Source organism: Flavobacterium sp. F52, from assembly GCF_000278705.1.
In the GTDB taxonomy this organism is placed as follows: Bacteria; Bacteroidota; Bacteroidia; order Flavobacteriales; family Flavobacteriaceae; genus Flavobacterium; species Flavobacterium anhuiense.
Window position 1 is genome coordinate 115,344 of record NZ_AKZQ01000031.1, and the last position, 57,671, is coordinate 173,014.

Sequence of the window (57,671 nt, forward strand, 5' to 3'; positions counted from 1 at the left end):
CTGTGCCACAATCACTACCGTTTTAACCAATAATACTTGGACAAAAACCGTAGATTTTGGTGTTGAAGGATGTACACTGAATAACGGAAATACCGTAAAAGGAAAAATGGTTGTGTCTTTTTCAAACGATTTTAGCTCTTCTACCCAAACCATCAGCTATACATTTGAAGGGTTTTATCATAATGGCAGAAAACTTCAAGGAAGCAAAAGCATTGTGAGAACGATTAAAGAAACCAATATATTGGTAACGCCTCACCCAGTGTCAACGGCTTCGATAGATCTAACAATTACTTTTGATGATGGAAAAGTGTATACCAGAAAAGGTAGTTTAGTAAAAGAAATGACTTCTGGTTATGATACTTGGTTTGATTGGGATGATAATGTTTTTGTTGTGACCGGAAGCGGTTCGACAACTTTTCCTAACGGAGATACTTTTTCAGCAGAAATCACAACTCCATTAGAATTTAATGCCGCGTGCAGAAAATCTATTGCAGTAAAAGGGATTGTTTCTATTACCAAAAATGGCGCTTCAGCAATTATTGATTATGGAAGCGGAGAATGCGATACTCTTGCAACAGTAACAAAAGACGGAGTTACAGAAGAAATAGATTTGAAAAAATAAGCATCCTTTTTGTCCAAAAAAAGCATTAAGAACATGATAAATCTTGTTGTTAATGCTTTTTTGTTTAAAAACCTACGAAATGTTCCTACTGGGACATATGTACGATTGTCAATATTTTTTTTCTACCTATCATATACTCCTAGCGGAGTACATTCTGGTAAATATTTTTATGCTTCTTTGTTGGCTAGCTGCCCGCAAGCGGCGTCAATGTCTTTTCCTCGGCTTCTTCTCACTTTCACCACTACGCCAATATTTTCTAGAGCTTTTATATAAGCCATAATTGATTCTTCTGAAGCTTGCTGAAATTCGCCATCGTCAATCGGATTGTATTCAATTAAATTGACTTTACAAGGCACATATTTACAGAATTTCACCAATGCATCAACCGAAGCTTTATCGTCGTTGATTCCTTTCCAAACTACATATTCGTATGAAACCTTGCTTTTAGTTTTTCTGTACCAATATTCTAATGCTTCTCGTAAATCTTTTAAAGGGAAATTTTTACTGAAAGGCATAATTCGGGCACGGGTTTCGTCTATAGCTGAATGCAATGAAACTGCAAGTTTAAACTTCACATCGTCATCTGCCATTTTTTTGATCATTTTCGGAATTCCAGAAGTCGAAACCATGATTCGTTTTGGAGACATTCCTAAACCTTCTTCTGAAGTAATCATGTCAATTGCTTTAATGACATTATTATAGTTCATTAAAGGTTCTCCCATTCCCATAAAAACAATATTTGAAAGCGGGTGATTGTAATACAAACGGCTTTCTTTATCGATAGCCAGAACCTGATCGTAAATTTCGCCCGGTTCTAGATTTCGCATTCTTTTTAATCGTGCTGTTGCACAGAAATTACAATCTAAACTGCACCCAACTTGACTAGAAACACAGGCAGTAGTTCTTGTTTCTGTCGGAATTAAAACCGATTCAACTACAAGTCCGTCATGAAGTCGAACGGCATTTTTTACGGTTCCGTCGCTACTCTTCTGCATGGTATCAACCTTAATATGATTGATTACAAAATTGTTTTCAAGCATAGATCTTGTAGCTTTTGCTACGTTTGTCATGTCTTCAAAACTGTGAGCGCCTTTGCTCCATAACCACTCATAAACCTGATTCCCTCGAAAAGCTTTATCTCCATTTTCAACAAAAAAATTGCGAAGCTGTTCTTTTGATAAGGCTCGTATGTCTTTTTTCTCCATTTGCATGCTGCAAAGTTAATCACTTTTGTCATTTTTTGTTTGGTTTTTACATTCATTCTTAATTAAAACTCAAAAAAAGCTAGTCCAAAAAATAATATCGATACTTTTCACAAAGAAACACAACGAGCTAACAAGCAAACAGTTAGCCCTAACTTTCATTTTATAAAAATTAAATCCTTAGCAATAACAAGACTTTATACTCTTTACTATAGCAATTTAATAAAGCTTTAGCCATGATTTTTATCATTTCTTTTTCTTCACGCGCGCGATAATTTTGGTCTAAGAAATAAGGATAGTTTTCATTCTCTAACCATTAATTGAATTTTAAAGCACCTTATTTAAATGATTAACCTATACCCTATCAACATGAAAACAATTCAATCCTTTTTACTTACAGTAATTTTTACAACAATTTCATTACAAACAAATGCTCAAAAAAATTATATAGTAGCTGCAAATTCAACTTTTGAAGTAGCAGGAACTTCTACTGTACACGACTGGGTAATGAAATCTACAGAAGGAACAGGAACTGCCAATCTAATGGTTAAAGATTCTAAACTAGCTGGAATAAATAGTTTGACTGTTTCCTTATTGGCAGAAAGTTTAAAAAGCTACAAGGAAAGCATGGACAAAGTGGCTTATGAAGCCATGGATACCGAAACACACAAATACATTGAATATGTTTTAAAATCTGCAGAAAAGGTTGATGAAACAACTTGGAACCTAACTGGCATTTACACTATTGCAGGAGTGAGCAAAGAATACAAAACTCAGGTAAAAATAACTACTAACAAAGGAAGCTTCATTTTGCAAGGTTCAAATCAAATCACTTTTGGCGATTTTGAAATGACACCTCCGAAAGCTGCTTTGGGTGTTGTAAAAGCAGGAAAAGATCTAACTGTAATCTTCAATATCATCTTAAGCTAAATCTTGATGTTAAAAAACATTCTTTTTTAACATTTTAAGTCTTGGAATTAAATGTTAAAAAAATCAATTCAACAAAATTAAACCTCTCATTTTACTTAAATGATCAATTCTATAGAAAATGAAAACGTTGTAGTTATTAAATATCTATTTAATAAAATTTTAACAATGATTTTTATCATGTATAAAGCTGATTTATAGAAGGATCTTTGATTCAAGTTAAAACAACATTCTTAGTACTAAAGAGAAACTGGCCGATTATTAACTTATTTTTTATAATACAAACATGACAAAAATGAAAACTAATACATTAAAACTTTTCGCCGTTGTAACAGCATTTTTAGGAATCAGCTCTTTTGCAACAGCACAAAAATCTTACACTTTAGATAGTAAATCAACTTTTTCTGTTGCGGGTACTTCTACGCTTCACGACTGGGAAATGAAATCAACTTCTGGAACTGGAACAGCAACTTTAAATATTGCTAACGGAAAACTAACAGACATCGACGCTTTGACAGTAACTCTTTTAGCAGAAAGTGTAAAAAGCGAGAAAAAAAGCATGGATAAAGTGGCTTACGAAACTTTGAAAACGGACAAAAACAAAAACATTAAGTATGTTTTAAAATCTGCTGAAAAAGTAAATGAAACAACTTGGGAACTTACAGGAACTTATACCATTGCTGGAGTTAGCAAAGTTTACAAAACTTCTGTAAAAACAACGGTTACAAAAGAGGGTTTAAACCTTCAGGGAACCAACAAAATCACTTTTACAGATTTCGGAATGAAATCTCCAACAGCAATGCTTGGAACAATAAGAACAGGTCAAGACCTAACTATAAAATTCAATTTAAACTTTAATTTATAAACGCCATGAAGAAAATTTATATTCTATTCGTCACATTAATCAGCACATTTGCTGTTCAGGCACAGGTCAGTTTTGGAAACAGGCAAAACCAAATCTCTAGAGGAAAAGACGGTATCAACGTTTTCGATGTACAAAAAGATACTAGAGAATTTAAAGGTCTTAGTATTGACCTTGGCGGTGCATTCAACATGGATTTCCAAGCAACAAATTCATTCAACGACCAGCCTAATAACATTACGACCACAACTACTACAGCTACGGGTACTACCACTAGATCAATTACAGGATATCGTTTAATGAATACTGAAAACAATTTTACTCTTCCTGCTGCTGATATGTATATTGGAGCTCAATTGTTTGATGGAGTAAGAGTAAACTTAGATGTTTATTTAGCTTCTAGACATCACAATGATTCTTATGTAAAAGGTGGATACTTACAAATTGACAAGTTAGACTTCATCAAAAAAGATTTCTTGGCTGATTTTATGAAATATGCTACCATTAAAATTGGACAAATGGAGAACAATTTTGGTGACGCTCACTTTAGAGGTTCTGATAATGGTAATACAATCAGAAATGCATTTGTTGGAAACAACATCATGTATTCTTTCACTACAGAAATGGGTATGGAGGTTTACTACAACAGAAATGGATTGGTTAGCATGTTAGGTGTTACAAACGGTAATTTAAATCAAAGTAATGAACAAGTTTTTTATACTGCTGGACCTAACACAAACACCACACATAGCCCTTCAATCTTAGCTAAATTGGGTTATGATAAACAGCTTAATGAAGATTTAAGAGTAAGATTGACTGGTTCTTATTACCATAATGCAAATCTTGGTAACGCAAACATATATGCAGCTAATAGATCAGGATTTGGTTATTGGGGTATATTGAATAATAACGCTTATAAAAATACTATTACGAAGACCGATGCTAATGGTACTGTTATTTCTACAACAACTACTGATGTGCCTACTAGTTTCAGTAAAACATCTACTCCAGAGGCAACGTTCAACCCTAATTTCAAAAATTGGGCTACTACATATATGATTAACCCTTTTGTAAAATACAAAGGACTTGAATTCTTCGGAACAATCGAATTGGCTTCAGGGGGAGATAAAGCTGGAAGTGATGATAAACGTACTGCTAATCAATATGCTTCAGAGCTTATTTACAGATTTGGAAACACTGAACAATTCTATATCGGAGGAAAGTACAATACCGTATCTGGAAAATTATCTAATGCCGATGCTAAAAAGGTTACTGTAGATAAATTTGAAGCAAGCGCTGGCTGGTTCATGACTAAAAACATTTTAGCGAAATTAAACTACGTTAATCAAAAATATAAAGATTATTCACAATTTACTGGAGATCCAGCTACTGGAAATCTAAACAACTTTTATGGAGGTAAATTTGAAGGTTTAGTATTCGAAGCAACAATTGCATTCTAATATAAAAACAAATGAAAACAAGATTTTCAATCTTAATTATGGGTTTAGTAGTTTTCTTTTTCTTAGGAAGTGCTAAACCCACTTTTTTTCCAGAAGATACAGCTGTGGCAATCAATAAAATAAAAATAGAAATCACAGGTCTATCAACTGTGGGTAAATACAATTGCTCAAACACTTTTACTGTAAAGGATACTGTTTACGTAAATTCAATTAAAAAAAATACTTTTAATACCGACATCAAAATGTCAAACTTTGATTGTGGCAATAAAATAATGACGAAAGATTTACAGGGAACAGTAAAAGTGAAAAAATTCCCCAACAGCACAGTTTGCATAAGTGACATTAAGCCAATTGGGAAAAATTACAAATGCAGATTAAATTTCTTCATAACTGATAAAACACTAAAATACAAAGACTTCATACTATACAACACTGACGACAAAATTCAAGGAACTCTTAGTTTGAAATTCTCTGATATCGATTTGGAACCACCAGTAAAAATGGCAGGATTAATTAAAGTAAAAGACGATATTATTATTAATTTCAGTTTATACAAAAACTAATATTTTTCTTCTAAAAAAATTAATGCTCAACATCATAATTTCAAAATTTTGGCACAAGAATTGTCTAGCTCTTAAAAGAAAAATAATCTTACAAAGAGCTCAATCATTTTAAAATTTGTAATTTTATTTTTCAGCCATTTAACCTTTAAGTTTTATCAACCTAAAAAAAATTGAAATTATGAAAAAACAAATTTTGAGTTTAGCTGTAATTGCTTTATTAGCATTCGCTGTTCAATCATGCGAGAAAAAAGAAAACAAACCTGCGGAAGACGAATTAACGCTTGGCAACAAAGTTGATTCTTTAACAACAGATATTAAAGAAGTAAAAGACAGCGCAGTAAGTAAAGCAGAAAGCGCTGCTACTAAAGCAAAAGATGCTACAGAAAATGCAGCAAACGATGTAAAAGATGCTACTAAAAAAGCGGCTAATGATGTAGAAGCAGCAGCTAAAAAAGGAGCTGAGAAAGTAGAAAATGCCGCAAAAGCTGCAAAAGACGGAACCGTAAAAACAGCTAAAGAAGTAAATGAAGCTTTGAAAAAATAAAATTCATAGTAATCCAAACAGAAGCCATTCGCAAAACGGATGGTTTTTTTATGCCAATTCGCAAGCAGATATTTTTGTATTTTTGTCTTCAAATTACAAGATACTACAACATGCATTTTATATCTCAAGAATTAGAAGATTACATCGAACAGCATTCTGAAAACGAACCAGAATTATTGTCGAAACTGAATAAAGAAACTTACCAGAAAATACTTTTGCCAAGAATGTTGAGCGGCCATTTTCAAGGCCGTGTTTTAAGTATGCTTTCAAAACTGATTCGTCCAGTCAATATTCTTGAAATTGGAACTTACACAGGTTACGCTGCTTTATGTTTATGCGAAGGAATGCAGGAAAACGGGCAATTGCATACCATTGATATCAAAGAAGAATTAGTCGATTTTCAGCGAAAGTATTTTGACGCATCGCCTTGGGGAAAACAAATTTTTCAACATTTAGGGGAAGCCGTAAACATCATTCCAGATTTAGACTTAAAGTTTGACTTGGTTTTTATTGATGCCGACAAAGAAAACTACCTGAACTACTGGGAAATGATTGTTCCAAAAATGAATAAAGGAGGCATCATTTTATCAGATAATGTTTTATGGAGCGGAAAAATTCTGGAACCAGTACATCCAAATGATGTCAGTACAAAAGTGCTTTTAGAGTACAATCAGCTTTTAAAAGATGATCCTAGAGTAGAGACTGTTTTATTGCCAATTCGTGATGGATTGACGGTTAGTCGTGTTCTATAATTTTTTAGATTCTAAAGTTCTATTCAGATTTTAACCATTTTATAATGATTCACTCAAAACAAATTGATAGCGAAGGATTTTCAATAATTAATAATGTTTTTACAGAAAATGAAATTGAAAATCTAATTTCATTGATTGACAATAAAACCAAAAATGATTCTGATAATTCGACTTTTAGAAAATCTGAAGATTTGTTTGCCATTAGACAATTCCATAAAGAAGTTCCAGAAACTCTTCCTTTTATTTTTAATGAAAAGCTACAGAACATTATAGAGTCTATTTTCGGTAAAGGCTTTTTTATAACAAAATCAATTTATTTTGACAAACCAGAAAAATCAAATTGGTTTGTAGCCTATCATCAAGATTTAACGATTTCTGTTGATCAAAAAATTGAAATAGAAAATTTTGAAAACTGGACGGTAAAACAAAATCAATTTGCAGTTCAGCCACCTACAGAAATATTAGAAAACAATTTTACAATTAGAATTCATATTGACAAAACTACTAAAAACAATGGCGCTTTAAAAGTTATCAATAATTCACATTCAAAAGGAATTTTGCGAATTGAAAATCTTGATTTCGAAAAAGAAAAAGAAACAATTTGTGAAGTCGAAAAAGGTGGCATTATGATTATGAAACCGTTATTGTTTCACGCTTCCAATAAAACTACAAACAACGAACGCAGAAGAGTGATTCATATTGAATTTAGCAAACAACAGCTTCCAAATGGATTGGAATGGAGTGAAAAAACAATCTTGAATTAGTTTATGTAAGATTTGAGTTGCTAAGATACTAAGGTTCTAAGTTTTTGGAACTATGTGAGTTTGCCTCCAACTTTAGTTGGAGACAATTGTTTTAAAAGCAAAAAAAAGGCTTAGCCAAATACACAATTGTATTTTTTGGCTAAAGCCTTTTTATTTAACCTATAAAAAAAACCTCCAGCTCTAGCTGGAGGCAATTTATAATAATATATCTTTAAAACCTTATTATCTTAGCATCTCAGAGCCTTAGCAACTTAGCATCTTATCCCGGAAAATACTGCGGTTTTAGTTTTCTATAAACTAAATAAAGTAAAAATCCGAAAAGAGCTCCAAAGAAATATCCTGTAAGGATATCACCTGGATAATGCAATCCTAAATAAATTCGGCTGTAAGCAAAGATTAAAGGCCACAAAAACAGCAAACCAAAATATTTGAAATAGCGCTTTAGAATCAAAAATAAGAAAGTCGCAACCGCCATAGTATTAGCTGCATGTCCAGAGAAAAAGCTATATGATTTTCTAACTTGAACCACTCGAATGATAGAGTTTACTTCAGGATCATTACATGGTCGTAACCGCTGAAAAGTATGTTTGAACAAATTACAGGTCTGATCTGTAAAAGCAATTAAAACAGCTACAAAAAGTAATAAATACAGGGTTTGTTTTCCTCCAATTTTTTTATAAATAAGATAGAATAGCAATAAGAAAAATGGCGTCCAATACAGCTGATTGGTAATAATAAGCCATAATTTATCGTATGTTTCAGAACCTAATCCGTTAAGAAAGATTAAAAGATCTTTATCTAATTCCTGTATTTTTTCAAGCATTACATTTGGCGTTTTATAGGTCCAGAAAGAGTGTCAATATCTTCTTTTACTTTTTCGATTTCAGTGGCAGTATCTCCTAAAAGATTTCCTGTATCTCCAAGTAAATTCGATTTTGCATTATTAATTTCTGCATTGATATTTCCAGTAATATCATTCAGCGATTTAGAATCAAGACCATTTGCCTCTGCTCCTTTCTGAATTTCACTTTTAATATCATTGGTTGCATTTTTTAATTGAGCCATAGCTTTACCCATTGTACGTGCAATTTCTGGCACTTTATCTGAACCAAAAAGCATTAGTACTATAAACAGTATAAAAACTAATTCTCCTCCTCCTATACCAAACATAACTTTTAATTTTGTAGTGGCAAAGATATTAAATTTTGCAGCTTAGAGTTTTAAAATTAACTTAAAAAGTCCTTGAAAATGCATTTAATTAAAATAAAAAAGCTCATCAAGCATTTATAAACCTGATGAGCTTTTTATAAGTTTTTAATTTATTTAGTCAAATTTTGACTTTGTTTCTGCTTTTGGCCAAGAGTTATTGGTTACATCAATATCAGCCGTTAGCAATTGCGGGTCAATTTGAATACTCTTAATTGCTTTTGTTGTAGCATATACTTTTCTAGCCGTATCATTACTTTTTCTCCAGATTTGCGCTGGATATTTGTAATTATCTTTAGAACCATCTTCGTAAGTAATCTCAACTAAAATCGGCATAATCATTCCGCCTGGTTTGTTAAATTCTACTTCGTAGAAATACTTAGGAGATTTGATACTTGCTTTTTCTTCAGCTGTAAAAGTCTGATCTACATAATCTGCTAAAGGTTTGAAATCTTGCACTTTTAGAGCTTTTTTCTTAGAATCGCTCACTTCTGCATTATCTCCAGCGACTAAGTAAACAAAAGGTCCTTTTTCATATCCAAAACGTCCTTTTCTAACTTTTACGTCTTTAATATCTGTAGTCGGAGTATCTGAAACGTAATATTGTTTTACGTCTTTAATTCCGATATCTACGAAATCTGTTGAGTAGAACCAACCTCTCCAGAACCAATCTAAATCTACTGCAGAAGCATCTTCCATTGTTCTAAAGAAATCTTCTGGAGTTGGATGCTTAAACTTCCATCTGTTTGCATATGTTCTGAATGCATGGTCGAATAATTCTCTTCCCATGACTACTTCTCTTAAAATATTAAGACCTGTAGCTGGTTTTCCGTACGCATTATTCCCGAATTGGTGGATTGTTTCAGAGTTTGACATAATTGGCTCCAAGAACTTTTGATCACCGCTCATATAAGGAACAATATTCCTTGCAGGCCCTCTTCTTGAAGGGAAATTTGAATCTAATTCCTGTTCAGCCAAATATTCTAAAAATGAATTCAAACCTTCATCCATCCAAGTCCATTGGCGCTCGTCAGAGTTTACAATCATTGGGAAGAAAGTGTGTCCAACTTCGTGGATAATAACACCAATCATTCCGTTTTTAACTTCTTTGCTAGTTACTCCATTTTCGTCAGGACGTCCATAATTCCAACAAATCATTGGATATTCCATACCTTGATCTTCTGCAGAAACTGAAACTGCTTTTGGATAAGGATAATCAAAAGTATGAGAAGAATAGCTTTTTAAAGTATGAGCCACAACCATTGTAGAAGTTTCTCCCCAAAGCGGGTTTGCTTCTTTTGGATAAACAGACTCTGCCATAACAGTTCTGTTTCCAATTTTCACAGCCATTGCATCGTAAATGAATTTTCTTGAAGAAGCAATTCCAAAATCACGAACATTTTTAGCGCTAAATTTCCAAGTTTTCTTCTTTTCAGAGAAACCTTTTTCAGCTGCTTCCGCTTCTGCCTGCGTTACAATAACTACAGGTTTATCAAATGATTTCTGCGCCTGCTCATAACGTTTAACCTGCTCAGCAGTAAATACTTCGCTTCTGTTCATCAATTCTCCAGTTGCGTCGATTACGTGATCTGCAGGAACTGTAATGTTTACATCAAAGTTTCCGAAAGGAAGAGCAAACTCTCCGCTTCCCCAAAACTGCATGTTCTGCCATCCTTCAACATCATTGTAAACTGCCATTCTTGGGTAGAATTGAGCAATCACGTATAATTTATTGCCGTCTTTCTCGAATAATTCATATCCTGAACGACCGCCCTCTTTTCTGTAGTTATTGATATTATACCACCATTTGATAGAGAACGAAATTTTTTCTCCTGGTTTTAAAGGCGAAGTCAAATTAATACGCATCATGGTTTCATTGATCGTATAAGACATTGGACTTCCTTTAGCATCTTTAACTTGCTCAATATTAAAACCGCGCTCTAAATCTTTTTTCAAATATTTAGAAGAAAAACCATCAAGCGGTAAAACTTGACTAATTTTATCACTTTCCGCTAATGAAGTTTGCGTATTTGCTTTCGCTTGATTTTGATCTAATTGCACCCATAAATATTCCAAACTATCTGGTGAATTATTAGTATAGGTAATGGTTTCAGAACCGCTTAATTTTGAATTTTTATCGTCCAATTCAACATCGATTTTGTAATCTGCTTGTTGTTGGTAATAAGCAGGTCCTGGAGCTCCAGAAGCTGTACGAAACATATTTGGTGTCGCCAGTAAATCATACATTTGGCTAAACTTGTTTGTGTCGTATTTTCCTTGTTGTTTGGCAGGGGCTGTTACTGGTTTATCCTGCGCCACTAGCATTGCAGGAAAAAGCAATAATAATGAAAGTTTTTTCATAAAAATTTAATGGTAATTTCTTTAGGCTGTGAAAATAGTAATTAAAACATTAATTTTATCAATACTTTAATATTTTAACAATTCTTTCCTTGAAGATTCTGTAAAAAGAACACTTCTTTTGGTATCAAATGCTGAAATATGTGTAATGTTTTGCTGTTCTGAGTTCCAATCAACCAAAATAGTATTTGAAATTTCAAGGGTTTTAAATTTATCTATATCCTTAATTCTTGAATAACAAACCAAAACATCATCAGCTTCAACTTCTTTAGATAAAAAAGTTATGTCTTTTTGCTGTCCATTTACTTTAATTGAAAAATGTTCAGATAGATATTTTTTTAATAATTCAACATCTGCCGGAGTTTCTTTGCTCGTACCAACAAATGTCTTTTTGTGATACTTCTTCTCCATTGCATTATTTAAATCATCAATAAAAATTCGGGAAGTAATCTGCAGCATCTTCTTTTCAGCAGCATAATTTACTTGAAAAACCCCTACATAAAATTTATGAAAAACAAATGCCGAAGTCAATACAAACAAAACTCCCAGCAAAGGATAAATTATTCTTTTTTTCATTTTTGGGCAGCCTCAGCTTTCTTAAATTCTTTATTCTTATTAATCATGAAATCCATCAACTGGAATTTCTGATCTGGATCTACTAATTCTTTCGAATGCGGATCATTTGAGCAATACATCAAAAACAATTCTACTTCATCATCTTTAAGATTGAGTGTTTTAGAATAAAAATCTTTTGTAAAGTTATCTTTAGCATATTCTACAAAAGCAATATCCGTGATTTCCTCCTCTTTTACTTCTTCTTTTTTGCTCAAAAGTTTTTTGACATCTTTAAAGATGCGAACAAAATCAGTTCCGTATTTTATAGTCTGATCAGAAAGCATAGCATTATTTTTTGCGGTAGACTGTTTATCGTCCTCAAACTGCATATCAACGTATTTCTGAGAACCGCCTTGCAATGATTTTACTTTTAATTCCTTATGAACCACAACTTCTTTAAGCTGATTGTTAACCAAATCAAGCTTTATTTTCAAAAGAACCTCAGCACAATCTTTCTCAGTCAAAACCATTTTTTTTGATTGAAATGTCAAGCCAGAAAACAACAAAGTGTCTTTAGGCTGCGCCATGATATCAAACAAACCGCCAGAACCAATAAATGTTCTAACATTCGCATTAATATTCATTACATAACCACTTTCAATGGCTAAAAAATCGTTTACAACCTGACCGTGTAATGGTTTCCTGAAACCGTTTTGTCCTAATACAAATTGACAAAATAAGCAGACAACGAGTACTCCTAATTTATTTTTCATTTTCGAGAATTGTTAGATATTTTCTTGCTAGATCTGTGATTAAAAACATACTCATTGTTTTGTTTTTACTATTCAAAGATACAGCAAAATCAGCATCATCCACACAAAATAATTGAAATCCTTTAATATCATCGACAGGAATTTTCAATCTATCGGTATAATAATTCTCCTCAAAAAGATATTCTAGTTTTCTAAAAAGAGCTTCTTTTTTCTCTACATTCACTTCTTTTTTCAACATTGCAGTTCGTCCCGAAATCTTATTCAATAACTTATCAATAGATGTTGAAGTCGCAGTATAAACTTTTCGTTCTGCTGGCGTGTATTTTTTTTGTCCGTACGGAATAATCCCAAGATTTTCGGCTGTTATATTAGCATTTTCATTAACAACCACCTCTTTCAGCTCCACTTCTTTTGCAGTCATTTTTACAACTAAAGAAGTATTAGCCAAATGTTCTTGAGCAATTCTAATCCTTACAGGATCTAAGTTTACAGCAGAAAAAACCAAAACATCTCCTTCCCGTACGGCAATAGAAAAATTACCATCAGAATCAGAAACAGCAGTTGCTTGAGTGGCATTATTTATAATATTTACTCCTTCAACAGGACTAGATTGCTCTTGCACTTTTCCCACTAAAAGTTTAACATCATTTTTTTGCCCAAAACTTATCTGAACAAAAAAAAGAACAATAATCGATATAATACTATTTATTCTCACCAGCAATCATTTCTTTATACTTTACAGCCAATTCTCCTAAAAGAAATTCTGTAGAAGTTTTATTTTTTGAATTCAAAATGGCAGTAAATTTGTCATTTTCCACAGCATAATATTCAAAGCCTTTTACATAATCTGCCGGAATTTTTAATCGATCGATAAAATGCTCCAGACTAAACATGTTTTCAAGAAGTTTCATAAAAAATTCTTTCTTCTCAACAGCAACCTCTTTCTTAAGCATCGCAGTTCTTCCCGAGAAAAAATTCAGCAGCGGATCTGCAGAAATAGAACCTCCAGCCATCATACCAGCATCTGCTGTAGCATTTAGCGCAGTCGCTGTCTGCAACTTACGCTCTGCTGCAGTGTATTTCTTTTGCCCCAAAGGCACTATCCCTAAACTTTCAGCATTAATATTATCATATCGCTTTACAACAACCTCTTGCAGCTGATACATCACCATAGTAAGATTGACAGAAAAATTAAGATTTGAAAAATCTTCTTGTTTCAGCAAAACTCTTTTTTCTTTAAAACTTATTGAAGAGAAAACCAGAACATCATCTGCTTTTGCCAAGATCGAAAAAGATCCAGAAGCATCTGTTGTCACAGTTTCTTCTGTTTGCGCATTGATTACATAAATACCTTCCAAATCAGAGGTATTCGAAACCACTTTACCATTAAAAACAGAACGATCCTGATTTTGCGACCAGCAAACCTGACCTGCCACAACAATTAAAAAACAAGTAATTTTCTGAAACAAAATAAAATAATTTAAAAATATTCTTAAAACGGTAAAAATATCTTAAGTCACTCCAAATTTAATATTAACGACATGGTAAAAATATGTTAATTAAAATATTAAAAATTCAAACAAAAACAGAGTTTTTAATACCTTTAACAAACAAAATTTGAGTTTAAAAATCATGAAAAGCATTATCATTGCAAGCACTTCTACTTTGCACGTAGGCAACTACTTAGAATATCTTTTACCTACTTTAAAAACACATTTTAAAAATTGCAAAACAATTTTATTCATTCCTTATGCACGCCCAAGCGGTATTTCACACGATGAATATACTCAAAAAGCTTCGGAGGCTTTTAGCACAATCAATATCAATGTTAAAGGAATTCATGAATTTGAGAATCCACAAGATGCAATAAAAAATGCTGAGGGAATTTTTACGGGAGGAGGCAATACTTTTTTACTGGTTACTCAGCTTTATAAAAACAATATTATGCAACTGCTTTCTGAAACTGTAAAAAACGGCACTCCTTATCTAGGCTCAAGTGCAGGAAGCAATATTTGCGGTTTGTCAATGCAGACTACTAACGACATGCCTATTATTTATCCACCGAGTTTTCAAACTTTAGGATTAATCCCTTTTAACTTAAATCCGCATTATCTGGATGCCGATTTACAATCTAAGCACATGGGAGAAACTCGCGAAACAAGAATCAAAGAATTTCATGCTTTCAATTCAATTCCAGTTTTAGGCTTAAGAGAAGGAAGCTGGCTAGAAGTTAAAGGAGAAAAAATTACTTTGAAAGGAGATCTAAAAGCTCGTTTGTTCAGACAAAACCAAGCCCCAATCGAACTAGAACCAGAAAGCGATTTGAGCGATTTGAAATAAAATCCCAATTTTTAAATTCCAAATTCCAAAATAAAAAAGTAACTAAATGTGAAAATTGGGATTTGGAATTTAAAAATATTAGAATTTACATTTTGTTCAAAAGCAAAAAGCCTCAAACAATGTTTGAGGCTTTTGAAGAGCGAAAGACGAGGCTCGAACTCGCGACAACCAGCTTGGAAGGCTGGAGCTCTACCAACTGAGCTACTTTCGCATTAACCGGGTGCAAAACTAAAAAATTTAATTTTTAAAACAAAATAAAAATCAAAAAATTTATTTTCACATAAGTAAAACGTGTTTACTTTTTAGAGCGAAAGACGAGGCTCGAACTCGCGACAACCAGCTTGGAAGGCTGGAGCTCTACCAACTGAGCTACTTTCGCATTGGTTGTGCAAATATAAAAAGAAAGTTCAGTTCAAAACAAGCTTTTGGACAAAAAAAATCAATAAAAATCGACATTTTTTTATAACTTATTTAAAATTAAAAAGTTATAAAAGCAATATTTTTTCAAAAAATATGATTACAACCAGAGAAATTCAATCAAAAGAAACTTATGCCGTTTGTCAAACTATTTCAAGAAAAGGAAAACCTATAGAAAGTTGCGTCTTTAAAGGAGGCGATCTAGAATCTACCCGTCATTTTGGTTTATTTGAGGATAAAAAATTTAACAGGAATTATTTCGTTATTTGAAAAAATCAACCCTATATTTGTCGCTCAAAATCAAGCTCAGATTCGAGGGATGGCTGTTTTGGAACCCATCAAAAGATGAATACCAAATACTTGGTGAAACATTTGAGATTAAAATGTTGAAGAACATATTTGATGTTTAAAAAATTATAAAATGAAAAAACTTTACTCATTAGTAGTAATATGCCTTTTTCTGGGCTGTAAAAAAGAAGACCCGAAACCCGCACCTATTGTCAAAAAAAAGGTGCCAGCAATTATACTTACTGACGAGAGAACAGTTGAAATAGACACAGCATTAATAGGAACTTATAAAAATGAAACCTTAAAACAGTTTTACGCCGCATCTGAAAATCAAACCGTATGGGGAAATCTTAAAAAGAGGACTTTTGTTTTATCGCAATTAGAAAAATCTGAAGAACTTGGCTTAGAACCAGAAGATTATAAAATATCTCAACTAAAAAAATTCGAAAGTAAAGTCGCTTCGTTAAACGATAAAGATTTAGCTAAGTATGATATTTTGCTGACTTTTAATTTTGAAAAATTTCTAAACCATATCTATAAAGGAAAGCTAGATCCTAAGAAATTGTATACCAATTGGGATTTGGACGAAAAAGAATTTGATGTGAATTCTGTTTTAATTAAAGGATTCAACAAAAATAAATTAGACAGCATTGTCGAAAATATTCAGCCTAAAACACAAACTTATAAAGAGTTACTAAAAGCGCTGGAAATCATCAATACTTTTCCAGAGGACAATATAAACACCATTGAAGCAACTGATAAAATTGTTTTAAACGATACCAATCCCGCTTTAACAAACATTAAAAAAAGGCTCTTGTATTGGAATGATATGTCAGGAAAAGACAGCCTTAACAATATTTACAACCACAAAACTTTTGAAGCAGTTAAAAGATTCCAAGAAAGGCACGGTTTAGCTTCTGACGGAATTATCGGAGCTGGAACTATTCGGGCTTTAAACTATTCTAAAGAAGATAGAAAAAAACAGATTATTGCCAATTTAGAGCGTTGGAGATGGTATCCGTCAGAATTGGCTGAAAATTATTTCATTATAAATATTCCAGATTACAGCTTAAATGTTGTTGAAAATAAGGACACAACTTTAGTTAGAAATATTGTGGTTGGAACCAGCAAAAGAAGAACACCTATTATTACTTCTTTTTTAAAAACGGTTGTTTTTAATCCGACTTGGACCGTTCCTCCGACAATTTTAAAAGAAGATGTGGTTCCAGCTATGAAAAGAAACCGAAATTATCTGGCCAATAAAAACATTACTATTTACGATACTGCTGGAAAGGTAGTTTCTCCAATGGCTTGGAATGAAAACAAACCAAACAATTATCGTTATGTACAAAGTCCTGGTTATGATAATTCGTTAGGACTAATGAAAATTTTATTTCCAAATCACCATAGTGTTTATTTACACGATACCAATCACCGCAATATTTTTGGACGCAACAACCGTTCTATGAGTTCTGGATGTGTTCGTGTCGAAAACCCACTTGAACTTGCCCAACATATATTAGATGTTGACGGAAACTGGCCACAAGATAGAATTGACACTATTATTGCGAGTAAAACAACGATGAGTTTCAAGATTACCAAAAAATATGCTTTGTACCAATGGTATTGGACAGCATGGAGCAAAAAAAATCAGCTCATTTTTAGAGCTGATATTTATGATTTAGATTCGGATTTATATAAGCAATTAAGAAATTAGCCTTTCTTCCATCGCAAAACTTCTTGAAGGATGGTAGATATACAAACACGATTTGTCTTTTATTAATTGAATAATTTCGTTTGTCAATTCAACTGGAAGTGCTGGACAGCCTTGGCTTCTGCCTAATCTTTTATGATTTCTTATAAAAGATTCAGACACATAATCTGCACCATGCATTACAACGCCTCTTTCACGAGCATTGTCATTTACGCCATTCTCTAAACCATCTAAACGCAATGAAGCACCATGTTTTCCTTGATAAATTTCACCAGTTGCATAAAAACCTAAACTGCTTTTAAATGATGAATTGAGATTTGAAAATGCTGAAGCAAATTCTTCACCAGTATTTCTACCGTGAGCCACAAGAGAATTAAACAAAATGGTATTGCTAGTTAGATCAATCACCCACAAACGTTTAGTGTTTGATGACAAACTGAAATCAATTAATGTTAAGATATTTTTCTTGATCACTCCTCTTTCTTTCAACAAATAAAATCCTTTTAAAGCTTCTGAGAAAGTTTTAAGCTCAGGCATTTTAAAGTTGTTTGAATTTAATGAGTTATAAACGCTCTCGATTTTAGAATCTACTGTAACTTTTTCGACTTTAGCAATCGACTTTACAATGGCATTTTTTTTAAGATCGGCTGTGTTTTTTGAATCTTTTCCAAAAGACAATAGCAAAAACACAAATAACGGATAAATTTTGTAAATCATTGAATTTCTTTAGGTTAAACAAAAAATTTGGGTATCGCAAAAATATAAAAAAATCACGCCTTGCAAAATATAAGCCTGATTTTCAAGGCTTTTTTACTGAAATTTTAACATTATTAACACAAATTTGCTTTTCCTGTAAGATTTTATCTTATGTTAAAAATCACAAGATTTTAAGCCGTTTCTTAAAAAAAGTAAAACAAAAATGAACAATCTAGAAACCTAAACTGTAACAAGTAGAACAAAATTGAGTCTATTGCTACTATAAAAAAATATATTTGCACTTTATTCCGCATCAAAAAAACCAATGAAAAAAATCACATTCTTCTGTTTTCTACTATTATCTATGTGGAGTTATGCCCAAAAAAAGTCAATTCAGGCGCAAGTAACTTCACATACCATATCTATTGACGGAAAACTAGATGAATCTGCATGGGAAAGTGTACCAGTTGCTACTGACTTTATCATGCTCGAACCAGACAACGGAAAAGCTATTCCGTATGAAAAACGAACTGAAGTTAAAGTCATATATAATAATGATGCGGTTTATATTGGCGCGATGATGTATGATGACGAACCTTCAAAAATTTTAAAGGAAATCTCTCAGCGAGATAATTTTGGAACCGCAGATCTATTTGGTGTTTTTATAAATGGTTTTAATGACGGCCAGCAAGATTTTATGTTTTATGTATCTGCAGCCGATGTTCAAGGCGATTGCATTATGACCGATGCAAATGGCGAAGATTATTCTTGGGATGCCGTCTGGATCAGTAAAGCAGCTATAGCAGATAACGGATGGATTGTTGAGATGAAAATTCCGTACTCGGCACTGCGTTTTTCTGGAGAAAATAAACAAATCTGGGGAATCAACTTTTTCAGAGAAATTAAACGTGACCGTTATAAATATACCTGGAATTTTGTTGACAGAAAGATTGGAACCTTTACACAACAGGCTGGAACTCTTGAAGGAATTCAAAACATTAAACCTCCTACTCGACTGTTTTTTATGCCTTATGCATCGTATTATCTAAATGCCGCCGACGGACAAAAAACATATGGAACAATTAAAGGAGGAATGGATATTAAATATGGTATAACTGATGCTTTTACAATTGATGCCATTTTAATTCCAGATTTTGGACAGACAAAATACGACGATCAGATTTTAAATCTCGGGCCTTTTGAACAGCAATTTAATGAAAATAGAGCCTTTTTTACGGAAGGAACAGATTTGTTCAGCAAAGGAAATATATTTTATTCCCGAAGAATTGGAGGCGCTCCATCCATAGATCCTTCATTAAATGAAAACGAAGAAATTACAGAATTACCCGCAGCCGTAAATTTGGTTAATGCCTTAAAATTATCAGGGAGAACAAAAAACGGACTTGGAATTGGTGTTTTAAATGCCGTTACAGAAAAAACTTTTGCTACCATAAAAAATACTGAAAGCGGAGAAACAAGACGTGTAATTGTAGAACCGCTCACCAATTATAATGTTTTGGTTTTAGACCAACGTTTCAGGAAAAATTCCTCGGTTACTTTTATTAATACAAATGTTAGCCGCAACGGACATTCTAGAGACGCCAACGTAACAGGTCTGGCTTGGGATTTAAACACAAAAGCCAATACTTATAGTCTATTCGGAAATGTAAAATACAGTTTAATAAATGACATCAAAGATAAAAGCGGTGTTTTTTCGACAATAACTTTGGCCGAAACGAGCGGAAATTATAGATATAGCGTAGGTTCTGATTTTGTAACTAAAGATTACGACCCTAATGATCTGGGCATTAATTTCTATACGAATTATTACAACTTTTATGGAAATGCCAATTATAGAATTCTAAATCCGACGAAAAAATTCAATACGTTTAGAATCAACTATAATATGTATACCGAATTCAATAAAGAATCTGGAAAATTACAAGACAATAATATTAATGCGAATTTAAATTTAACAACAATAAAAAATAATTATTACGGAACTGGCATTACGTTTTACCCATTAGAAATTAATGATTATTATGAACCACGCGCAGAAAACAGATATGTAACAATTCCGAGAAAAATAGAAACTTGGGGTAGCATTTCAACCAATTACAACCACAAATTTGCAATTGATCTGAATGGAACTTTTAATGTTTTTGATGAATCTGATCGTATTACATACGGATTTGATATTGGTCCAAGATATCGTTTCAGCGATAAATTATTACTGACTTATTTCTTTAGCTATATTCGAAAAAACAACAATAAAGGCTACATCGATCAAATTGATGGCGATAATAACAAAGCCACTCCAAACGATATTGTCTTTGCCAACCGAAATGTTGTTACGTATTCTAATACATTAGGAGGCAAATATGCTATAAATAGCGCCATGACTATAAATCTCGCTGTCCGCCAATATTGGTCTTATGCTGATAATAAAGACATTCTGGCTTTAGATTCGAATGGAGACCTTAGTCCGTATCCACAATATACTACCAATAAAAATTCAAGCTTTTATTCTTGGAATGCCGATTTGTCTTATTCTTGGTGGTTCGCGCCAGGAAGCCAAATTTCTGCTTTATACAGAAACAATGCCTCTAATTTTGAACGAGTTATTGATAAAGATTTCAGACACAATGTAGCAGGACTATTAAACAATGATGCCTTAAAACATATCTTTTCTGTTAGCGTAAAATACTTTATTGACTACAATGCTGTCAAAAATAAGATCAGAAAAAGAGCTTAGCGTGAATTAATTTTAAAAAATAAAGGCTTCTTCAATTAAATCAATATTTTTTTTTATAGTTCATTTTATTAAATATAAATGTAACATTCCTCAGGTTTCAAACTTTAGAAATGCCTTATATTTGTAGAAAACAAAAATGCAATGAACAAAAAAGTTATCCTTATGATTTTGGATGGTTGGGGAAAATCTCCTGACCCTAAAGTATCTGCAATAGACAATGCAAATGTTCCTTTTATAAACAGTCTTTATAAAAATTACCCAAGCGCACAGCTTAGAACTGACGGATTAAATGTTGGTCTTCCGGAAGGGCAAATGGGAAATAGCGAGGTTGGACACATGAATCTAGGCGCAGGAAGAATTGTATACCAAGATTTAGCCAAAATAAATTTAGCTGTAGAACACAAAACTTTAGCAAAAGAGCAGGTTTTAATTGACGCTTTTACATATGCTAAAGACAACAATAAAAAAGTACACTTTTTAGGATTAGTTTCAGATGGTGGTGTTCACTCACATACTTCTCACCTTCGCGGATTAATTGATGCTTCACAAGAATACGGTTTAGATCAGGTTTATGTTCACGCTTTTACAGACGGACGTGATGTTGACCCAAAATCTGGAGCAAAATATATCCACGATTTAGAAGAATATATTAAAGATACTCCTGTAAAAATCGCTTCTATCGTTGGACGTTACTACGCAATGGATCGCGACAAACGTTGGGAACGAGTAAAATTAGCTTACGACTTAGTTGTAAACGGTGTTGGAACTCCATCAACAAATGCAGTTGCAAGTGTTTTGTCTAGCTACGAAAAAGATGTCACTGACGAATTTATCGAACCTGTAGTTATCGTGAACGAAAATGCAAAACCCCTTGCTACTATTGTTGAAGGCGATGTTGTAATCTTCTTTAACTTTAGAACTGACAGAGGACGTGAACTTACTGAAGCGCTTTCTCAGCAAGATTTCCATGAGCAGAACATGCACAAACTAAACCTATATTATGTAACATTGACAAACTACGACGAAACGTACCAAAACGTAAAAGTAGTTTACAATAAAGATAATATCACCGAAACTCTTGGTGAGGTTTTAGAAAAAGCTGGCAAAAAACAAATCAGAATCGCTGAAACTGAGAAATATCCTCACGTAACTTTCTTCTTCTCTGGAGGTAGAGAAACTCCTTTTGAAGGTGAAGAAAGAATCTTAAGAAACTCTCCAAAAGTGGCAACTTATGATTTGAAACCAGAAATGAGCGCTTACGAATTGGCTGACGCTCTTGTTCCTGAATTGAATAAAGGTGAAGTTGATTTCGTTTGCTTAAACTTCGCAAACGGAGACATGGTTGGACACACTGGAATTATGGAAGCTGCAATTAAAGCTTGTGAAGCTGTTGACGCTTGCGCGAAAAAAGTTATTGACGCGGCTCTTGCTAACGATTACACTACAATTGTAATTGCTGATCACGGAAACTGCGAAACAATGATTAATCCTGATGGTTCTCCAAATACAGCTCACACAACAAACCCAGTGCCGATTATTTTAGTTGACAAACAGCTAAAAAGCATTCAAGATGGTGTTTTAGGCGACATTGCTCCAACTATTTTAGAATTGATGGGAATTCAGCAGCCAAATGCAATGACTTGTCATTCATTATTATAGAAAATATTTTTCTTCATAAAAAAGAGGCAAATTTTAAAAATTTGCCTCTTTTTTTACGCCTGTTTTTGTCATTTCGACGAAGGAGAAATCTCCGCGAGAAACTCTACAAAGATTGACTTCTCGTTGTGGAGCTACTTGTGGAGATTTCTCCTTCGTCGAAATGACAAGATTGCGCTTCTCAAATAATAAAATAATGATAAATCTGCTCAACGCCATAAATCACAAGTCCAATCACTCCTCCAACCAAAGTTCCGTTGATTCTGATATATTGAAGATCCTTTCCTATTTCTAATTCCAGCTTTTCAGAAACTTCTTTTCCATCCCAGCTTTTTACGGTTGACGAAATCAAATCTCCAATTACTTTTTTGTTGTTTAAAAGCATCGAAAGTAAATCGTTTTTAATAAAACCATTTATTTTGTCAATCATAATAGGGTCTTCTTTAATTCCATTTCCAAAAGTCTGAATCAATCCTGCAATATTATTTTTAATTGAAGAATCATCACCTTTATTTAAATCATTGGTAATCGACGATTTAATTTCATCCCAAATGCTATTGATATAATCCTGCACTTCTTTTTTTCCCACAAAACCCAAAATCACATCGTTAATTTTAACCCTCATTTCTTCTGAGTTTTTTACTTTTTCCAAGAAATTAAAAATGTACTCGTCAATTTTTAAGCGCACCGCACTTTCTGGCTTTTTAGCTTCATTTAGAAAGTCCTGCAAACCATTAAAAACCCCTTCTGTAATACTTTTATCAGCCAATCCAAAGCTTAGAAGCGGAGTCGAAGCTTTAACTTTTTGTCTAATTAAATCTTTATTATTAGTCAATTCGGTGCTCATAACTTCCAAAAGATTCGTTAGCATCTGATTTTTCAAATTACCTTTTTGCAAAGGTTCTAATGCCAGCGCCACCCAATCTCCAAAATTTATTCCTTCAATTTTTGCCGCAAACTGAACCTGAATAAACCTTCTGACATCTTCATCCTTTATCGTTCGTAAAATTCCCGGAATTACATTTACAGCAACTGCATTGGCAATTTTATTTGCATTTTCTTCTTTCGAAAGCCAATCTGAAGCTTTAGTTGCAAAATTGAATTCGTCTAATTTTATTTCTAATTTTTCTCTATCTAAAAACTCTTCAGATACAAAATTTCCTAAGTTCTCTCCAATTTCATTTTTCTTAGTCGGAATAATTGCCGTATGCCAAATCGGTATTCCCATTGGATGGCGAAATAATGCCACGACAGCAAACCAATCGGCGATTCCGCCCACCATCGCGGCTTCACTAAAAGCCTGAAGCATCGGAATTTTAAAGTAAATAGCAATTATAAATAACAACACTGCGACGCCCAAAAGCCCCAAAGCATTTCGCTTCATTTTCTTCAGCGCTTTTACTTTGGCAATATCTCGATTTATAATAGTTTCCATAATTATAAGCGTTTGTATTACTAATTTATGGCTTTTTTCTGAAACACGTTAACTCTATTGATTGTTTTGATAGCCACGACTCGAAAGAAGTGACTGCCGAAGCAATTCACGAATTTTCTTCAAAAATTAATTAATTGATTTGTGAAACACTTTTTTTTAAAATTTTGTTTTGAGATAATTCGTGAATTCGTGGCGAAAAATTTTAATTAAAAATTGTACTTTTGCCAACTGAAAATGGGAAAAATATGATTATCCAGAAAACTAGAGAGGAAATCGAATTAATGCGCGAAAGTGCTTTAATCGTATCAAAAACATTAGGAATGATTGCTTCTGAAATTAAAGAAGGAGTTACAACATTATATCTTGACAAATTAGCCGAAGAATTTATTCGTGATCACGGTGCAGTTCCAAGTTTCCTTGGATTGTATGATTTCCCGAATTCGCTTTGTATGAGTCCAAACGCTCAGGTTGTTCACGGTATTCCTAATAATATTCCTCTTAAAAACGGTGATGTTATTTCGGTTGACTGTGGCGCTTTTAAAAATGGTTTCCACGGAGACCATGCTTACAGTTTCGAAATTGGAGAAGTTGCTCCTGAAGTAAAAAAACTTTTGCAGGTAACTAAAGAATCTCTTTACGTTGGAATTAGAGAATTTAAAGCAGGAAATCGCGTAGAAGATGTTGGAAATGCGATTCAAAAATATACTGAAGCTCACGGTTACGGAGTAGTTCGTGAATTGGTTGGACATGGTGTTGGGCAAAAAATGCACGAAGAACCAGAAATGCCAAATTACGGAAAACGCGGACGCGGAAAGCTTTTTGTTGAAGGAATGGTTGTAGCAATCGAACCTATGATCAACATGGGAACTAGAAATATCAAACAACTAAAAGACGGCTGGACAATTTTGACCGCTGACGGAAAACCAAGTGCGCATTTTGAGCATGACGTTGCCTTAGTTGATGGAAAACCTGAGTTATTATCGACTTTTAAATACATCTATAAAGCTCTTGGAATTGAGAGTAATGAAGAAGATGAATTCAGACAAATTCCGTTAATCGTATAAATACAACCTCGTATCAAACCTGTGAAAAAACTTTTTAAATTAGTCCTTAACACTATTCCGCGTCCATTATTAATTCGTTTGAGTTATGTGGCGCGACCAATTTTAGCTTTCTCCTTAAAAGGAGACAAATTTACAGATCCAATTGACGGAAAAAGCTTTAAATCGTTCCTGCCTTATGGATACGGAAAACAACGTAATAATGTGCTTTCGCCAAGCACCCTTTCTTTAGAGAGACATCGTTTACTTTGGCTATATTTAAACGATCAAACTGATTTTTTTACAGCGCCTAAAAAAGTATTGCATTTTGCTCCCGAACAAGCTTTTTATAAAAGATTCCGCAAACAGAAAAACTTAGATTACACCACAACTGATTTACTTTCGCCATTGGCCGATGTAAAAGCAGACATTTGTAATTTGCCTTTCAAAGACAACGAATATGACGTTATTTTGTGCAATCACGTTTTAGAACACATTCCAGACGACACAAAAGCAATGCAGGAATTATACAGAGTTTTAAAACCAGGCGGAATGGCGATTCTTCAAATTCCTCAAGATTTATCTCGCGAAGTTACTTTTGCAGATGATTCGATTACAGATCAGAAAGAACGCGCTAAAATCTTCGGACAATACGATCACGTTCGTGTTTACGGACGCGATTATTTCGATAAATTAAGAAGTATTGGTTTTATTGTGATCGAAGAAGACTACACTAACAAAATTGCCCCAGAATTGGTTGAAAAATACTGTTTAGCAAAAGGCGAGATTATTCCGCTTTGCTTTAAACAGGAAAACTAATTTTTTTCACGATATAAGTGATATAAGTTCATTTAAAAGGAGTTTTCAAATTATTACTATTTTGAAAACTCCTTTTATTTTTTTGCCCAAACCTAAATTACAAGCCTAACCAAATCCCTAATCTTGGAACCTACAAAATCATTTCAGTTCTGTTTTGACATCAGTTTGGAAAAAAATCTGAATGTCTATATTCCAACCGCCTACATCGTTGAGAATACTAGTGAAATCAAATATTTAGACAAAAAAGCAAGTCCTGATGTACTTGAAAGTTTCGGAATCACTTTTGATAATTTAGATTCTAATTCAAAAAGAATATTAACAGCTTGCGATTCTCTTAAACCTGAATTTATTTTTAAAAAATTTGGCGCTAAAATTAAGTCCGCTAAAACAATTGCTGACTTACAGAAAGATTCAAAAATTGAATTTGCCATTCGTCAACATCTTAAATTCAATTTAAGTTCATTTTACGATTTAATTGTAAAAGAACAATTTCCTCTGTCTTTAAATCTTGGACCTGAAAAAGATTTTTACCGCTCAAGAGTCAGCATCGACCCGCTTGATTTTGAGCCTCAGATTCAGTTTGACAAACATTCCGAGGGCATTACCTATACTTTATCTTTAAAGGAAAATGAAACAATTTTCTCTCCAATGGACAGCAAAGTCGATATTCTGTTAGATGAACCAGGATGGCTTATTATCAATAAAAAACTGGGACAGCTAAAAGAGTTAAACTCCAAAAAACTGATGCCTTTTTTAAAGAAAAAATCTATTGAAATACCATCAAAATTAGTTGATGATTACTTCAAGAGCTTTATTCCTCAAATCGCAAAGAAAATTGATATTGAAGCGACAGGTTTTGAGATTGAACTTCGTGACAAAATCATTTCCTGCACAATTCAGCCTATTCATGATTTCTTTAAAAACTGCTATTATCTTAATCTTTATTTTGATTATAACGGATATTCATTTGATGCGAGCAAAACTAAAAAAACACATTCTTTTGTAGATTTTAGTGTTGCCAATGAACCCAAAATCATTCAATTTAAAAGAAATCCTGAAGAAAGTTTATATATCGAAAAATTAAATGAGATTGGTTTAACCAAAATCAAAAACGAGTTATTTGGATTAAATTCAGAGGCCGAAAACACAGATCCTTTTATCAATATTCAGCTGATTATTGACCATAAAGAAGAACTGAAAAATTTAGGTTTTACTATTGACAACCTAAAACTGGAAAGCAAAGAAATTGTCACGGAAAACTATACCGTTTCTGCTTCAAAAGAAACAGCTGGAGATTGGTTCGACATTAGAATAATAATTACCGTTGGAAATTATAAAATCAATTTCAGCGAAATTATTCCCAACATAAAAAGCAAAGAAAGACTTTTTGCATTGCCAGACGGAAACTACTTTTTGATTCCGCTAGAATGGTTCAGCAAATATGGTTCGCTGGCAAAATTAGCCAAAACAGAAAATGGCGTCCTTTTATTGCGCAAAAGCAATTTTACTGCTTTAGACGGAATTTCAGAAATTGACAGTGATTTAGATCAAATCCATCAAGCTGAATTTACTGGTTCTGACTTAATAAAAGCAACTTTAAGACCGTACCAAATTGAAGGTGTAAAATGGCTTTTAGGGCATTTCAACTCCAATATGGGCGCTTGTTTGGCTGATGATATGGGACTTGGAAAAACGTTGCAAACCTTATCTGTTTTGGTTTCTGTACAAGAACAATTAGGCTTCACAACCAAAACCACCAATTTTGATTTGTTTGCCAATGAAACTACTGTCGAAAGAGAACCGCTTAAGGCTTTAATTGTTCTTCCGTCTTCATTGGTTTTTAACTGGTTTAATGAAGCTGGCAAATTCACGCCGCACTTTTCGAAAATGCAATATGTGGGTAATGACAGAAAAATGCTAGCGAGCAGAATCAATTCGACCGATTTGATTTTTACAAGCTACAGCATCATTCATCGAGATATTTCTATTTTAGAAAAATACGATTTCCGCTATCTGATTTTGGACGAAAGTCAATACATCAAAAACAAAAATTCTAAGATTTTTAAAGCCATAAATAAAATCAGCACGGGGCATAAAATTGCTTTGAGTGGTACGCCGATTGAAAATTCGCTTGACGATTTATGGTCTCAAATGCAGTTTATCAATCCGGATATTTTAAGAAGTTATGCTTTCTTTATGGAAAATTTCAAAAATCCGATTGAGAAAAAGCAAAATGAAGAAGTTTTGGCAGAATTAAAAAACCTAATCGCTCCTTATATTTTAAGAAGAACCAAAGAACAGGTTTTAAAAGATCTTCCAGAATTGACAGAGCAGATTTATTACTGCGACATGGATCCTGAACAAGAGAAATTATACGAGAAAGAAAAATCTAAAGCTCGTAATTTCTTGCTTAAAACTGACGGTTCTGGCCTAGACAAAATCAATATCATTAACACTTTGATGAAGCTGAGACAATTGAGTAACCATCCAAAAATGGTCGATCAGGAATCTGAAGTTGATTCTGGAAAATATATTGCGGTTACCAATTATCTTGAAAACTTAGTAAAAGCAAAACAGAAAGTCATCATTTTCAGTTCGTTTGTTACCAATTTAAATTTTTACACCGATTGGTGCAATGAAAACAAAATAGATTTCTGTGAAATTACGGGTGAAACGCCTGCAGATAAAAGGGAACAACAGGTTAAAATGTTTCAAGAAAAAGACAATCCGCTATTATTCTTTATTTCGCTTAAAGCGGGGGGTGTTGGTTTGAATATTACAAAAGCTTCTTATGTTTTATTCTTAGACCCTTGGTGGAATCCTTTTGCAGAAAAACAAGGTGTGGCACGTGCGCATAGAATCGGGCAAATGAACAAGGTAAATGTGATTCGTTTTATTTCTAAAAATACAGTTGAAGAAAAAATCATCAAACTCCAGGAAAACAAAAAATTATTGTCTGACTCGCTTTTAGAAGAAAGTTATATCAATGATGAAATTGAAGGCAACTTAGAGTATATTTTAGGAAATTAATCGTTAAATCCAATAGAACGGCATCTTTTTCGTTATATAAAATTGTTATATTTACAATCTTACAACGTTTAAAGATGCCGAAATTTTTATATACAAGCTTTATTTTTCTTTTTATTTTCACTTTAGCGAAAGCTCAGGAAAAAGAAATCGACCCTCCATATAATATTAAAACTGCTTCTTTCATTCAAAATGGCAGTAATGTCCCGCCAATTTTTGAATTAGGCTCTGCATTTACCTTTCAATTTGATGATTTGTTTGGCAATGAAGCCAATTATTATTTTGAAGTTCTTCATTGCGATTATAATTGGATTCCAACGCAAATTCCAAAAACGGACTATATTCTTGGAATGGATAATCAGAGAATTACCGATTTTTCCAATTCATTCAATACGCTGCAGGTTTATACACATTATAGGCTTTCTTTCCCTAATCAGTTTACACAATTATTGAAGCTTTCGGGAAATTATATGTTGCGAATTCTGAATGAAGATCGAGAAGTTGTTTTTTCGAGAAAATTTATTTTATATGAAAACCATTGTACAGTTGGAGTTCAAGTAAAAAGAAGCCGTAACCTCAGCAATATTGACTACAAACAGAATTTGGATTTTGCTATTTTATCTAATGATATTGTATTTCAAACCCCGTTGCAAAATGTGAAAGTGCTTTTATTGCAAAACGGAAATTTCCATACTGAGATAAAAAATATTGCTCCTCAGTATACAATTGGCAATCAGCTAGTTTACAAATACGACAAAGAAACCCAATTTTGGGGCGGAAATGAGTTTTTATATTTTGAAAATAAAGACATTAGGGCGGCTAGTAATAATGTAGCCAAAGTAGGCTCTAACAATGATATTTACAATTCGTTTCTGTATACTAACGCCGCAAGAGGAAATCAGATTTATACCAATTATGAAGATGTAAACGGAAACTTTGTTGTAAAGAACATAAACGGTTCTAACAACGATATTGAAGCCGATTATGCTTGGGTTTATTTCAGCCTCTCTGCTCCTGCTTTTAGAATGAACAAAGACATTTATATTTCTGGAATGTTTAATAACTACAGTCTTTCGCCAGAATATAAAATGGACTACAATAACGACAAAGGAGTTTTTGAAAAAGCCATTATGATTAAGCAAGGTTTTACTAATTTTCAGTATACCGTTGCCGATAAAAAAGGCGTTGTTGATTTTGAAAATGCTATTGACGGAAACTTTTATCAGACTGAAAACGAGTACACCATCTTGGTTTATTACAAAGAAGCTACTGACCGTTATCAGCGTGTAATCGGAAAAGGAAATGCAAACTCTATCAATATAGTCAATTAAAACAATGTTAAGGTTTTAGATTAAACGATTTTTTTTTGTAGCTTTGCCTCTATAACACTCACATATATACGGCGTTAGTATGGTTTCTCAAATTACACGAGGCATAAAAATATCTGTTTTGACTAGTTTTGAAGGCACATACTTCAAAAACTACAAGATTCATTTTGCTTTTAGCTACGTAGTTACCATAGAAAATCATAGTAAAGATTCTGTACAGTTAACTTCTCGCCATTGGGAAATTTTTGATTCTCTAAATGATTTAGAAGTTGTAGATGGTGAAGGTGTAATTGGCAAAAAACCGGTTCTAAAACCTGGCGAAAACCATACTTACAGTTCTGGCTGTTTATTATCGTCTCCTTACGGCGCAATGAAAGGTCATTTTAATATGATCAATTTTACTACAACAAAGACATTCAAAGTAATTGTCCCTACTTTTAGAATGTGTGCTCCTTTTGCATTAAATTAAGATATAGTTTACAACTATTGCTTTTATCGTTATCTTAATCATAAAATTGTCAATTTATTAATTTATCCTTTGTACTTTTGTGCAACGTTAGATTATTCGTAACAAAACAAATCGTCTAACTTTAAATTGTCTAATTCACAAAATTTTAAATAACATGCTTAAAGGATTTTTCCATGTACCAAAAGCGGTAAACGAGCCTGTAAAGAGCTACGCACCAAACTCACCAGAAAAAGCTGCTGTTCAAGCTGCTTATACCACAATGTGGAATTCTCAAATTGACGTTCCTTTATATATTGGAAGCGAAGAAATTAGAACTGGAAATACAAGAAACATTACAGCTCCACACGACCACAAACACGTTGTTGGAAAATACCATTTAGCTGAAAAACAACATATCGAAAAAGCCATTGCCAATGCTCTTGAAGCAAGAAAAAAATGGGCAAACATGGCATGGGAACAGCGTGCTGCTATTTTCTTAAAAGCTGCTGAACTTATCGCTGGACCATACAGAGCTCGTATCAACGCCGCTACAATGATTGGTCAATCTAAAAATATCCACCAAGCAGAAATTGATTCTTCTTGTGAATTAATTGACTTCTTACGTTATAATGTTGAGTTCATGACTCAAATCTACAACGATCAGCCAAAATCAGATTCTTCTGTTTGGAACCGTGTAGAATACAGACCATTAGAAGGGTTTGTTTACGCTATTACTCCATTCAACTTTACTGCTATCGCTGCTAACCTTCCTGCAAGTGCTGCAATGATGGGTAACGTTGTGGTTTGGAAACCAAGTGATAGCCAAGTATTCTCTGCAAAAGTTATTATCGACGTTTTCAAAGAAGCTGGAGTTCCTGATGGAGTTATCAACGTAGTTTTCGGAGACGCTTTAATGATTACTGATACTGTTTTGGCTAGCCGCGATTTTGCTGGTGTTCACTTTACAGGATCAACTCACGTATTTAAAGATATTTGGGCTAAAATTGGGGCAAACATCCACAATTACAAAACGTACCCAAGAATCGTTGGTGAAACTGGAGGTAAAGATTTTATCATTGCTCACCCAAGCGCAAACGTAAAACAAGTGGTAACGGGAATTACTCGTGGAGCTTTCGAATTCCAAGGACAAAAATGTTCTGCTGCTTCTAGAGCTTATATTCCACAAAGTTTATGGCCAGCTGTAAAAGAACAATTGATTGCTGATGTAAAATCTATGAAAATGGGTTCTCCAGAAGATTTTGGAAACTTCATTACAGCGGTTATCCACGAAGGTTCTTTTGACAAATTAGCAAGTTATATCGATCAAGCTAAAAAAGATGCTGAAGCAGAAATCATCGTTGGAGGAAATTACGATAAATCTGTTGGATACTTTATTGAGCCAACGGTTATTTTAACTACAAATCCAAAATATACTACAATGGAAACTGAGTTGTTTGGACCAGTTATCACAATTTATGTTTATGAAGATGCTAAATGGGAAGAAACTCTTGAATTAGTTGATACTACTTCTGAGTATGCTTTAACAGGAGCTGTATTTAGCCAAGATCGTTACGCTATTGAAGTAGCTACAACAAAATTACAAAACTCTGCTGGTAACTTCTATATCAATGACAAACCAACTGGAGCTGTTGTAGGAATGCAGCCATTTGGTGGAGCAAGAGCTTCTGGAACTAATGATAAAGCAGGTTCGGCATTAAACTTATTGCGTTGGGCTTCTCCAAGAACTATTAAAGAAACTTTTGTAACTCCAGAAGATTACAGATACCCTTTCTTAGGATAATCTGATTTTAGAGTTCAGATTTAGAATATAAAAACGCGTCTAATTTCAAAGAAATTAGACGCGTTTTCTTTTTATAGAAAAATTACTTCTCCTATTATTTTGATTTCACCTTTATCTGTCATTTCTTTCAGAATAGGACTTAAAATTTTTATTACACATGACTTCTGTAAATGTTTTTGTAATACTTTTCTTATTTATTTAAAAATCAGCACTTTAAAAAAACAAAATGTCTTATTTTAATATTTAAAAAACTTATTGTTCCCTTCAAAAAAAACTCATCAGCCTAAATTTGTTTCAATATTAAACAACATTAAAAGATCTAAATAAATTAACAGCATAAGTATGAGAAATTTAAACAATGTTCCCAAAGTTATTATGGAATCTAAAAGCATTGGACATGCCATAGATTATAAATGGACAAAAAAGAAAATAAACAAACTTTTAGACCCTATTGAAGGGAATGAAGAGCTTGAAAATGCTTTAATGCAAATCAATCATAAAGGTTCTATTGGCTTGACCGCTGCGTTATTAGAATGGATTTACTGGCGTTTTACAGGTTATAGCCAAGCTACAAACGATACGCAAAAAAGAATTGAAGCACTTTGGTGCTCTATCAACAATCGTGAACAGACCAATCCTTTATTATTTGACACCGAATTCGAAATCCCAGCAACTGGCTCTATAAACGGCGCTCTATGGATTGCATTAATGAATGTGAGAATGATCGATGTACGATACCGCAAAGGCTCTTACTTTTTACAAAATGATCTTGTCGGATTGGTATTGTTAGCGCGTCATATTACGCCAAAAAAGAAAAACTTCGACCATTGGTTTGCCCAAACTATTATAAACTTAACCCATTCTCATCCTAATCCTTACAGAAATGATGTTTTGGACGAAAGCGACGAAGCAGTATACGATTCATCAAATGAGCCCGTAATCTCCAGAGAGTTTTTCTTTGATGAAACATTCCAATATTCAGTTGAAGCATCAGAGAATGCTATTCATGCCTTCATTGATAATTTAGACCTTAAAGCAAACAGCTTTTTAAATCTTCCGAAAAAGGCTTCGTAATTTTTAAACTGTTTAGTTTTGTTCAAAAAAAAATAACCCGCTTAGAATATCCTAATCGGGTTATTTGTTATTAAGGTTTAAATTTTAAGGGAAGATGAACCACTTTTTTAGTTTCAAAAAATTCATCTTCAAAAAAATCAGCTAAATCATATAAAGTAGCACTTGGAAAATCCTTTAACTCTTCGGTTAAATCACCGCCTTTCAGATAAAGAATTCCATTTTTTAACATGTGTTTGTGCTGTTTCTTGATTTTATCTTTAATCCATGAAACAAAATCTGGCATATTAGTAACTGCTCGGCTTACAATAAAATCGAAGTCTCCTTTTACCAATTCAGCACGCTTTTGTTCTGCTTTTACGTTCTTTAACTCAAGTGCATCAACAACACCTTGAACCACTCTTATTTTTTTGGCAATAACGTCAATCAAATAAAAACGGGTTTCAGGAAAAAGAATCGCTAACGGAATTCCAGGAAAGCCTCCGCCTGTTCCAACATCCAAAACTGTTGCTCCAGGTTCGAACTTCATAACCTTGGCAATTCCTAATGAATGCAAGATGTGTTTTGTATATAATGAATCAATGTCTTTACGCGAAATAACATTGATTTTTTCATTCCAATCGTGGTATAAAAAGTCTAATTTTTGAAATTGTTCGATTTGAAGATCAGTCAAATTGGGAAAATATTTCAATATCTCATCCATTGCTATAATTTTTTAACAAAAGTACTACTTTACGATTGAAATATTTAACTCAATTTTGTAAATTGAAAATTTATAATAATTACCTTTGAAATCTATTTAAATTAATTATGAATAACACTGCTCCAACTTTTGCACGGCAAGACAATTTAAAGTTTTTTAGAACGCTTAACTCTCGCGTTAACAATTACTTTAAAGAAAATAATATCAAAAAAACCGGAAACTGGCAATTACATTTAAAAGCTGTTATTCTATTTGCTGTTTTTTTAACTCCGTACTTTTTAATCCTTACGCTTGACATGCCGTTTTGGGTAATGTTGCTTTTATCAATCGTAATCGGAATTGGAATGGCAGGTGTCGGAATGAACGTAATGCACGACGGAAATCACGGTTCTTATTCGACTAAAAATTGGATCAATAAATTTATGGGCGGAACCATTTACGTTCTAGCAGGAAATGTATACAACTGGCAAGTACAGCATAATGTGCTTCACCACACTTATACCAATATTCCTGGACACGACGAAGATTTAGATGCGGGCCGTATTATTCGTTTTACAAAACATGCTGAATGGCATCGTTTTCACCGTTTTCAGCATTACTATTCTGTTTTCTTATATGGATTATTGACTTTCAATTGGGCACTTACAACCGATTTCAAACAGATGCGTAACTACCTTAAAAGAAAATTATCTTATGGAGAGCCAAAAAGCCCAAAAATTCTTTGGACCACTTTAATCATTACTAAAATCATTTATCTTTCGATCTGGATTGTTCTTCCAATTCTTATTGGAATCACTTGGTGGAAAGTGCTTTTAGGATTTTTTGTAATGCATTATACTGCAGGTTTAATCTTAAGTATAGTATTTCAATTAGCTCACGTTGTTGATCATACAACAAATCCAACTCCAAATGAATTAGGAGAAATGGACAACACTTGGGCAGTTCACCAATTATATACAACGACCAATTTTGCTCCAAAAAACGCAATTGTAAATTGGTACACAGGTGGTTTAAATCATCAGATTGAACATCATATTTTCCCAAATATCAGTCATATTCATTACGGTAAAATTGCTCAAATTGTAAAAGAAACAGCAAAAGAATGCAATTTGCCTTATTACGAATATAAAACAATGCGAAGTGCTGTTATTGCTCACTTTAAGCATTTACGCGAATTGGGAATGAAGCCAGAATTAGCAGTTTAAGAACTAAAAAGAAATCTATTAATAATTAACCTTCCTTAATAAACACAGCAAATTAAGGACATTCAAAAATTTTATAATGAATCATATTCTTTCGGACAGAATCAACAACTTAGCGACTTCGCAAACATTAGCAATGGCTGCTTTAGCTCGCGAATTAAAAGCACAAGGAAAAGACATTATCAGCTTAAGTTTAGGTGAACCAGATTTCAATACACCTGATTTTATCAAAGAAGCAGTAATTAAAGCAGTTAACGAAAATTATAGCACTTATTCTCCAGTAGAAGGTTACCTTGAATTGAGAGAGGCAATTTGCAGAAAATTCAAAAGAGATAATAACTTAGATTATAAACCATCTCAAATTGTAGTTTCTACAGGAGCAAAACAATCTTTATACAACATTGCGCAAGTAATGTTAAACGACGGTGACGAGGTTATTTTACCTGCACCATACTGGGTTTCTTATTTCGAAATCGTAAAACTTTCTGGCGGAGTTCCAGTTGAAGTTCCAACTTCTGTCGAAACCGATTTCAAAATGACACCAGAACAATTAGAAGCTGCAATCACACCAAAAACAAAAATGATGTGGTTCTCTTCTCCATGTAACCCTTCAGGGTCTGTTTACAGCAGAGAAGAATTAACAGCCTTAGCTAAAGTTTTAGAAAAACACCCAAATATTTATGTAGTTTCAGATGAAATTTACGAGCACATTAATTTCTCAGGAACTTTCTGCAGTATCGGTTCAATCCCAGGAATGTTAGATAGAACGATCACTGTAAACGGAGTTGCAAAAGCATTCGCAATGACAGGATACAGAATTGGTTATATCGGAGCTCCTGAATTTATCGCAAAAGCGTGTACAAAGATCCAAGGACAAGTAACATCTGGCGCAAATTCTGTGGCGCAAAGAGCTACAATTACTGCTGTAGATGCTGATCCAAGCGTATTAAACGAAATGGTTCAAGCTTTCCACGGTCGTAGAGATTTAGTGGTTGGATTATTACAAGAAATCCCAGGCATCAAAATTAACGTTCCAGAAGGAGCATTCTACGTATTCCCAGACGTTTCTTCTTTCTTCGGAAAAACTTTAAAAGGACACGAAATCAAAGATGCAAACGACGTTTCTATGTACCTTTTAGCTGAAGCAAACGTTGCAACCGTAACAGGAGATGCTTTCGGAAATCCAAACTGTATTCGTTTCTCTTATGCAACAAGCAACGATATTTTAAAAGAAGCATTACGCAGAATCAAAGAAGCTTTGACTGCATAAACATATTCTAAGTTTTACTAAAACAGCTTAAGGTTCAAAAGTTTCATCACTTTTATACTTTAAGCTGTTTTTTTTGGCGTGTCCCATCCCGATAGCTATCGGGAGGCTATCCACTATATCTTTTATGGCGAACCCCGCCATAAAAGGATATCGCTCCTATCCCTCACGCAAACGGCATACGAGAAACATCATTCTACAAAAGAAAATTTTTGAGCATTTAAAATTGGTGAAATTCGAGAAATCCGTGACGAACAAAAAAAAGAGTTTCAAAATTCCCATTCCACAATATTATAAAACTCAAAATGTAATCCTATAAAAATAAGCATGTTATAATTACAAACTTTGTAGCATATTAATTTTTAAAAATTATAGGTCATGACACATGCAGAAGAAACCACAACAGAAACCATTAAAACTTTAGAAGGATTAATTTCAATTCTGGAAGATGGAAAATTAGGATATACAAATGCAGCGGAACATGTAGAAAATCCAGCAATGAAAACTGATTTTCTTGAATACGCCCGCGAAAGAGCTTTATTTATTGTTGAGTTACAAAACCAAATCAACAAACTAGGAAAATCGACAGATACTTCTGGCGGAGGTCCGCTTGGGGCTTTACACCGTACTTGGATTGATATAAAATCTGCCTTTACCGATGGTGACACAGAAGCTATCATAAATGCCTGCATTACTGGTGAAGAAGCCGCTATCGAAAAATATAAAATGGCACTCGAAGAAAATCATCTAGAACACGATCAGGTATATATTGTTTCAAAACAGTTAAACAGTATTCAAAATACTTTATCACAAATTAAAATGAGAGCAAATTAATCGATCGATTCATGCTTTTTTTTTTGAGAACTGCTCGGTCTTCAGATTGGGCAGTTTTTTTCGTTATGCTAGTCAAATCTTACTTATATAAAAAAAACAAGAAATAACTTACTTCTTATTATTGTTTTTTTATATATTTAAACAATTTAGATTATGAAATAAATGAATATGAAATCGGACGAAATCAAAAAACTTTTTGAAAAATTTGAATCAGCTACATTAGAATTAGAAGGAATTGAATGTTGGAGTGCACGCGACTTACAATTATTACTTGGTTATAGTAAGTGGGAAAATTTTGAAAAAGTAATTCAAAAAGCTAAGGATGCCTGTAAAAACGCGGGTGAAAATATAGACAACCATTTTCCTGACGTCAGGAAAATGGTTGAGCTAGGTTCAAATTCTGAAAGATCAATAAATGATATCGCACTAACACGTTATGCATGTTATTTGATTGCTCAAAATGGGGACAGTAGAAAACAAGAAATTGCATTCGCACAAAACTATTTCGCAGTTCAAACTCGTAAAGCAGAAATGGTTGAACAACGTCTTTTAGAATTTGAGAGAATAAAAGCCAGAGAAAAACTAAGCCAAACCGAAAAACAATTATCAGGTATTTTATATGAAAGAGGAGTTGACAGCCATGGATTTGCATTAATAAGAAGCAAAGGTGATCAAGCTCTATTCAGATTGAACACTACTACGCTGAAAAAGAAAATGGGAATTCCTGACAATAGACCCGTTGCAGATTTCTTACCTACAATAAGCATAAAAGCAAAAGACCTAGCGGCAGAAATGACTGGCTTAAATGTTCAAAGTAAAGATTTAAAAGGACAAAGCAAAATAGAGACAGAACATATTGATAACAATATTGCTGTTAGAGACATGTTGACTAAAAGAGGTATTATCCCTGAAAATCTATCCCCAGCAGAAGATGTAAAAAAGCTCCAACGAAAACTTGACGGAGACGAAAAAAAACTTTTAAGAGCTGATAAGAAAAAGAAAAAATAATTAATAAAAGATTCCGCAACTACAAAATCACCGTCTTATAAGTTAACAAATTCAAAAAAATCGCTTCATCACTAGCAAACTCAAATAATTTATTAGACCTTTGCACACTTTTTTTCGGGAATACCACAAAAGTCTAAAGTTTTAGAAATGAAGAAGAAAATCGAAATATTAGCTCCTGCTAGAGATTTAATTGGAGGAATGGCTGCCATAAATAGTGGTGCCGATGCTGTATATATTGGTGCACCTCAATTTGGAGCACGTTCAAACGCCAACAACTCTATCGCAGATGTTGCTGAACTTGTAAAATACGCGCACCTATTTAACGCACAGGTTTTTGTAGTTATAAATACCATATTGTACGACAACGAATTAGAAACTTGTCGCGCGATGATCTGGGAATTATACGATATTGGTGTAGATGCACTAATTATTCAGGATATGGCGATTATGGAAATGGACTTGCCTCCTATCGTCCTTCATGCCAGTACACAAGCTAACAATCGTGACAAAGAAAAAATAAAATTTCTTAAAGATGCCGGAATCAAACGTGTGGTATTAGCGCGCGAATTGAACCTGCATCAAATTAAAGAAATCTACGATTACGCTGATGTTGAATTAGAATTCTTCGTAACGGGAGCACTTTGCGTATCATTCAGCGGAAACTGCTATATGAGTGTGGCAAACGGAGAACGCAGTGCGAACCGTGGTTCTTGCGCACAAAACTGCCGCTTACCTTATAACTTAATCGACGGAAACGGAGATACTTTAATTAGAAACAGTCACTTGCTTTCAATTAAAGATTTAGATGTTTCAGATCAGATTCCGAATCTGATCGAAGCTGGAATCGTTTCTTTCAAAATTGAAGGACGTTTAAAAGACGTAGCTTACGTTAAAAACAACGTTTCTTATTTACGTCAAAAATTAGATAGCTTTTTAGAGGGAAGCGATAAATACACGAAAGCTTCTTCTGGAAAATGCACTTATACTTTTGATTCTGCATTAAACAGAACTTTTAATCGTGGCTATACCGATTATTTTGTAAACGACAGACACAATAGTATTGGTTCTTGGGAAAGCCCAAAATCAAAAGGACAATATATTGGTAAATTAATCAGAACTGTTGGTGGTGCTTACGAAATCGAAAACGGCGAATTATTAAACAATGGTGACGGACTTTGTTTCATCAACGAAAATAATGAAGCTGACGGAATCTACGTAAACAAAGCCGAAAATGGAAAAGTGTATCCAAACGTTCTAAAAGAAATTAAAGACGGAACTTTTATTTACAGAAATAACGATGCTGCTTTCATCAAAATCGTAGAAAGAGAAGATAGTGCGATCCGTAAAATCGGAACTACTTTATTGCTTACTGAAAACGAAAATGGTTTTGAATTAATCGCAACCGATGAAGACGGAAACGTAAGTACAGTAAAATTAGAGCATCCGAAAGAAAAAACGAAAACAGGCGAATCGATCGAAGAAAACATTAAAGTTCAGTTGGCAAAAACAGGTTTTACACCTTACAGCGCTGATGAAATCAATGTAATGTTCTCTGAAAACTGGTTCCTCCCTATTTCAAAAATCAATGAAATGAGAAGAAATGTTTTCGAACAATTATCAGAAATTCGTTTGGCAAATTACGTTCGTGAAGAACACCAATTGGTAAAAACGTCGCATCCGTATCCAGAAACGAAACTGGATTTCATGTACAACGTTTCAAACAAAACCGCTCGTAAATTCTACGAACGCCACGGTGTTACCGAAATCGAAAAAGCATTCGAATTACAATGGGATCCAGGAAAATCCCGCGTAATGACAACTAAATATTGCATCAAATACGAATTGAAAAAATGTCCGATACACCAAAAAGATATTGTAGGTGTTAAGGTAAAAGAACCATTAGTATTAAAACAGGGAGAATTGGAATACAAATTAAAATTCAACTGCAAACCCTGCGAAATGGAAATCTGGGAAAAAGATGCTGAATTTGAGATTGAAGAAGATCATTTTCATTAATTTTTACCGCAAAGTTTTTTAACCGCAAACACGCAAAGGTATACGCAAGGTTCGCAAAGATTTGAAAATAATCTTTACGAACCTTTTCTTTTACTTAAAAGCGAAACTTTGCGTTCTTTGCGTAATTCTTTGCGAACTTTGCGGTTAAATAATCTGTTATTTCCACAATCTTGTCATTTCGACGAAGGAGAAATCTTCGCAAGTAACTCCGTTCCAATAAGCCAATCTTTGTAGAGCTACTCGTGGAGATTTCTCCTTCGTCGAAATGACAAACTGTATGGTGACTTTGTCTTAAAACTAAAATCAATTACAAAATTAAATCTGCCGAATCTGCAAAATCTGCGAGAGAAATTCTTTGTGCTCTTTTTTAACTTAAAAACAAAAATATAGCGTTCTTCGCGTAATTCTTTGCGAACTTTGTGGTTAAAAACATTTTTAGCTACTTTTACTACTCAAACAATACAACATTCCAAAATGAAAATATTACTCCTAGGTTCAGGCGAATTAGGCAAAGAATTTGTCATTGCCGCACAACGAATCGGACAAACCATAATCGCAGTTGACAGTTACGAAAATGCACCCGCCATGCAAGTCGCACACGGTTTTGAAGTCATCAATATGCTCGACGGCGAAGCGCTTGATAGAATTGTAGCCAAACATAAACCTGACTTTATCGTTCCCGAAATAGAAGCCATTCGCACCGAACGTTTTTACGATTACGAAAAACAAGGAATCACCGTTGTTCCTTCAGCGAAAGCGGCAAACTTTACGATGAATCGTAAGGCCATTCGTGATTTAGCTGCAAAAGAACTTGGATTACGTACAGCAAAATACGAATACGCTACTTCTGCTGAAGAACTGCAAAAAGCAGTTCAGGAAGTTGGAATTCCATGCGTTGTAAAACCTTTAATGTCTTCATCAGGAAAAGGACAATCAACCATCAAAACCGAAAGTGATATAGAAAAAGCATGGCAATATGCCGTTGCAGGTTCGCGTGGTGATGTTATTGAAGTGATCGTAGAAGCTTTTGTTGATTTTCATTCAGAAATTACGCTTTTGACGATTACACAAAATAACAATCCAACTTTGTTTTGCGCCCCAATTGGTCACAGACAAGAAAGAGGCGATTACCAAGAAAGTTGGCAACCTGCTTTAGTTTCAGAAAAAGATTTATACGAAGCTCAGGATATGGCCGAAAAAATTACCGAAGCACTTGGCGGAGCAGGACTTTTTGGTGTCGAATTTTTCTTAACTAATGAAGGTGTTTATTTCTCTGAACTTTCTCCGCGTCCTCACGATACCGGAATGGTTACTTTGGCCGGAACTCAGAATTTCAACGAATTTGAATTACATTTACGCGCCATTTTAAGTCTTCCAATTTTCGAAATCACTTTAGAAAAAGCTGGAGCAAGTGCCGTAATTTTAGCATCAGAAGATTCTGCAAATCCAACTTTTAGTGGAATCGAAAAAGTAGCCGCTTTACCTAAAACAGATTTCAGGATTTTTGGAAAACCAACTTCAAGACCTTACCGCAGAATGGGAGTTGTTTTAAGCCACGACTCACTTTCGACTCCAATTAACGAAATAACTGAACGTGCCAAAGAAACGGCAAAATTAATAACTGTAAATTCTTAACTATGAAAAACATACTTTTAGCGACTTTCCTTTTTATTGGGATCGCAGTACAGGCACAAGACAAAAAGAAATTTGACAAACCAACAGTCGTTGAAGCTTCTTGCGGAGAATGTCAATTCGGAATGAAAGGCAAAAGCTGTGATTTAGCCGTTCGTATTGACGGAAAATCGTATTTCGTTGACGGAACTACGATTCACGATCATGGAGATGCTCACGCTGAGAAAGGTTTTTGCAATGCGATCAGTAAAGCTTTAGTTACGGGAGAGATCAAAGGAGACAGATTCAAAGCAACTTCATTTACTTTAATAGACGATAAAAAATAATGGCATTAATTCTCGAAAACATTGCCAAACACGTTTCTCTGACACCAGAAGAACAGGCGCTTTTTTTATCTAAATTAGAAACGAACACTTACAAGGCAAAAACGCTTTTATTAAATGCTGGCGAAGTCTGCAAGCATTCTTATTTTGTAAACTCAGGAATTTTAAGGAGTTTCAACATCAACGATAATATTGTTGAACATGTTCTTTCATTCGCATGTGAAGGCTGGTGGATGAGCGATATGTACAGTTATTTTTCACAAAAGCCAGGACAGCTTTTTATTGAAGTTTTAGAAGAAGCTGAAGTCGTTTCGTTATCCAAAGAAAATCAGGAACAATTGTATCTTGAAATTCCAAAGCTGGAACGTTTTTTCAGGATTTTAATTGAGAATTCTTTAGTTGCGAATCAACAGCGATTAATGGACAATTTGAGTTTACCTGCCGAAGAACGTTTTGAGAAATTCACTAAAAAATATGGATCATTGGTTCACAAAGTTCCTCAAAAACAAATCGCCTCTTTCATTGGCGTAACACCAGAATTCTTTAGCAAAATGAAAGCTCGCCTTTTGAAGAAGTAAAAATAAACCATTAAGACATTAAGATTCATTAAGCGAGACTTAATCTGTCTTATTTTTAAGAATATAAAGCTTAACTTTCTTAATATCTTAATGGTTAAAAAAACTTAAAATTGCTCAACCTCCGTAGAATGCTCCATTGCTGTTATAGCTGACTTTCCTAACATAACGGTGTTTTGAACCGCATCAAAATATGAAGTTCCTACGAAAGCTTGGTGTTTTACCGCTCTGAATCCGTTTTTCTGTAAAGCGAATTCTCGCTCTTGCAATTCAGAGTAACCTGCCATTCCGCGCTCTTTATAGGCTTTAGACAATTCAAACATACTTGTATTTAAAGCATGGAATCCAGCTAAAGTGATGAATTGGAAAGCATATCCCATTTCGGCTAAATCTTCTCTAAACGTTTCCATTTCGGCAACTGATAATTTTGCCGCCCAATTGAAAGATGGAGAACAATTGTATGCCAGCATTTTATCTGGGAATTCTTTTTTCATTGCTTTTGCAAACTTTCTTGCGTAATCTAAATCCGGATTACTGGTTTCCATCCAAATTAAATCGGCGTATGGCGCATAGCTCAAACCTCTAGCAATTCCCTGCTCGATTCCATTTTTAACATAGAAGAAACCTTCGCTTGTTTTTTCTCCTGTTAAAAATTTCCTGTCTCTTGGATCTGCATCACTTGTCAATAGATTCGCTGCATCGGCATCTGTTCGGGCAACGATTAAAGTCGAAACTCCCATAACATCTGAAGCCAGTCGCGCAGCAATAAGTTTATTAATCGCTTCTTGTGTTGGTACCAAAACCTTTCCGCCCAAGTGTCCGCATTTTTTAGCAGAACTTAACTGATCTTCAAAATGCACTCCAGAAGCTCCGGCTTCAATCATTGATTTCATTAATTCGAAAGCATTTAAGTTTCCGCCAAAACCTGCTTCAGCATCAGCCACAATCGGAACTAAATAATCTTTTTTATCTTCAATATTATTTACAGTCTGAATCTGATCGGCACGCAGTAAAGCGTTATTGATCTTTTTTACCACCATCGGAACGCTGTTTACAGGATAAAGCGATTGGTCAGGATACATTTCTCCCGCCAGATTTGCATCTGCTGCAACCTGCCATCCGCTTAAATAAATCGCCTCTAAACCCGCATCAACTTCCTGAATCGCCTGATTTCCAGTCAACGCCCCCAAACCCGCAACATAATCCTGACTTTTTAACTTTCTCCATAATTTCTCCGCACCCATTTTGGCAATCGAATGCTCAATTTTATAAGACCCTTGTAGCGTTACTACTTCGCTTGCGGTGTAAGGGCGCTCCACGCCTTTCCATCTAGGGTTCGTAATCCAATCGTTAATCAATTCCTGAATTCTGTCTTCTGTTGTTTTCATAAATAGCATAGTTAAAGTGGTTTGTTTTTTAGTGTTCAGTCGCAGTTTTAAGTGTTCAGTTTTTAACTGTGACTTTTTTCTTTGAATTTAATTTTAAACACATAGAAACATAGTCATCCTTTGTGGTTAAAGGCATTTCACTTACATAAATACACATAGCTATCTATGTGTGAAAACTAGTTTTTTCTTTTCCCTTTTTTCAATAGAAAATTAAAACCTATGTTTCTATGTGTTTAAATAAATTACAAATATTTATAGCACGGAATCGTTAGGAAATCCACAAAATGCAGATTTACAACCAATCTCTCCAGCAATTTTTCAGCTAATGGAAACTGTTGTTTTTCATGATTTTCTTCTCCTAATTCTTCCTTGATTTTTCTGAATTCATCTAAAGCCAATTCATGATAATACGCCAAATCTAATTTTCGCCCATTATCCAAAATCACTTTATTCTGAAGCCATTGCCACAATTGCGATCTTGAAATTTCAGCCGTTGCGGCATCTTCCATCAAATTATGCAAAGCAGCCGCACCTTGTCCGTTTAGCCATGAAGCCAAATACAAAACGGCAACATTGATATTTTTTCGAACACCATTTTCTGTGATTAATCCAATTGGCGGTTCAATCAAATCGGCTTCTGTGATTCTTCGATGTTCTCGTTTTACATGAATCTGATTTCGAGACGGCATTCCTTTATCAAAAACTTCTTTTGCTATTGCAACTAAATCCGGATGCGCTACCCAGGTTCCGTCGTGGCCGTTTCGAACTTCACGCTCTTTATCAGTTTTTACTTTTGCGTAAGCGATAGCATTTGCTTCTTCATTATTCTTAATCGGAATTTGAGCTGCCATTCCACCGATCGCATGAATTCCTCTTTTATGGCATCTCTGAATTACCAGATTTGAATACGCATTCATAAAAGGCGAAGTCATATTTACCTGATCACGATCTGGAACAATGAATTTTGGATTTTTTCTAAACTTTTTAATGTAAGAGAAAATATAATCCCAACGTCCGCAGTTTAAGCCCACAATATGTTCTTTCAATTCATAAATGATTTCATCCAACTGAAAACTTGCCGTTATGGTTTCAATTAAAACCGTCACTTTTATAGTTCCTCGTTTCAGATTCAGATAATCTTCTGTAAAATCAATTACAGTATTCCACCATCTCGCTTCTAGATAATGTTCTAATTTCGGAATGTAGAAATAGGGTCCAGAATTGTTTTCCAAAAGTCGTTTATGATTATGAAAAACATACAAACCAAAATCTACCAAAGAACCCGAAACTTCATTTCCTTCAATCAAAACATGTTTTTCAGGAAGATGCAAACCTCTTGGACGAACAATCAGCGTTGCGATTTTTTCATTTAAGTGATATGATTTCTGTTTCACCAAATCGGTAAACGTGATGGTTTTATTAACGGCATCAATCAAATTCATTTGTCCATCCATCAGGTTTTGCCAAGTTGGTGAAGTGCTGTCTTCAAAATCGGCCATAAAAGTTTTGGCACCCGAATTCAAAGCATTGATAATCATTTTTCGGTCTACCGGTCCAGTAATTTCCACTCTTCTGTCCAGTAAATCTTTCGGAATTTCTCCAGCTGTCCAATTACTTTCTCTGATGCTTTTGGTTTCTGGAATAAAAACCGGCATAATTCCTTGATCAAAAGTGACTTGTTTCTGTTCTCTCTGTAAAAGCAGTAATTTTCTTTGCGATTCGAATTTTTTGTGTAATTCGATAATAAACGCAGTTGCTTCTTCTGTCCAGATTTTTGGATAAGCAAGCTTTTTGTCGGCTAGGAATTCTATAGCCATTTCAGTGATCTCTAATTGGTTTTTCATAGCTGCAGATTTTAATTTTAAATTTTAAAAAACAGATTTTCTGTTTACTCTTATCATTTCGTCAAAAACAACTCAATCATAACTAATTCATAATTAACAAGTTTCAACGATACAATGTTATAAAAAAGTTTTTTACAAAACAAGCGAACGTTCGCTAAATTTAAAAAATATTTTTTTGGCGTTTATTTTTAGATTACTTACATTTGGATTATGGATATCGAAAAAGACTATATAAAACTGATCTTTGGGCTCAAAATGAAACAGGTTCGCATGCAAAAAAACCTGTCGCTTTTTGGCTTGGCCAAACTGACCAATCTTTCAAAATCATATTTAAATGAAATTGAAAAAGGAAAAAAATACCCCAAAGCGGATAAAATTTTGCTTTTGTGCAAGCATTTGGACGTGACTTATGACCAAATGGTGTCTTTAAAACTCGATAATAACCTCGCTCCGATTGGCGAAATCTTAAAATCAGGAATTTTAAAAGAGATTCCCTTAGAGCTTTTCGGGATTCAGGAAGCTGATTTAATTGATATTATTGCGAATGCTCCTGCCAAAGTCAATGCGTTTATTAGTACAATAATCGAAATTGCACAACATTATAATTTAAGCCGTGAAAGTTTCTTTTTAGCCGCTTTGCGATCCTATCAGGAAGCGCACAGTAATTATTTTGAAGATTTAGAAGAAAAGGTAATTGAGTTTTCGAAGTCTTTTCAGATTAATTTGGATTCTAAAATCAGCGTTGAAGAACTGGAAGCGATTTTAAAAGAAGAATATGAATACAACATCAAAGAAATTGCTTTTACAGATCAGGAAGCTTTAGGCGATTTGCGTTCGATTTACGTTCCGAAAAGCAAAACTTTACTGCTTTCAACCGAGCTTGACGATCCACAGAAAGCCTTTATTTTAGCTAAAGAAATAGCCTATAATTATTTGAAAATTTCTGATCGTCTGTTGACTTTCAGCTGGATTAAGTTTGAAAATTTCGATCAGGTTTTAAACAATTTTTACGCTTCTTATTTTGCAGGCGCTCTAATATTACCTAGAAAATTAGTGGTTGATAAAATCAATTCTTTTCTGGAAAATGAAAATCCAAAACCGGAAGAATTTGTTCAATTAATTGAAAGTTTTGAAGTTTCGCCTGAATCGTTTTATCAGCGATTGACCAATTTATTGCCGAAAGATTTTCAGTTGAAAAACCTTTTCTTTTTAAGATTATCGCACAAAATAGGTTCTGATTTTTATCAGATAAATAAGGAATTGCACATTACGCATCAGCAGGAACCGCATGCCAACGAAACCAACGAACATTATTGCAGAAGATGGGTTTCGGTAAAAACAATTGACGAAGCTATTAAACAAAATAAACCTCATTTTTTTGATGCTCAAATTTCGAGTTATGCGAACAGTGGCAACGAATATTTAGTTTTTTCATCGGCTACAAAAGATCCTTTTTTGCATGATACTATTCGAAGTATTTCTGTTGGAATTTTGATTAATCCAACCATGAAAAAGAAATTCAAACTCATTGATGCAAAACCTTTGGTAAAACGGATTGTTGGTGTAACTTGCGAAACTTGCGCAGTAAAAGATTGTTTAGAAAGAGCTGCTCCACCGATTGTTTTAGAAAGAAAAAAACGCCATGAGAATACAGATGCAGTTGTGCAGCAGTTTATGAATCAATACAGTTGACCTTTATGAAATATTTTGCCTTACTACTAACCTTGTTTTTTATCAACTTCAACCAAAAAACAGACAAACTTACTGGCCGCTATAATTATTTAATTGAAGATGACAATGCTTATATTCTAAAAGATAAAATTACTTTTAAGGATAGCGTTTTTATTTTTGATAATAAGTTCATGCCGAAAGGGAAAATTTCATATGGCAACGTAATATTATTGGATAATTTCATTAATACTGATTTAATTATCAGCATTTCAAAAGATCAAATCGAAAAAGATACGATTCCTTTTTTTATGCATGATAAGAAAAGTTCTTCTGCAAATTATCTTGATGAAGTGGTTGGGAAGGGGAAATTGGTTAGGATTAAGTAATTTAATTCAACAGATTTTCAGCCTAATAATTCGCCCCAATCTTGTCATTTCGACGAAGGAGAAATCCTCATAAGAAGCTCGACAAAGATTGGATTCACATTGCGGAGTTACTTGCGAAGATTTCTCCTTCGTCGAAATGACAAACCGTATGGTTATTTGAGGTAAAACCTTTAACCCTCTGTAACTTTGTGCCTTTGTTCCTAAAAACTTAGTCCCTCAGAACCTCCAAAACTTAGCACCTCAAAGAACTTAACCTAGATTAAGTGCTTTTCCTTTACATCGGCTGTATCTTTGTACCATAAAAATAACAAAAGGACAAAATCATGGAAAATATAGTATTGCACAAAGCAGAATCAAGAGGAAATGCAAATCACGGATGGTTGAACGCTTATCACAGTTTTAGCTTTGCGAGCTGGTACAATCCCGACAGAATTCAGTTTGGAGCGCTTCGTGTTTTGAATGATGATACAATTGCTGCCGGAATGGGATTTGGAACTCACCCTCACGATAATATGGAAATTATTACGATTCCGTTAGAAGGTGATTTGGCTCACAAAGACAGTATGGGAAATACGGAAGTAATTAAAAACGGAGATATTCAGGTGATGAGCGCCGGAACTGGAATTCAGCATAGCGAGTTTAATCCGAATGCAGATCAGCAGACTAAACTGTTACAGATTTGGTTGTTTCCGAACAAAAGAAATGTTACTCCACGTTATCAGCAAATCACTTTGGATGTTGCTGACAGACATAACAAATTGTCTCAGGTTTTATCACCAAATGCAGATGATGAAGGAGTTTGGATTCACCAAGACGCTTGGTTCAACATGGGTAATTTCGATTCTGGAGTTACTGCTGAATATAAAATCAAAAAAGAAGGAAACGGAGTTTATGCTTTCGTTTTAAAAGGAAATGTTACAATCAACGGGCAGGAATTAAATTCTCGCGATGCGGTTGGAATCTCAGGAACTGATACTTTAAACATTAAAGCCAATACAGATGCTGAATTTTTATTAATGGACATTCCGATGAATTATTAATTCAAACAAATAACAATTAATACCTGTACTTTGAAACGATAATAAATCTGGAAATCAGATTATTGTCGTTTCTTTTTTTATTTCATTTCAAAAAAGAAGACTAACTTTATAAGTAAAAAAATTGGTCTGACTTTAAAATTAAACTAACTCTTAAAATTTTAAACCATGAATCCAAATAACCTCACTAAAGAATACACAAACGGCGAAGTAACGATTGTATGGCAATCTGGAAAATGCATTCACTCGGCTAATTGTGTCAAAAACAATCCAGATGTTTTTCGCCCAAAAGAAAAACCGTGGATTACTCCAGAGAAATCTACAACTGAGAAAATTATTACTACTGTTAATAAATGCCCATCAGGAGCGTTGACATTTTACATGAATAAAAAATAATCGCAAGAGACCTAACGGGTTTTAAAAACCTGTTAGGTCTTTCACATTTCTTAATCTAGGTTAAGTGCTTAAGGACAACTGCCATCGTAACTTTGTCCTATCAAAATGAAATTAATTATTTAAAAAAATAAAATTATGGCAACTACAAAATGGTCAATTGACCCAACTCACTCAGAAATTGGTTTTAAAGTTAAACACATGATGTTTACTAATGTTTCAGGAAAATTTGGAACTTACGAGGCTTCTGCAATCACAGAAGGAGAAAGTTTTGATAATGCAGATTTCAGTTTTTCTGCTGATATCGCTTCGATCGACACTGCAAATGCAGATCGTGACGGACATTTAAGAAGCGGTGATTTCTTTGACGCTGAGAATCATCCTAAATTAACTTTCAAATCTTCTGCTTTCAAAAAAATTAATGACGGTGAATTTGAATTAACTGGAGATTTAAACATTAAAGGTGTTTCAAAAACAGTAAAATTTCCAGTTGAATTTAGCGGAATCATGACTGATCCTTGGGGAAATACAAAAGTAGGCTTAAGCATAGAAGGAAAAATTAATCGTAAAGATTGGGGTTTAAACTGGAACTCAGCTCTTGAAACAGGGGGTGTTTTAGTAGGCGAAGAAGTTCGTTTAAACATTGAATTACAATTTGTAAAACAAGCCTAATCTATTTGGTTTTAGATTTAATTGGTTGGTTAAAAGCCTTGCGTTTACTCGCAGGGCTTTTGTTTTTTTTAGCCACAAATTACACAAATTAGCACAAATTATTATTTTTTATTTTTTTTTGCCACAGATGAAGAATTCCCTCAGATTAAAAATCCAAATAATCTTTTTAATCTGTGGCAAAAATTAATTTGTGGAAATTTGTGTAATTCGTGGTTATAAAAAACTCAACGTGAAGTATTTCTAAATTCTGTTGGCGACATTCCTGTTTGTTTTTTGAAGAATCGGGAGAAATATGAGTAATCTTCGTAGCCAACTTTGAATGCAACTTCATTTACGGCTAATTGTTTGTCGATCAGCATTCTTTTGATTTCTAGGATCACTCTGTCCATAATTACTTCTGTCGCTGTTTTTTGGAGAATTTCATTGCAGATTCTGTTTAAATGTTTCAGCGTAATATTTAGCTTTTCCGCATAAAATGAAGGCAGTTTCTGAGTTCTGAAATGCTCTTCCAAAAGCGATTCAAACTTATTGATTTTGATATTGTACGAATGGGTTTGATGCGAATAAGTTTCTCCATATTTTCTAGCTACTTCAATATGAATGCAGTCTAGCAAATTCAGTAATTTGTCTAATTGGTATTTATTGTCTTGGCTATTTTCCTGAATCAGCAAATCGAAATATGGGAGAATTTTCGGAATTTCATTTTCTTCAAAAACCATTTCTGGTCGGTTTTGAATGGAATGATAAAAATTATAATCGTTGATTTTCTTCTGTCCGAAATACAAATTGTACAATTCCTGCGAAAAGATAATTACAAAACCTTCAATATCTTCAGACAAATTCCAATGGTGCATTTGTCCTGGTTGAAGCACAAAAAGACTTCCTCTTTTGATTTCAAATTGGTCAAAATCGACTTCATGTAATCCCGAACCTTTAGTAAAAAAGACCATCAAATACGAATCATGACGATGTGGTTCTTCGACAAAACTGTGACTTTTTAAGTGTTCCGTAAAAGTATTGACATAAAAATCACGGTGAATATCGTTACAGCTGAAATTCCGAACACTATAAATTGGATATCGTTTCATAAAAAATGTCTCTATTGTGCTATAATAAGCGAAGATACTAAAAAGACTTTTATAATGCTCTGAATTACCTTTGTATAAACAAAAATCAATAATATCATGTCAAGCGCATTAACTCATATTTTAAAAAACGAATGTCCTGTTTGTCATAAAGGAAAAGTTTTTACAGACAAGAATATTTTTCTGAATTTCAGTTTTCCAAAAATGAATGAATACTGCAGTCATTGCCATTATAAATTCCAAAAAGAGCCTGGCTATTTCTTTGGCGCCATGTATGTAAACTATGGGCTAACTGTTGCTCAAGGAATTGCAACGTATTGTATTGCACAGTTTTTCTTTGAGAAAAATTTCGATTTAAGAATCCTTCCAATTATTGCTGTTTCGATCACTCTACTTACTCCTTTTAACCTGAGATTTTCCAGATTAGCATGGATTTATATGTTTAAGGATTATACGAAATAAAAAAGTATTATTTTTGCCTTCCAATTGAAACTAATTTTCAATTTTAAAAAAAAGTAAAAATTAAATTAGACAAATGAAAGCATACGTATTTCCGGGTCAGGGTGCACAGTTCACAGGAATGGGTAAAGACCTTTATGAAAATTCGGCTTTAGCCAAAGAATTATTCGAAAAAGCTAATGAAATATTAGGTTTCAGAATTACAGATATCATGTTTGAAGGCACTGCCGAAGAACTAAAAGAAACTAAAGCAACACAGCCTGCTGTATTTTTACATTCAGTTATTTTAGCTAAAACTTTAGAAGATTTCAAACCGGAAATGGTTGCAGGGCATTCATTAGGAGAATTTTCGGCTTTGGTTGCTAACGGAACTTTATCTTTTGAAGATGGTCTTAAATTAGTTTCTCAACGTGCTTTGGCCATGCAGAAAGCTTGCGAAATTACTCCATCTACAATGGCTGCTGTTTTAGGTTTAGCTGATAATGTTGTAGAAGAAGTTTGTGCTTCTATCGATGGTGTTGTTGTTGCTGCCAACTATAACTGCCCTGGACAATTAGTAATTTCTGGAGAAACTTCGGCTGTTGAAAAAGCTTGTGAAGCTATGAAAACTGCAGGAGCAAAACGCGCTTTAATTTTACCTGTTGGAGGTGCTTTTCACTCTCCAATGATGGAACCAGCAAGAGAAGAATTGGCTGCTGCAATCGAAGCAACTACTTTCTCTACTCCAATTTGCCCAGTATATCAAAACGTTACTGCAAACGCGGTTTCTGATGCTAACGAAATTAAAAAGAACTTAATCATTCAGTTAACAGCTCCTGTAAAATGGACTCAGTCTGTACAGCAAATGATCGCTGATGGCGCAACTTTATTTACTGAAGTTGGTCCTGGAAAAGTTTTAACTGGTTTGATTAATAAAATTGATAAGGAAGCTGCTGTTGCTAATGCGTAGTTAGTTTTCAGTCGCGGTCTCAGTTTTCAGTTAAAAAACTATACATATAAAAAGCTCTGAAAAAATTTTGTTTTTCAGAGCTTTTTGTCATTTCGACGAAGGAGAAATCTTCGCAAGAAACTCTACATAGAAAGTCTAAAAACTTTGCAGAGCTACTTGCGAAGATTTCTCCTTCGTCGAAATGACATACTAAAAGAATACTACAAAACTTTCTTTTCCTTCTTCTTGTAATTCACAATAAAAACTCCAAGAATAATAAGAGCCGTAGCAATAATAAAATCAATCGTAATTACTTCATCTAAAAGCAACCAACCCAAGAAAACAGCAATTATTGTATTGATGTAGGACAAAATAGAAACCTGAACAGCTGTAACATGTTTTAGTGCATAATTATAACAAAAGAAAGCAATTACAGATCCGAATATTGATAAATACAAAGCCGCAAAAATACTTTTTGAACTCCAAGAGTTAAAATCTGGATTTGGTGAGAATATTGAAGCCAAGACCAACTGAATACAAGATGCGATCGTAAATTGGTAAAACAAATTGAGCATTATATTTTTCGTTTTATTAGCATGCGTTTTAGTATAAATTGTTCCAGCCGCCCAAGCCAAAATTGCAAATCCCATGAACATCATTCCTGTTCTGTAATTAACATCTAAAAATGATCCGAGTCCATCTTTAAAGATAAAAACCACTCCCAAGAACCCGATAATTACACCTATAAACCCCTTTAAACTCATTTTTTGCAATCCAAACAAAATACTTCCTAAGAAAATAAGGATTGGAGTCAGTGCATTAATAACTGATGCTAATCCGCTAGGGATATTCTGCTCTGCAATTGTCGTAAAGCCATTTGCAATTACAAGCATTAAAACCGAAGCAATAAGCTGTTGTTTAAAATTCTCCCACCCAATCCATTTTAATTCTTTTTTGAATAATAAAATGGTCATCATAATTAATCCCGCTAATCCCTGACGAATTGAAGTTACAAACCAGGGCGGAATCGTTTCAACGGCAACTCTAATTCCTAAAAAAGTAGTTCCCCAAATAATTCCAACAGCCGCTAAGGCAAATATTAATTTATAATCTAAACTTTGTTTCATGATAGTTAATAGCTAAAAAAAATCCCAAACTATATTGCTATAATCTGGGATTTCAAAAATTTATAATTTTATTAAAAATTACTTATTCCTCACTTTTTGTTCCCATTTCCAAGCACTTGCCATCGCTTCGTCCAAACTTAGTTCAGCCTTCCATCCTAAGACATTATTTGCCTTGTCTGTATTTGCATAAGCCTCAGTAATATCACCTTCACGACGAGGCATCATCTTATAAGGCAATTGTTTACCGCTGACTTTTTCAAAACTATGAATGACTTCAAGAACAGAACTTCCTTTTCCTGTTCCTAAGTTGAAAGTCTCCACTTTTGCCAAATTCTTTTTATTCAACAAACGCTGTAACGCAATTACGTGTGCTTTCGCTAAATCTACTACGTGAATATAATCGCGAATTGCAGTTCCGTCTGGCGTTGGGTAATCATTTCCGAAAACAGATAATTCCTGACGTAGACCCACTCCCGTTTGTGTAATAAATGGAACTAAGTTTTGAGGAACCCCCAACGGCAATTCTCCAATCTCTACAGATTCGTGCGCTCCAACTGGATTAAAATAACGCAATAAAATAGCGCTGATATTGGTAACTTTAGCTGTATCTGTAATAATTTCTTCTCCAATCTGTTTTGTATTTCCGTAAGGAGACATGGCAGTTTGAACCGGAGCATCTTCTGTGATTGGCATTTTTTCAGCTTGACCGTAAACTGTACAAGAAGAACTGAAAATAAAACTTGCTTCAGGTTTTTGCTGTAATTCCTGTAAAAGATAAACTAAACTGCTAATGTTGTTTTCGTAGTACAACAATGGCTGTTCAACACTTTCACCAACAGCTTTTGAAGCTGCAAAATGAATAACTCCAGTAACATCATTATGTTTTTTAAAGAAATCCTGAACATCGCTTTTTTCTCTTAAATCAATTTTTTCGAATAAAGGCGTTTTTCCTGTAATCGCTGTAATTCCTTTTAAAACATCTTCTGAAGAGTTTGAAAGATTATCAATAATCACTACCTCGAAGCCTTCATTTTGCAATTCGACTACGGTGTGGGAACCGATAAACCCTAATCCTCCTGTTACTAATACTTTCATTTTGTGGTTGTTTGTTATGTAGTTAATTTATATGCTTGTCTGGCAATAAGAATCCATTTATTTTTTTGTTTCTGCCAAACCAGCATTATTCCTATTTTAATATCTCGATCTATACCATCATCTTTGGTATGAGCCGATAAAACATGCCGAACAATAGCAACATCATTCTGAATTGTTATAGCTTGGTTTTGAAAATCGATAGATACAAAATCAGATTTTCCGCTAACTATTCCCTCTATAAATTCAGCTTGATTTTGAAAATTGCCATTAGAATGAACATAATTTAATTGATCAGAAGTCAGTGCTTTCAACTTCGCTCCGTCAGCATCAATCATTGCCTGACGCAATATTTCAACCTGACTTTTTACAGCATTCTCTTCTTTAGCGTTCGTTTTTTGAGCAAAAACCGAATACTGAAAAAATACCATTAAAAGTAAAAGACCAACTCTTTTCATTTTTATTTATTCAAAAATTCTAAAACAGAATCGGTAATAAATTTAATTTGTTCGTCGTCAAGTTCAGTATGCATTGGCAAAGCAATTACTTCTTGCACTAATTGGTTTGTAACTGGAAATTGCTCCTCTTTATAACGTGGATCTAAATACGCTTTTTGTGAATGCAACGGAATTGGATAGTAAATCGCACATGGAATTCCTTTATCCAATAAATGTTGCATTAAAGCATTTCTATCTGCATTTAAAATTCTCAGCACATATTGATGGAACACGTGGTCATTTTCGTTTGCATCAAAATCTGGTGTAATGATTTTTGCATTTCCCGCGAAAGCTGCATTATATTTTGTTGCCGCCAAACGACGCGCTTTATTATATTCATCTAAAAGAGGCAGCTTTGCATTTAAAACTCCAGCCTGAATACTATCTAAACGAGAATTCACTCCAACAACATCGTGGTGGTAACGCTCATACATTCCGTGATTTACGATTCCGCGAATGATGTGAGCCAATTTATCGTCATTTGTAAAAATTGCACCTCCGTCTCCATAACATCCTAAATTTTTAGATGGGAAGAAAGAAGTTGCCGCAACGTGACCGATTGTTCCAACTTTGCTTTTTGCTCCAGATTTAGAAACATAATCAGCTCCAATTGCCTGAGCATTATCTTCAATTACATATAGATTATGCTCTTTAGCAATTTCCATGATCGCATCCATATTAGCTGCACGCCCAAATAAATGAACCGGAACAATCGCTTTTGTTTTTGGTGTGATCGCTTTTTTCACTGCATCAATATCGATGTTCATATTGTTCAAATCAACATCAACTAAAACTGGAGTTAATTGCAATAAAGCGATCACCTCAACCGTTGCTGCGAAAGTAAAATCGGCCGTAATAACCTCATCACCTGGCTTTAAATCTAACCCCATCATGGCAATCTGCAACGCATCTGTACCATTTGCACACGGAATAACGTGTTTTACCCCTAAATAATCCTCAAGATTTTTTTGAAACTGATGAACTAAAGGTCCGTTGATGTAAGTATTTGTATCTAAAACTTCTTGAATTGAAGCATCTACAGTAGATTTTATTTTTTCATATTGACTTTTTAAGTCAACCATTTGAATTTTTTTCATTTTGAATGTATTTAAAAAATTAAAGACCCTGTTTTTATACAGAAATCTCTAAAAGGAGGAACAAAAATAGTTATTAATAGCTTCAAACCAATGAAAATAGTCGAAAGAAATGTAATTTAGCTGCAAAAAAAATTACATGCTTTTTTTATACAATCTAGCCATACACCTTGCAGGTTTTTTCTTAAGAATTATAGCGTTATTTAGTCCGAAAATTAAGCTTTTTGTTGAAGGCCGAAAAAATGTGTTTTCAATTTTAGAAGAAAAAATCAAAGCAGAGGACAAAACGATTTGGTTTCATTCAGCCTCTCTCGGAGAATACGAACAAGGACTTCCTGTTATAGAAAAAGTCAAAGAAAAATATCCTCAACATAAGATAATTGTAACTTTTTTTTCTCCTTCGGGATATGAAGTGCGCAAAAATAACACTGCCGCAGATGTTACCGTTTATTTACCGCTTGATTCCAAAAGTAACGCTAAAAGATTTTTAAAATTAGTTCATCCCGAACTTGCATTTTTCATTAAATATGAATTTTGGCTGAACTACTTAAAGGAACTAGAAAAAAGCAAAACGCCTACTTACTTGATTTCTGGAATTTTCAGAGACAATCAGGTGTTTTTTAAATGGTATGGCGGTTTCTACAGAAAAGCTCTAAATGCCTTTACTTATTTCTTTGTTCAAAATGAAAAATCAAAACAAAAAGTTGAAAGTCTAGGTTTTAAGAATGTAATTATTTCTGGCGATACTCGTTTTGATCGTGTAAACGCTATATTAGAAAGAGACAACCGACTGGATTATGTTGAAAATTTTAAAAACGGCCAGCTTACGATAGTTATTGGAAGTTCATGGCCAAAAGATGAAATTTTAATTGCAGAATACATTAATCAAGCACCCGATGATGTAAAATTTATAATTGCACCACACAATATCAAACCAGATCAAATATCAGATCTTCTATCAAAAATCACAAAACCGACAGTTTTATTCTCAGAAAAAGAAAACAAAGATCTTTCA

Annotated in this window: 54 protein-coding genes and 2 tRNA genes (2 of these 56 cut by a window edge); 36 read left to right on the forward strand and 20 right to left on the reverse strand. The window is 33.9% G+C overall.

The window, feature by feature from the left end; all coding sequences use genetic code 11:
- On the forward strand, positions 1-622 hold the 3' portion of the coding sequence (locus FF52_RS16200; RefSeq protein ID WP_008467176.1) for a hypothetical protein. Its footprint begins 242 nt before the window's first position; 622 of the gene's 864 nt are visible here — the last part of the coding sequence; the start codon falls outside the window, past its left edge; it ends in the stop codon at positions 620-622.
- 167 nt (positions 623-789) lie between these two features.
- On the opposite strand, the gene rlmN is transcribed toward FF52_RS16200, so the two are convergent.
- Positions 790-1,833 carry a 23S rRNA (adenine(2503)-C(2))-methyltransferase RlmN gene (rlmN, locus tag FF52_RS16205; RefSeq protein ID WP_008467179.1) on the reverse strand — a complete coding sequence of 348 codons (1,044 nt, stop codon included), beginning with the start codon at positions 1,831-1,833 and terminating at the stop codon, positions 790-792.
- A 360-nt stretch (positions 1,834-2,193) separates the two neighbouring features.
- On the opposite strand from rlmN, the gene FF52_RS16210 reads away from it, so the two are divergent.
- From FF52_RS16210 to FF52_RS16240, 7 genes are all read left to right on the forward strand, one after another.
- The gene (locus tag FF52_RS16210; protein WP_008467180.1) at positions 2,194-2,754 is read left to right on the forward strand and encodes a YceI family protein; all 561 of its coding nucleotides are present in this window, start codon (positions 2,194-2,196) and stop codon (positions 2,752-2,754) included.
- Between the two features lie 292 nt (positions 2,755-3,046).
- A complete protein-coding gene (locus tag FF52_RS16215; RefSeq protein WP_237718555.1) occupies positions 3,047-3,616 on the forward strand; it encodes a YceI family protein in 570 nt (189 codons plus the stop codon).
- A 5-nt stretch (positions 3,617-3,621) separates the two neighbouring features.
- Positions 3,622-5,073, forward strand: a complete 1,452-nt coding sequence (locus FF52_RS16220; RefSeq protein ID WP_008467185.1) for a hypothetical protein — start codon at positions 3,622-3,624, stop codon at positions 5,071-5,073.
- A gap of 11 nt (positions 5,074-5,084) precedes the next feature.
- Positions 5,085-5,636: a hypothetical protein gene (locus FF52_RS16225; protein WP_008467187.1), complete on the forward strand. Its 552-nt coding sequence runs from the start codon at positions 5,085-5,087 to the stop codon at positions 5,634-5,636.
- Between the two features lie 178 nt (positions 5,637-5,814).
- Entirely contained in the window at positions 5,815-6,180 is a 366-nt protein-coding gene (locus tag FF52_RS16230) for a hypothetical protein (RefSeq protein ID WP_008467188.1), read from the forward strand.
- 110 nt (positions 6,181-6,290) lie between these two features.
- The gene (locus tag FF52_RS16235) at positions 6,291-6,932 is read left to right on the forward strand and encodes an O-methyltransferase (protein WP_008467189.1); all 642 of its coding nucleotides are present in this window, start codon (positions 6,291-6,293) and stop codon (positions 6,930-6,932) included.
- A 44-nt stretch (positions 6,933-6,976) separates the two neighbouring features.
- Positions 6,977-7,696: a phytanoyl-CoA dioxygenase family protein gene (locus FF52_RS16240; protein WP_008467190.1), complete on the forward strand. Its 720-nt coding sequence runs from the start codon at positions 6,977-6,979 to the stop codon at positions 7,694-7,696.
- A gap of 259 nt (positions 7,697-7,955) precedes the next feature.
- On the opposite strand, the gene FF52_RS16245 is transcribed toward FF52_RS16240, so the two are convergent.
- The 7 genes from FF52_RS16245 to FF52_RS16275 form a co-directional block, all read right to left on the reverse strand.
- The gene (locus FF52_RS16245) at positions 7,956-8,519 is read right to left on the reverse strand and encodes a phosphatase PAP2 family protein (protein WP_008467192.1); all 564 of its coding nucleotides are present in this window, start codon (positions 8,517-8,519) and stop codon (positions 7,956-7,958) included.
- Positions 8,519-8,866, reverse strand: a complete 348-nt coding sequence (locus FF52_RS16250; protein WP_008467194.1) for a Sec-independent protein translocase subunit TatA/TatB — start codon at positions 8,864-8,866, stop codon at positions 8,519-8,521. The genes FF52_RS16245 and FF52_RS16250 overlap by 1 nt, the downstream gene beginning before the upstream one ends.
- Before the next feature lie 153 nt (positions 8,867-9,019).
- On the reverse strand, positions 9,020-11,263 hold the full coding sequence (locus FF52_RS16255) for a M1 family metallopeptidase (protein WP_008467196.1): 2,244 nt from the start codon (positions 11,261-11,263) through the stop codon (positions 9,020-9,022).
- Positions 11,264-11,329: 66 nt separating this feature from the next.
- Entirely contained in the window at positions 11,330-11,836 is a 507-nt protein-coding gene (locus tag FF52_RS16260) for a DUF6702 family protein (protein WP_008467198.1), read from the reverse strand.
- On the reverse strand, positions 11,833-12,588 hold the full coding sequence (locus tag FF52_RS16265; protein ID WP_008467200.1) for a hypothetical protein: 756 nt from the start codon (positions 12,586-12,588) through the stop codon (positions 11,833-11,835). The genes FF52_RS16260 and FF52_RS16265 overlap by 4 nt, the downstream gene beginning before the upstream one ends.
- Positions 12,578-13,219: a carboxypeptidase-like regulatory domain-containing protein gene (locus FF52_RS16270; protein ID WP_236940417.1), complete on the reverse strand. Its 642-nt coding sequence runs from the start codon at positions 13,217-13,219 to the stop codon at positions 12,578-12,580. Before FF52_RS16270 ends, FF52_RS16265 begins: the two co-directional genes overlap by 11 nt.
- Positions 13,220-13,289: 70 nt before the next feature.
- Positions 13,290-14,057 (reverse strand): carboxypeptidase-like regulatory domain-containing protein, encoded by a 768-nt coding sequence (locus FF52_RS16275; protein ID WP_008467203.1) that lies wholly within the window; start codon positions 14,055-14,057, stop codon positions 13,290-13,292.
- Between the two features lie 163 nt (positions 14,058-14,220).
- On the opposite strand from FF52_RS16275, the gene pepE reads away from it, so the two are divergent.
- A complete protein-coding gene (pepE, locus tag FF52_RS16280) occupies positions 14,221-14,928 on the forward strand; it encodes a dipeptidase PepE (protein WP_008467205.1) in 708 nt (235 codons plus the stop codon).
- A gap of 138 nt (positions 14,929-15,066) precedes the next feature.
- Here the strand turns inward: pepE and FF52_RS16285 are convergent.
- Positions 15,067-15,139 (reverse strand) — tRNA-Gly (locus FF52_RS16285).
- 95 nt (positions 15,140-15,234) lie between these two features.
- Positions 15,235-15,307, reverse strand: a tRNA-Gly gene (locus FF52_RS16290).
- Positions 15,308-15,441: 134 nt separating this feature from the next.
- On the opposite strand from FF52_RS16290, the gene FF52_RS23665 reads away from it, so the two are divergent.
- On the forward strand, positions 15,442-15,615 hold the full coding sequence (locus tag FF52_RS23665; protein ID WP_157498631.1) for a hypothetical protein: 174 nt from the start codon (positions 15,442-15,444) through the stop codon (positions 15,613-15,615).
- A 151-nt stretch (positions 15,616-15,766) separates the two neighbouring features.
- Positions 15,767-17,350 (forward strand): L,D-transpeptidase family protein, encoded by a 1,584-nt coding sequence (locus FF52_RS16300; protein ID WP_008467208.1) that lies wholly within the window; start codon positions 15,767-15,769, stop codon positions 17,348-17,350.
- Here FF52_RS16300 and FF52_RS16305 read toward each other — a convergent pair.
- Positions 17,339-18,064 (reverse strand): murein L,D-transpeptidase catalytic domain family protein, encoded by a 726-nt coding sequence (locus tag FF52_RS16305; RefSeq protein WP_008467211.1) that lies wholly within the window; start codon positions 18,062-18,064, stop codon positions 17,339-17,341. The two genes, FF52_RS16300 and FF52_RS16305, sit on opposite strands and share 12 nt — an antisense overlap.
- 304 nt (positions 18,065-18,368) lie before the next feature.
- Between FF52_RS16305 and FF52_RS16315 the strand changes: the two genes are divergently transcribed.
- Both FF52_RS16315 and gpmI read left to right on the forward strand, forming a co-directional pair.
- Positions 18,369-20,798: a DUF5916 domain-containing protein gene (locus FF52_RS16315; protein ID WP_008467213.1), complete on the forward strand. Its 2,430-nt coding sequence runs from the start codon at positions 18,369-18,371 to the stop codon at positions 20,796-20,798.
- A gap of 141 nt (positions 20,799-20,939) precedes the next feature.
- Positions 20,940-22,457, forward strand: coding sequence for a 2,3-bisphosphoglycerate-independent phosphoglycerate mutase (gene gpmI, locus FF52_RS16320; protein ID WP_008467215.1), 1,518 nt, complete (start codon positions 20,940-20,942; stop codon positions 22,455-22,457).
- A gap of 178 nt (positions 22,458-22,635) precedes the next feature.
- Here gpmI and FF52_RS16325 read toward each other — a convergent pair whose 3' ends face one another.
- On the reverse strand, positions 22,636-23,889 hold the full coding sequence (locus FF52_RS16325) for a DUF445 domain-containing protein (RefSeq protein WP_008467217.1): 1,254 nt from the start codon (positions 23,887-23,889) through the stop codon (positions 22,636-22,638).
- Positions 23,890-24,134: 245 nt separating this feature from the next.
- Between FF52_RS16325 and map the strand changes: the two genes are divergently transcribed.
- From map to FF52_RS16360, 7 genes are all read left to right on the forward strand, one after another.
- Entirely contained in the window at positions 24,135-24,953 is an 819-nt protein-coding gene (gene map / locus FF52_RS16330; RefSeq protein ID WP_008467219.1) for a type I methionyl aminopeptidase, read from the forward strand.
- Between the two features lie 21 nt (positions 24,954-24,974).
- Positions 24,975-25,748, forward strand: a complete 774-nt coding sequence (locus tag FF52_RS16335; protein WP_008467221.1) for a class I SAM-dependent methyltransferase — start codon at positions 24,975-24,977, stop codon at positions 25,746-25,748.
- A 123-nt stretch (positions 25,749-25,871) separates the two neighbouring features.
- Positions 25,872-28,778, forward strand: a complete 2,907-nt coding sequence (locus FF52_RS16340) for a DEAD/DEAH box helicase (RefSeq protein WP_008467223.1) — start codon at positions 25,872-25,874, stop codon at positions 28,776-28,778.
- Between the two features lie 74 nt (positions 28,779-28,852).
- The gene (locus FF52_RS16345; protein ID WP_008467224.1) at positions 28,853-30,106 is read left to right on the forward strand and encodes a DUF5103 domain-containing protein; all 1,254 of its coding nucleotides are present in this window, start codon (positions 28,853-28,855) and stop codon (positions 30,104-30,106) included.
- A gap of 79 nt (positions 30,107-30,185) precedes the next feature.
- A complete protein-coding gene (gene apaG / locus FF52_RS16350; protein ID WP_008467225.1) occupies positions 30,186-30,572 on the forward strand; it encodes a Co2+/Mg2+ efflux protein ApaG in 387 nt (128 codons plus the stop codon).
- 154 nt (positions 30,573-30,726) lie between these two features.
- The gene (pruA, locus tag FF52_RS16355; protein WP_008467226.1) at positions 30,727-32,352 is read left to right on the forward strand and encodes an L-glutamate gamma-semialdehyde dehydrogenase; all 1,626 of its coding nucleotides are present in this window, start codon (positions 30,727-30,729) and stop codon (positions 32,350-32,352) included.
- Positions 32,353-32,694: 342 nt separating this feature from the next.
- Positions 32,695-33,426 carry a hypothetical protein gene (locus FF52_RS16360; protein WP_008467227.1) on the forward strand — a complete coding sequence of 244 codons (732 nt, stop codon included), beginning with the start codon at positions 32,695-32,697 and terminating at the stop codon, positions 33,424-33,426.
- Between the two features lie 70 nt (positions 33,427-33,496).
- Here the strand turns inward: FF52_RS16360 and rsmG are convergent, their stop codons facing one another.
- Positions 33,497-34,126, reverse strand: coding sequence for a 16S rRNA (guanine(527)-N(7))-methyltransferase RsmG (gene rsmG / locus FF52_RS16365; RefSeq protein WP_008467228.1), 630 nt, complete (start codon positions 34,124-34,126; stop codon positions 33,497-33,499).
- 107 nt (positions 34,127-34,233) lie between these two features.
- On the opposite strand from rsmG, the gene FF52_RS16370 reads away from it, so the two are divergent.
- The 8 genes from FF52_RS16370 (at position 34,234) to FF52_RS16405 (ending at position 42,986) form a co-directional block, all read left to right on the forward strand.
- Positions 34,234-35,331 (forward strand): fatty acid desaturase family protein, encoded by a 1,098-nt coding sequence (locus FF52_RS16370; protein ID WP_008467230.1) that lies wholly within the window; start codon positions 34,234-34,236, stop codon positions 35,329-35,331.
- Between the two features lie 76 nt (positions 35,332-35,407).
- Complete coding sequence (locus tag FF52_RS16375; RefSeq protein WP_008467231.1) at positions 35,408-36,598, forward strand: pyridoxal phosphate-dependent aminotransferase; 1,191 nt, start codon at positions 35,408-35,410, stop codon at positions 36,596-36,598.
- Between the two features lie 375 nt (positions 36,599-36,973).
- On the forward strand, positions 36,974-37,429 hold the full coding sequence (locus tag FF52_RS16380; protein WP_008467232.1) for a ferritin-like domain-containing protein: 456 nt from the start codon (positions 36,974-36,976) through the stop codon (positions 37,427-37,429).
- Positions 37,430-37,597: 168 nt separating this feature from the next.
- On the forward strand, positions 37,598-38,437 hold the full coding sequence (gene dinD / locus FF52_RS16385) for a DNA damage-inducible protein D (RefSeq protein WP_035691780.1): 840 nt from the start codon (positions 37,598-37,600) through the stop codon (positions 38,435-38,437).
- A gap of 147 nt (positions 38,438-38,584) precedes the next feature.
- On the forward strand, positions 38,585-40,453 hold the full coding sequence (locus tag FF52_RS16390) for a peptidase U32 family protein (protein WP_008467234.1): 1,869 nt from the start codon (positions 38,585-38,587) through the stop codon (positions 40,451-40,453).
- A gap of 474 nt (positions 40,454-40,927) precedes the next feature.
- Positions 40,928-42,088 carry a formate-dependent phosphoribosylglycinamide formyltransferase gene (gene purT, locus FF52_RS16395; RefSeq protein ID WP_008467235.1) on the forward strand — a complete coding sequence of 387 codons (1,161 nt, stop codon included), beginning with the start codon at positions 40,928-40,930 and terminating at the stop codon, positions 42,086-42,088.
- Between the two features lie 2 nt (positions 42,089-42,090).
- Positions 42,091-42,411, forward strand: coding sequence for a DUF6370 family protein (locus FF52_RS16400; protein WP_008467236.1), 321 nt, complete (start codon positions 42,091-42,093; stop codon positions 42,409-42,411).
- Complete coding sequence (locus tag FF52_RS16405; RefSeq protein ID WP_008467238.1) at positions 42,411-42,986, forward strand: Crp/Fnr family transcriptional regulator; 576 nt, start codon at positions 42,411-42,413, stop codon at positions 42,984-42,986. The genes FF52_RS16400 and FF52_RS16405 overlap by 1 nt, the downstream gene beginning before the upstream one ends.
- Before the next feature lie 104 nt (positions 42,987-43,090).
- Here FF52_RS16405 and aceA read toward each other — a convergent pair whose 3' ends face one another.
- Together aceA and aceB are read right to left on the reverse strand one after the other, a co-directional pair.
- The gene (aceA, locus tag FF52_RS16410; protein WP_008467241.1) at positions 43,091-44,371 is read right to left on the reverse strand and encodes an isocitrate lyase; all 1,281 of its coding nucleotides are present in this window, start codon (positions 44,369-44,371) and stop codon (positions 43,091-43,093) included.
- A 242-nt stretch (positions 44,372-44,613) separates the two neighbouring features.
- The gene (gene aceB, locus FF52_RS16415; RefSeq protein ID WP_008467243.1) at positions 44,614-46,215 is read right to left on the reverse strand and encodes a malate synthase A; all 1,602 of its coding nucleotides are present in this window, start codon (positions 46,213-46,215) and stop codon (positions 44,614-44,616) included.
- Positions 46,216-46,425: 210 nt separating this feature from the next.
- Between aceB and FF52_RS16420 the strand changes: the two genes are divergently transcribed.
- The 5 genes from FF52_RS16420 (at position 46,426) to FF52_RS16440 (ending at position 50,374) form a co-directional block, all read left to right on the forward strand.
- Positions 46,426-47,907, forward strand: a complete 1,482-nt coding sequence (locus FF52_RS16420; protein WP_035691758.1) for a helix-turn-helix domain-containing protein — start codon at positions 46,426-46,428, stop codon at positions 47,905-47,907.
- Positions 47,908-47,912: 5 nt separating this feature from the next.
- The gene (locus FF52_RS16425) at positions 47,913-48,272 is read left to right on the forward strand and encodes a hypothetical protein (RefSeq protein WP_008467246.1); all 360 of its coding nucleotides are present in this window, start codon (positions 47,913-47,915) and stop codon (positions 48,270-48,272) included.
- 323 nt (positions 48,273-48,595) lie between these two features.
- On the forward strand, positions 48,596-49,312 hold the full coding sequence (locus FF52_RS16430) for a pirin family protein (protein ID WP_008467248.1): 717 nt from the start codon (positions 48,596-48,598) through the stop codon (positions 49,310-49,312).
- Between the two features lie 165 nt (positions 49,313-49,477).
- Positions 49,478-49,705 (forward strand): (4Fe-4S)-binding protein, encoded by a 228-nt coding sequence (locus FF52_RS16435; RefSeq protein WP_008467250.1) that lies wholly within the window; start codon positions 49,478-49,480, stop codon positions 49,703-49,705.
- Between the two features lie 135 nt (positions 49,706-49,840).
- Positions 49,841-50,374, forward strand: a complete 534-nt coding sequence (locus FF52_RS16440) for a YceI family protein (RefSeq protein ID WP_008467251.1) — start codon at positions 49,841-49,843, stop codon at positions 50,372-50,374.
- Positions 50,375-50,598: 224 nt separating this feature from the next.
- Here the strand turns inward: FF52_RS16440 and FF52_RS16445 are convergent, their stop codons facing one another.
- Positions 50,599-51,462, reverse strand: coding sequence for a helix-turn-helix domain-containing protein (locus FF52_RS16445; protein WP_008467252.1), 864 nt, complete (start codon positions 51,460-51,462; stop codon positions 50,599-50,601).
- A gap of 96 nt (positions 51,463-51,558) precedes the next feature.
- Here FF52_RS16445 and FF52_RS16450 point away from each other — a divergent pair, with 96 nt between their 5' ends.
- Positions 51,559-51,921 (forward strand): DUF983 domain-containing protein, encoded by a 363-nt coding sequence (locus tag FF52_RS16450; protein ID WP_008467253.1) that lies wholly within the window; start codon positions 51,559-51,561, stop codon positions 51,919-51,921.
- A 73-nt stretch (positions 51,922-51,994) separates the two neighbouring features.
- Positions 51,995-52,867, forward strand: coding sequence for an ACP S-malonyltransferase (fabD, locus tag FF52_RS16455; RefSeq protein ID WP_008467254.1), 873 nt, complete (start codon positions 51,995-51,997; stop codon positions 52,865-52,867).
- 200 nt (positions 52,868-53,067) lie between these two features.
- Here fabD and FF52_RS16460 read toward each other — a convergent pair whose 3' ends face one another.
- From FF52_RS16460 to FF52_RS16475, 4 genes are all read right to left on the reverse strand, one after another.
- The gene (locus tag FF52_RS16460) at positions 53,068-53,973 is read right to left on the reverse strand and encodes a DMT family transporter (RefSeq protein ID WP_008467255.1); all 906 of its coding nucleotides are present in this window, start codon (positions 53,971-53,973) and stop codon (positions 53,068-53,070) included.
- A 78-nt stretch (positions 53,974-54,051) separates the two neighbouring features.
- On the reverse strand, positions 54,052-55,068 hold the full coding sequence (gene galE / locus FF52_RS16465) for a UDP-glucose 4-epimerase GalE (RefSeq protein WP_008467256.1): 1,017 nt from the start codon (positions 55,066-55,068) through the stop codon (positions 54,052-54,054).
- A gap of 14 nt (positions 55,069-55,082) precedes the next feature.
- Positions 55,083-55,523 (reverse strand): nuclear transport factor 2 family protein, encoded by a 441-nt coding sequence (locus tag FF52_RS16470; RefSeq protein WP_008467257.1) that lies wholly within the window; start codon positions 55,521-55,523, stop codon positions 55,083-55,085.
- Between the two features lie 2 nt (positions 55,524-55,525).
- Entirely contained in the window at positions 55,526-56,659 is a 1,134-nt protein-coding gene (locus tag FF52_RS16475) for a DegT/DnrJ/EryC1/StrS family aminotransferase (RefSeq protein ID WP_008467258.1), read from the reverse strand.
- A 136-nt stretch (positions 56,660-56,795) separates the two neighbouring features.
- Here FF52_RS16475 and FF52_RS16480 point away from each other — a divergent pair, with 136 nt between their 5' ends.
- Positions 56,796-57,671, forward strand: partial view of a 3-deoxy-D-manno-octulosonic acid transferase gene (locus tag FF52_RS16480; protein WP_008467259.1) — the 5' portion only. 354 nt of this gene lie beyond the right edge of the window; 876 of the gene's 1,230 nt are visible here — the first part of the coding sequence; it begins with the start codon at positions 56,796-56,798; the stop codon falls past the right edge of the window.

Coding starts and splice junctions, on each gene's coding strand:
- rlmN (WP_008467179.1), bottom strand. CDS start 1,833: ATGCAAATGGAGAAAAAAGACATACGAGCCTTATCAAAAGAACAGCTT.
- FF52_RS16210 (WP_008467180.1), top strand. CDS start 2,194: ATGAAAACAATTCAATCCTTTTTACTTACAGTAATTTTTACAACAATT.
- FF52_RS16215 (WP_237718555.1), top strand. CDS start 3,047: ATGAAAACTAATACATTAAAACTTTTCGCCGTTGTAACAGCATTTTTA.
- FF52_RS16220 (WP_008467185.1), top strand. CDS start 3,622: ATGAAGAAAATTTATATTCTATTCGTCACATTAATCAGCACATTTGCT.
- FF52_RS16225 (WP_008467187.1), top strand. CDS start 5,085: ATGAAAACAAGATTTTCAATCTTAATTATGGGTTTAGTAGTTTTCTTT.
- FF52_RS16230 (WP_008467188.1), top strand. CDS start 5,815: ATGAAAAAACAAATTTTGAGTTTAGCTGTAATTGCTTTATTAGCATTC.
- FF52_RS16235 (WP_008467189.1), top strand. CDS start 6,291: ATGCATTTTATATCTCAAGAATTAGAAGATTACATCGAACAGCATTCT.
- FF52_RS16240 (WP_008467190.1), top strand. CDS start 6,977: ATGATTCACTCAAAACAAATTGATAGCGAAGGATTTTCAATAATTAAT.
- FF52_RS16245 (WP_008467192.1), bottom strand. CDS start 8,519: ATGCTTGAAAAAATACAGGAATTAGATAAAGATCTTTTAATCTTTCTT.
- FF52_RS16250 (WP_008467194.1), bottom strand. CDS start 8,866: ATGTTTGGTATAGGAGGAGGAGAATTAGTTTTTATACTGTTTATAGTA.
- FF52_RS16255 (WP_008467196.1), bottom strand. CDS start 11,263: ATGAAAAAACTTTCATTATTATTGCTTTTTCCTGCAATGCTAGTGGCG.
- FF52_RS16260 (WP_008467198.1), bottom strand. CDS start 11,836: ATGAAAAAAAGAATAATTTATCCTTTGCTGGGAGTTTTGTTTGTATTG.
- FF52_RS16265 (WP_008467200.1), bottom strand. CDS start 12,588: ATGAAAAATAAATTAGGAGTACTCGTTGTCTGCTTATTTTGTCAATTT.
- pepE (WP_008467205.1), top strand. CDS start 14,221: ATGAAAAGCATTATCATTGCAAGCACTTCTACTTTGCACGTAGGCAAC.
- FF52_RS23665 (WP_157498631.1), top strand. CDS start 15,442: ATGATTACAACCAGAGAAATTCAATCAAAAGAAACTTATGCCGTTTGT.
- FF52_RS16300 (WP_008467208.1), top strand. CDS start 15,767: ATGAAAAAACTTTACTCATTAGTAGTAATATGCCTTTTTCTGGGCTGT.
- FF52_RS16305 (WP_008467211.1), bottom strand. CDS start 18,064: ATGATTTACAAAATTTATCCGTTATTTGTGTTTTTGCTATTGTCTTTT.
- FF52_RS16315 (WP_008467213.1), top strand. CDS start 18,369: ATGAAAAAAATCACATTCTTCTGTTTTCTACTATTATCTATGTGGAGT.
- gpmI (WP_008467215.1), top strand. CDS start 20,940: ATGAACAAAAAAGTTATCCTTATGATTTTGGATGGTTGGGGAAAATCT.
- FF52_RS16325 (WP_008467217.1), bottom strand. CDS start 23,889: ATGGAAACTATTATAAATCGAGATATTGCCAAAGTAAAAGCGCTGAAG.
- map (WP_008467219.1), top strand. CDS start 24,135: ATGATTATCCAGAAAACTAGAGAGGAAATCGAATTAATGCGCGAAAGT.
- FF52_RS16345 (WP_008467224.1), top strand. CDS start 28,853: ATGCCGAAATTTTTATATACAAGCTTTATTTTTCTTTTTATTTTCACT.
- apaG (WP_008467225.1), top strand. CDS start 30,186: ATGGTTTCTCAAATTACACGAGGCATAAAAATATCTGTTTTGACTAGT.
- pruA (WP_008467226.1), top strand. CDS start 30,727: ATGCTTAAAGGATTTTTCCATGTACCAAAAGCGGTAAACGAGCCTGTA.
- FF52_RS16360 (WP_008467227.1), top strand. CDS start 32,695: ATGAGAAATTTAAACAATGTTCCCAAAGTTATTATGGAATCTAAAAGC.
- rsmG (WP_008467228.1), bottom strand. CDS start 34,126: ATGGATGAGATATTGAAATATTTTCCCAATTTGACTGATCTTCAAATC.
- FF52_RS16370 (WP_008467230.1), top strand. CDS start 34,234: ATGAATAACACTGCTCCAACTTTTGCACGGCAAGACAATTTAAAGTTT.
- FF52_RS16375 (WP_008467231.1), top strand. CDS start 35,408: ATGAATCATATTCTTTCGGACAGAATCAACAACTTAGCGACTTCGCAA.
- FF52_RS16380 (WP_008467232.1), top strand. CDS start 36,974: ATGACACATGCAGAAGAAACCACAACAGAAACCATTAAAACTTTAGAA.
- dinD (WP_035691780.1), top strand. CDS start 37,598: ATGAAATCGGACGAAATCAAAAAACTTTTTGAAAAATTTGAATCAGCT.
- FF52_RS16390 (WP_008467234.1), top strand. CDS start 38,585: ATGAAGAAGAAAATCGAAATATTAGCTCCTGCTAGAGATTTAATTGGA.
- purT (WP_008467235.1), top strand. CDS start 40,928: ATGAAAATATTACTCCTAGGTTCAGGCGAATTAGGCAAAGAATTTGTC.
- FF52_RS16400 (WP_008467236.1), top strand. CDS start 42,091: ATGAAAAACATACTTTTAGCGACTTTCCTTTTTATTGGGATCGCAGTA.
- FF52_RS16405 (WP_008467238.1), top strand. CDS start 42,411: ATGGCATTAATTCTCGAAAACATTGCCAAACACGTTTCTCTGACACCA.
- aceA (WP_008467241.1), bottom strand. CDS start 44,371: ATGAAAACAACAGAAGACAGAATTCAGGAATTGATTAACGATTGGATT.
- aceB (WP_008467243.1), bottom strand. CDS start 46,215: ATGAAAAACCAATTAGAGATCACTGAAATGGCTATAGAATTCCTAGCC.
- FF52_RS16420 (WP_035691758.1), top strand. CDS start 46,426: ATGGATATCGAAAAAGACTATATAAAACTGATCTTTGGGCTCAAAATG.
- FF52_RS16425 (WP_008467246.1), top strand. CDS start 47,913: ATGAAATATTTTGCCTTACTACTAACCTTGTTTTTTATCAACTTCAAC.
- FF52_RS16430 (WP_008467248.1), top strand. CDS start 48,596: ATGGAAAATATAGTATTGCACAAAGCAGAATCAAGAGGAAATGCAAAT.
- FF52_RS16435 (WP_008467250.1), top strand. CDS start 49,478: ATGAATCCAAATAACCTCACTAAAGAATACACAAACGGCGAAGTAACG.
- FF52_RS16440 (WP_008467251.1), top strand. CDS start 49,841: ATGGCAACTACAAAATGGTCAATTGACCCAACTCACTCAGAAATTGGT.
- FF52_RS16445 (WP_008467252.1), bottom strand. CDS start 51,462: ATGAAACGATATCCAATTTATAGTGTTCGGAATTTCAGCTGTAACGAT.
- FF52_RS16450 (WP_008467253.1), top strand. CDS start 51,559: ATGTCAAGCGCATTAACTCATATTTTAAAAAACGAATGTCCTGTTTGT.
- fabD (WP_008467254.1), top strand. CDS start 51,995: ATGAAAGCATACGTATTTCCGGGTCAGGGTGCACAGTTCACAGGAATG.
- FF52_RS16460 (WP_008467255.1), bottom strand. CDS start 53,973: ATGAAACAAAGTTTAGATTATAAATTAATATTTGCCTTAGCGGCTGTT.
- galE (WP_008467256.1), bottom strand. CDS start 55,068: ATGAAAGTATTAGTAACAGGAGGATTAGGGTTTATCGGTTCCCACACC.
- FF52_RS16470 (WP_008467257.1), bottom strand. CDS start 55,523: ATGAAAAGAGTTGGTCTTTTACTTTTAATGGTATTTTTTCAGTATTCG.
- FF52_RS16475 (WP_008467258.1), bottom strand. CDS start 56,659: ATGAAAAAAATTCAAATGGTTGACTTAAAAAGTCAATATGAAAAAATA.